Consider the following 55,126-nt stretch of genomic DNA (forward strand, 5'->3'; position numbering starts at 1 on the left):
AAGACGAGGCTGACGATGTCGAGGCCCGAGGGGCGGACGTAGCGGTCGACCAGCGCCTCGCCCGCGCCGCCGAGCGAGACCGTGGTACGCTCGTAGATCGCGCGGCCGGCGCAGACGTCGAGGAGCGCCTCGCCGTGGGCGCGCGGCACCTCCGTGCGCTCCTCGGCCATGGCCCCCTCGCCGCCGGTCATCAGCACGAGGAAGCAGTTCGCGCCCTGCACCCGCACGAACGAGGTCCGCCCGGCCTGCGGCGCGAAGTAGCCTTCGGTGACGCGGGCACCGCCGCGCTCCTTGCGCAGAAGGCGGACCAGCGAGGGCGCCACGAGAAACCGGCGAACGACACTCATTCACTTCCCTCCGCAGGTCGGCCTGTCCCGGTCCGGAACCGTCCCCGGACACTCGACCGTCGAACGCCCTGCCCGAACGCCGAGCCGCTCGCGGGCGAGACCGGCGGTCGCCCGCCGTTCCGTTGCGGGCGGGCCACGAAGACCGGGGCGTTAACCTCTTCTTCACACGGCCCTTCATGGCGAAGTGTTGAGCCCGAAACAACCATGCGGCAAGCCTGGAGGCCGAAAAGGCGTGGAATTCGCCGGCTCGCCCCGTGAATTCAGGCCTCGGGCTCGAAGTCGAGGGCGACGCCGTTCATGCAGTAGCGCAAGCCCGTCGGCGCCGGCCCGTCCTCGAACACGTGGCCGAGATGTCCCTTGCAGCGGGCGCAATGCACCTCGGTGCGGGTCATCCAGTGGCTGCGGTCGACCTGCGTCTCGACCGCGCCTTCCAGCGGCGCGAAGAAGCTCGGCCAGCCGCTGCCGGACTCGTACTTGGTGCCGGTCTCGAACAGCGGCGCGCCGCAGCCGGCGCAGAAGAAGGTGCCGGGCCGCTTCTCGGCATTGAGGCAGCTCGTGCCCGCCCGCTCGGTGCCGTGCTCGCGCAGCACGCGGTACCGATCCGGCGTCAGCGCCGTACGCCACTCCGCCTCGGTGCGGGTTTCGGGATCGCCGCCGCCAACGTCGGATCCGGCCATGTCGCGTTCCTCCGGTACGTTTCTCGTTTGCCAAGATGGGGCCAAGCCCCGCTTCTCGCGAGTGCGACCCTCCCGCGCAAGAACCGATGATACCGTTTCCGATTGATCGCTTCGGGTTTGGCCACCCTCCGTCCTCGCGAGCGGCCGCGAAGCGATCCAGGGCGCGACAGGTCCGGAAAGGGCGCGCCCTGGATCGCCACGGCTTCGCCTCGCGATGACGCAGGACAGGCCGAAGTCAGCAACCGGATGTCGTATGACATGTCGTCCGATCGATCGGGATGCCCGCCCGTCAGGCCGCGGCGCCCACCGTATCGGCCATGCGCGCGCCGCGCCGGCCCAGCGGCTTCTGCGGGCTCGTGGTCGAGTCGCGGGCGGTCTGGTGCTCGATCTCGGCATTGATCTCGCCGCCGAGCAGCACGATCGTCGCCGAGATCCAGATCCAGGTCATGAAGCCGATCACGGCGCCGAGCGAGCCGTAGGTCTCGTTGTAATTGCCGAAATTGGCGACGTACCAGGAGAACAGGATCGAGGCGACGAGCCAGAGCAGGCCGGCGACGATGCTGCCCGCGCCGACCCAGCGCCAGCGCGCCCGCTCGCGGCTCGGCCCGTAGCGGTAGAGCACCGCGAGCCCGCCGAGCAGGACGAGGAACAGCCCCGGCCAGCGCGCCATGGCGATCAGGCGCGCCCCGTCGCCGAAGCCGAGGAAGTTGAACACCACCGGCAGCACCACGATCGCCGTGAGCGACAGGACGATGAACAGCAGCGCGCCCGCGGTGAAGGTCAGCGAGCGGACGTTGAGCCAGAAGAAGTTGCGCTTCTCCTCCTCCTCGTAGACGACGTTGAGCGCATCGAACATCGCCTTCATGGCGGCGTTGGCGCTCCACAGCGAGAGCATCAGGCTGGTGAAGAAGGTGAATCCCAGCGCGCCGCCGCCCTTGGCCGAAATGCGCCTGACCTGCTCGCCGATGATGTCGATGGCCCCGCTCGGCAGCACGCCGTGCAGCGCCGACAGGTGGTCGTTGATCGCGTTCACGTCGGCGACCAGGCCGTAGCAGGTCACCAGGGCGGCGATCGCCGGGAACAGCGAGAGCAGGGAGTAGAAGGTGACCCCCGCCGCCACCGAGAGCACCCGGTCCTTGTTGAATTCGAGGTAGACGCGAGTGGCGACGTCCCACCAGCCGGTGGACGGGATCTCGCCGGGATGGTCGGCATCGCGCCCGCGATCGCGCTGCGTTTCCGCCACCCAGCGGGCCGAGCGTCCCTCGTGGGATCGGGCGCCGCCGTTGCCCTCCCCGACCGGCCCGGACGGCGCCGCTTCGCCGGGCGCGTCGGGCCGGCGCCGGGGCGCGGCGGCAAGCGCGATCAGCGCCGCGCCCATCATCAGGGTCCAGAGCACGGAGGCCGTGCCCTCCGCGGGCACGCGGGAGGGAGAAGGCGGGGAAGACGGCATCGTTCGGCGAGGTCGGGCGCAGGCGCCTGGGGCTGACCCCGATCAAACGCCGGTCAGGCTTGGCCGTTCCCTCGAAGCCGGGTGCACCCTCCGGAAAAGCCGATGCCGGGCAAGGCGCTGGCGCGCCGCATGCGTCGCGCGCAGCCGTCGGACGGGCGAATGGAGTCGGATCGCCTGCGCGCCTCATCCGGTCTGCGTCGCGCCCTGGATCGCGACGGTGACCGGTTCGCACGACCTCCAACGCCGTCACTCGCGATCGCGGTTGACGCGGAACGACGACAAAAATCAGCCGACCTCGCGCTCCGGCAGCGGCGCCTCGACGGTGAGGACGAGGCCGCGGGGCCGGTAGTCGATCCGGGCCTCGCCGCCGAATTCCGCGGCCAGCACCCGCTCGATCATCCGCGTGCCGAAGCCGACGCGCGACGGCTTCTCGACCGGCGGCCCGTCGAGCTCCTCCCAGCGCATCAGCAGCCGTCGCGGCGCCGCACCGTCGATCTCCCAGTTCAGGATCACCCGGCCGGACTCGTTGGAGAGGCCGCCGTACTTCACCGCGTTGGTGGCGAGTTCGTGCAGCGCCATCACCACGGCGAGCGTCACACGGGCGGTGAGGCGCACCTCCGGCCCGCCGGCCCGGATGCGGTTGCGCGGGCTGACGCGGAACGGCGCGAGCGCGCTCTCCACCGCCTCGGCGAGGGTGGCGCCGGCGGTCGTCTCCGAGGTCAGGATGTCGTGGGCGTTCGCCAGCGAATTGAGGCGCGCATCGAGGGTCCGGCGCGCGTCGTCGAGCGAACCGGCGTTGCGCAGGGTCTGGTGGGCGATCGACTGGACCGTGGCGATCGAGTTCTTGACCCGGTGCTTCATCTCGGCGGCGAGCAGGGCGCGCTGCTCGTCGGCGCGCTTGCGGTCGGTCACGTCCAGCGAGATGCCGGCCATGGAGAGCGGCGCCCCGTCGGCCCGGTAGTAGGCCCGGCCGCGCAGTTGCACCCAGCGCACCTCGCCGCAGGGCGCCGAGACGCGATGCTCGACGTCGTAATCGGAGCGGCGGTCGATCGCCGCCTGCATCGCCGCCTGCATCCGCGCGCGATCCTCCGGCACCACCGCCTCGACGAGGTCGTCGTAGACGAAGGGCTCGCCGAGCGGGCGGCCGAAGTTCTGCTTGCACAGGTCCGAGGCGACGAGCCGGCGCTCGGCGAGGTCGAGGCTCCAGGCGCCGAGGCGGCCGGCGGCGAGCATGAATTCGAGGCGGTGCTCGCTGCGGGTGAGGTCGTCGTTGCGCCGCTCGACCTCCTGCTCCAGGGCGTCGCGGTCGCGCTGGAGCCGCACCAACCGGTCGCGCTCCAGGGTCACGTCGAACTGCGAGGCGAAGAAGTAGGTGAGCTGCCCCTCGTCGTCGAAGACCGGCGAGATCAGCAGGCGGTTCAAGAACACCTCGCCGCTCTTCTTGTGGTTGAGCAGCTCGATCTCGACCGGCACCCGCCGCTCGATCGCGTCACGGATGCGGGCGACGTCGCGCGCGTCCGTCTCCGGTCCCTGCAGGAAGCGGCAGTTGCGTCCCAGGATCTCCTCGCGGCCGTAGCCGGTGAGCTTGATGAAGGCCTGATTGACGAAGACGATCGGGTTGTCGGGCCGGTGCGGGTCGGTGATGAGCATCGGCATCCGCGTCGCCTTGACGGCGGCGGCGAACGGATCGGAGCTGTCGGAGACGCGGACCAGCTCGGCATCGATCCGGTCCTGCTCGATACGGCTGGTCACGTTCGAACGACTCTCCGCGGTTTGTACGAGGCACCCACCGCGGACCCGCGGCGGCATCCACGTCGCCGGCACGGTTGGCCCCCGGAGCACGGGCAGGCTCTTAACATTCCTGCCGCGAAGCATCGCATCACAGGCTTGAGAGCGCCAGCGCCCGGCGCAGCTCGGGTCTTCGCTTCGGGCGATCCGTCATGCCGGCACCGTCGGCGGGAGAACGATGGTCGTCAGCGGCGCGCGCCGTGATCGTCAGCCGCGGTAGAGCTCGGCATGGGTCTCGCGCAAAAGATTCTTCTGCACCTTGCCCATGGCGTTGCGCGGCAATTCCGGCGCGAACACCACGCGCTTCGGACACTTGTACTTGGCAAGCCGCCCTTCCAGCGCCGCGAGGATGGCCGCCTCGTCGGGCGCTCCCTCGCCGGGCACCACCACCGCGGTGACGCCCTCGCCGAAATCGGGATGGGCGAGGCCGATCACCGCGGATTCGACCACCCCCGGCAGCGCGTCGATCTCGGTCTCGATCTCCTTCGGGTAGACGTTGTAGCCCCCCGTGATGATGAGATCCTTGCCGCGGCCGACGATGTGGACGTAACCGTCGCGGTCGACCTTGCCGAGATCGCCGGTGACGAAGAAGCCGTCCGCCTTCAGCTCGGCGGCGGTCTTCTCCGGCATGCGCCAGTAGCCCTTGAACACGTTCGGGCCCTTCACCTCGATCATCCCGACCTCCTCGGGGCCCAGCGGCGCCCCGGTCTCGGGCTCGACCACGCGCAGGGCGACCCCCGGCAGCGGGAAGCCGACCGTGCCGGCCCGCCGCCGCCCCTCGTAGGGGTTCGAGGTGTTCATGTTGGTCTCGGTCATGCCGTAGCGTTCGAGGATGGCGTGGCCGGTGCGCTCCGACCAGTCTCGGTGCGTCTCGGCGAGCAGCGGCGCCGAGCCGGAGACGAACAGGCGCATGGGCGCCGCCGCCTCCCGGGTCAGACCCGGCTCCTTGAGGAGCCGCGTGTAGAAGGTCGGCACCCCCATCATCGCGGTCGCCCGCGGCATCAGCTCCAGGATTTTCTTGGCGTCCAACCGGGGGAGGAACAGCATCGTGCCGCCGGTGGCCAGCACGACGTTGGTGGCCACGAACAGACCGTGGGTGTGGAACACCGGCAGGGCGTGGATCAGCACGTCCCGGTCCGTGAAGTGCCAGTACTGCGCCAGGACGAGGGCGTTGGAGGCGAGGTTGTCGTGGCTCAGCATGGCGCCCTTCGAGCGCCCGGTCGTGCCCGAGGTGTAGAGGATCGCGGCGAGATCGTCCGCGCCGCAGGGCACGTCGGCGAAGTCGGGGCTTCCCGCATCGGCGGCCCGGGCGATGCTGCCATGCCCGGCGCCGTCGAGGGTGCGCACCTGCGGCACGCCGGCCTGGGCCGCGACCGCCGAAAGGTCGGCCGCGCGGGCCGGATCGCACACGAACAGGGCCGGCTCGGCATCGCCGAGGAAGTAGGCGATCTCCGGCCCGGTATAGGCGGTGTTGAGCGGCAGGAAGACCGCGCCCGCCCGCACCGCGCCGAGATAGAGGAAGATCACCTCGGCGCTCTTCTCGACCTGCACCGCGACCCGGTCGCCGGGCTTCACCCCGAGACCCCGGAGCGCGCTCGCATAGGCGCCCGAACGGGCCAGCAGGTCGGCGTAGGTGTAGCGGGTGCCGTCCGGCGTCTCGATGAAGACCTTGGCGCCGGGCTCGGCCGGGAGATGGCGGCGCACGAGGTCGAACAGGTGGTTGACGGACGGGTCGGCCATCTCGCGTTTCCTTGCCACGGTCCTTCGGCGGATCCTTAGCTCCCGCATTGGCGCGGGCGCGCGCTTCGTTCAAGCGCGAACACGCGCGGCGACGGCGCAAGTCCCCGTCGGAAGACTTCATACCAACCGGCGATGATCCCGACGCATCGCCGGTCGCCCGCGCGAAGGCGCGGCGGCGGGCGTCCGCCGGATGCGGGGAAGACGACCATCGGTCGGCTTCCCCGCCGCTTGGTATCACTGCGTCGGAATGCGCCCGACCGAGCAGAGGGTGCGCAGGGCTCCCGCGCTGTCGGTGTAGCAGCTCGCCGACCAGCCGCTCTGCTGGATGAAGGATTTGCGGCCCTCGCGCAGCGCCGTCCGGTAGGCCCGCATCAGGATCGGCTGCACGGTCTGCGCCGGCTCGCCGACCACGAGCTCGGCCGCGACCGTCAGCTCGCGAAAATACTCGGCCGACGGCGTCGGGTCGCTCGAGGCCGCCTGCACGATCGGCTGGGCGCGGCAGGTGAGGTCGAGCCGGACGCCGCTCGCGGCCCGGACGTCGATGCTCGGGCCGACCCGGCGCCCGGCCTTCTTCGCCCCCGTCGCCCCGGCGATGCGGGCGGCGAGCGCGTCGCACGCGTCGGCCCGTGCGGGTGTCGACCAGACGGGCGCCGACAGGAGCAGGGCGGCGAGAAGGGCGGGGAGAAGCGGGCGAAGCATCGCGGCCGGTGGGCTTTCTGGGTCGGAGCGGACGACAGGGCGGGAGCTTTGGCCGGCCTTCTTATACCAAGCTGCATGGAATCCGACCGATGGCCGGCTTCCCTGCGTCCGGCGGACGCCCGCCGCCGCGCCTTCGCGCGGGCCACCGACGATGAGTCGGGATCATCGCCGGTTGGTATTAAGGCATCGCTCCGGCTCTGGCGTGCGCTTTCTCCGCCGGGCGCGGCGGGGAAGCGACGCCCGCTCCTGTGGATCGCTTCACGAAGGTCTCGACGCGGCAACGGCTTGGGCTGTGGATATCCGTTGGGGAAGAATGTGGACGAACGGCCAGGGTTGACCCCGGCCGGCGGGCGGCGGCAAACCGGCCCGTCGCGCCGGCAGACACGCGGGACGAACGGCGGGATTGAACGGGAGGAGCGAGAATGGCAGCCGAGCGCGCCGCGTCTGCGTCGTGGACGATCCTGATCGCGACGGGCCTCGCGCTCGCCGCACCGGCCGCGGCGCAGCAGCCGGCCCAGGGCGAGGCATCCGCCCCCCGGCAACCCCTTGCCCGCAGCCGGACGAAGGCGCCGAGCCAGCCGGCCCAGCCGATCCAGGTCTGGGACGCGCGCATCGAGGGCGGCGACCTGCGCATCACCGGCGGTGTTCGCCGGAGCGGCGTGACCGTGATCCTCGACGACGACATCTCCGTCCTGTCCGACCGGCGCGGACGCTTCGAGTTCCGCCTGCCCTACCGGCCCGCGACCTGCGTCGCGGTGATCAAGGCCGGCGAGGACGAGCGGGAGGCCGTGGTCGCCAACTGCGCGCCGGAGGGGCCGGCCGGCAAGGCGGGCGAGACCGGCCCCGCCGGACCGCAGGGCACGGCGGGTCTTCAGGGGCCACCCGGCCCCGCCGGTGCACCGGGGCCGAAGGGCGATCGGGGCCCCGAGGGCGAGCAGGGGCCCAAGGGCGAACAGGGGGCCAAGGGCGATGCCGGGGCACCGGGTGCGCCCGGGCCGAAGGGCGAGACGGCCGCGGCGAGCACCGTCCCGTTCCGGGTGGTGCGGTCGCAATCCTGCTCCGAGACGAGCTGCACCCTCTCCTGCGAATCGGGCGAGGTGCTGGCCTCGGCCACCTGCCGCACGGGCGGTGCGGCGACCCTCGACTCGGAAGACAAGGCCACCTGCCCCGCGGGCAGCGGAGGCATGGTCGGGATCTGCGCCCGGCCCTGAAAGCGCGTCACGGCAGGAGCCGGGAGCCGTGCCTGATCGCGACACGACCGGGCACGGATCGCACCGGCGTCAGCCCTTCCCGTCGAGCCACCCCATCATGCCCATCGCCGCGGCCCGGCCGACGGCGAAGGAGGCCTGGAGCAGGTAGCCGCCGGTCGGCGCCTCCCAATCGAGCATTTCGCCGGCCACGAAGGTGCCGGGCCGCGCCCGCAGCATGAAGCGGCCGTCGAGTCCGTCGAAGGCGACGCCGCCGGCCGTCGAGATCGCCCGCGCGATCGGGGCCGGCGCGTGCAGCCGCAGGGGCGCCCCCTTGATCGCCGCCGCCAAGCCTTGCGCATCGCCCGGCAGGGCGTTGGCGTGCGCCTCGCGCAGCAGGCCGGCCGCGGCCGGGCTCAGGCCCGCCGCCTTGCGCAGGCGTGTGGAAAAGCTCTCGCCGGGCCGGCTCCGGGCGAGCCGGGCGGCGAGCGCGTCCGCGTCGAGATCCGGGCGCAGATCGAGGACGAGTTCGGCGCCGCCGTCGCGCTCGACCGCCTCGCGGATCGGGCGCGAGAGCGTGTAGATCACCCCGCCCTCGATGCCGTCGGCCGTCGCCACCGCCTCGCCGCGGGCGCTCGCGCCGCCGATCCGCGCGGCGAGGCGCTTGAGCGGCGCGCCGGCGAAGCGCTCCGAGAAATGCGCCGACCACGCCACGCGGAAGCCGACATTGGCGGGCTTCAGCGGCGTGACCGCGACGCCCTGCCCCGACAGGAGCGGCACCCAGGCTCCGTCCGACCCGAGCCGCGGCCAGCTCGCGCCGCCGAGCGCCAGCAGCGTCGCTTCCGGACGGACGGTGAGCGCCCCGTCCGGCGCCTCGAACGTCAGCACGCCCTCCCCCAGCCCGACCAGCCGATGCCGGGTGCGGATCGCCACGCCCGCCGCATGGAGCCGGGCGAGCCAGGCCCTGAGCAGCGGCGAGGCCTTGAAGCTTTCGGGAAACACCCGCCCGCTCGATCCGACGAAAGTCGTCTGGCCGAGCCCCTCGCACCACGCCCGCAAGGCCTCCGGCGGATAGGCCTCGACCGCCGCCAGCAGGCGCGGATCGGCCGGGTGATAGCGTCGCAGAAACGCCGGCAGCGGCTCGGAATGGGTGAGGTTGAGCCCGCCGCGCCCGGCGATGAGCAGCTTGCGGCCGACCGACGGCATGCGCTCGCAGACCGTGACGGCGCGTCCCGCCCCGGCCAGCACCTCCGCCGCGGCGAGCCCCGCCGGCCCGCCGCCGACGATGACGATCCCGTGATCCCGATCCGCATCCATGACGTGCCGGAGGGCCCGGAGACGCGCTTCCTGTCAAGCGGTACGACCCCTCGGAGCGACGGGCCGCGCCCCCTTCGATGCCGGAAGGGCGAGCGTTCGCTTCCCGAGCGACCGGCCGGGATGGCGATCGCGCTGCCCTTGATTCGACGCGATCCTCCCTCTAACTGCGCGGCATCGGCTGCGGGCCCCTCTGGCGGAACGCGCACCCGTGTCGGTCACGACGCTCCCGGACTCGTCGGGGAGCCCATCCCCGTCCGCATCCGCGGCGGCCCGCGCGTGAGGGACACGGCAGACGCTTCCGCGATGTCGGAGCCGATGCTCTCCCAAAGCGAAGCATCCGGTCCCCGCCATGATGATGGACATTCTCACCCACGAGTGGCTCGGCAAGCCCGTGTGGATGTGGCTCGGCTTCCACGCCCTGGTGGCCGCCCTGCTCGCCTTCGATCTCGGCCTGCTGCACCGGGACGAGAACCACGAGATCGGGGTGAAGGAGAGCCTTCTCCTCACCGCCTTCTACTTCACCCTCGGCCTCGTCTTCGGCGGCTGGATCTGGTGGATGCTCGGGCCCGACCCGGCCCAGGAATACGTGACCGGCCTCGTGATCGAGAAGTCGCTGTCGATGGACAACGTCTTCGTGATCGCGGTGATCCTGACCTCGCTCGGCGTGCCGCGGGCGGCCCAGCACCGGGTGCTGGTCTGGGGCATCCTCGCCGCCGTGCTGCTGCGCGGCCTGATGATCGGGCTCGGCTCGGCCCTGGTGAGCCAAGCGCACTGGGTGCTCTCGGTGTTCGCCGCGTTCCTGGTCTATGTCGGCATCAAGATGCTCGTCTCGAAGGACGAGGGCGAGCACGACATCCGGAACAGCGCCTCCTTGCGCCTCCTCAAGACGTGGGTGCGGGTCACCGAGAAGCCGGAAGGGCAGCACTTCATCGTGCGCAGGCCCGACCCGAAGACGGGCAAGCCCGTGCGCTGGCTGACGCCGCTCGCCGTCGCGCTGGTGCTGGTCAACATCGCGGACGTGATCTTCGCCGTCGACAGCGTGCCGGCGATCTTCGCCATCACCACCGACCCGTTCATCGTCTACACGTCGAACATCTTCGCCATCCTCGGCCTTCGCGCGCTCTACTTCGCGCTCGCCGCGATGGTGGACCGCTTCGCCTACCTGAAGACGGCGCTCGCCTTCATCCTGCTGTTCATCGGCGCCAAGATCGTCGTCGCCGACACGCTGGAACTCGTCCACCTGCCGCCGTGGGTCTCGCTCGTCGTCACCCTGGTCCTGCTCACCCTCGGCATCGTCTACAGCCTGTGGCGCACCCGCGGCGCGGCGGAGACGCCGCTGGAGAAGCGCCGCGAGGAGATCGCGCAGCGGACCTGACGCGCCGGGCGGCTCTCCCGATCCGGCACGGTCCGCTCGATCGGGCCGGGAGGGTTCGTTCACGATCTTGCGCGATCCTGGGGGCAGGCCGGGGAACCGGCCGCGTTCCTTGCGTTTTCGGGCCCGACCATGCGGCGTTTCCTGACCGGCGGCATCAAGGCGATCCTGGCCATCGCCGTCCTCTCCACCGCCGCCCATTGGGCGATGCGCATCCAGCGCGAGCCGGCGGCCCCAGCCCTGCCGGTGGCGGCGCTGGCCGATCCGGTCACCACCGGCTCCATCGCCGCACGCAAGGCCGAGCGGCTGGCGCCGGAGGCGGGGGCCGCGATGCCGGCAAGCCTTGGCGGCGGCCTCGACCAGCAGCACCTCGCCAAGCTGATGGCCGGCGCGGCCACGGACCGGCCGAAGCTGCAGAAGGCGGTCGCCAGGCGCTGAGTTCAAGCCCCGAATCACGGCCGGACACGACGAGGCCGCCGAGCCCGAAAGCCGGCGGCCCCTTTCGTTCGAAGCGAGAGCCTCGTCCTGGATATCGGATCCAGGACGAGGCTCTCGGTTTTTGATTTTGCATCGTCTTTTCAGACAAGCCGGCAGCCACCTTTCGGGACGATGCTCTAGAAAAAATCAGGCGGCGAGCTGGCGCGGCTCGTGGCGGCCTTCCTTCACCTCCTCGACGATCTTGGCGCAGAAGGCGTCGAGGTCGCCGGGGTTGCGGCTGGTGACGATGCCGCCGTCGGTGACGACGGCCTCGTCCTGCCAGTCACCGCCCGCGTTGATCACGTCGGTCCTGATCGAGGCGAACGAGGTCAGCGTGCGGCCCTTGACCGCGCCGGCCTCGATCAGCAGCCACGGCCCGTGGCAGATCGCGGCCACGACCTTGCCGGAGGTGACGAAGCTGCGCACGACTTCGAGCGCCTTCGGCTCCAGCCGCAGCTTGTCCGGGTTGATCTGGCCGCCGGGCAGCACCAGCGCGTCGTAATCGGACGGGTTCACGCTTTCCAGGTCGAGATCGACCGGCACGTCCCTGCCCCAATCGGTCTTGTCCCAGCCGCGGATCGTGCCCTCGGACCGGCGGGATTGCGGGCTCGCCACGCTCACCGTGGCGCCGGCCTCCTTCAGCTTCGCCTGCGGCACCGTCAGTTCGCTTTCCTCGAAGCCGTCGGTGGCGACGATGAGGATCCTGGCCTCGCGGATATCGGGCATGCCTTCGCTCCGTCATGTTCGGGAATTGCCGTGCCAACGGATCGACCGGGCTGGGGTTCCTGCCGACGTCACAGCGCCGCACCCAGGTTCCGGCGAGACGGAAGAAGAACGGAACCGGACCGAGAGGGACGTGTTGGACCGCCATCCCCTCGAACCAGACTGGAGATGGTCCATGGCCAATCCCGGCATCCCGATCCCCGATCCGACGCCCGGCGGCCGGATCCCCGGCGATCTTCCCCCGCCGCCCCAGCCCGACGATCGGCCGGATATCGGCCCGACCGGTCCGCGCTCGCCCTATCCCGTCGACGAACCGGACATCGACGATCCGAAGGGCCCCGGCTCCGAGCCGGACTACCTGCCCGGCGGGCCGACCGATCCCGGCATCCGGCTCTGATCCAGCCCGACCGCAGCCCCGCCCGATCACGGGCGGGGCCACGACGCATGGTACATTTGCGGCACGAGCCTCCGGCATCGCGGGTTCCTCCCGCCGTGCCCGCCCGCCATGTCCGCGCGTGCACGCTCGTGTCGAGGCGGAGCCGCCTCGGCAACGTCGTCCGAGCCGCCGGGAGCGGCCGTCGCCCCCACGACGAGCCGGTTCTGTCCGGCGACGCCCATGCCGGTGCGGCCATGGACCACACGCCGAACCCGGTCGCCGTCACCCTGGTGCCGGAGGCCCTGCCGAGCGCGGAGCGCAGCCGGCGCCGCCGCGGCAGGCCGGAGGTCCAAATAGAAATTCGCTATCTGAGCGAGCACGGCGTCACGTATGTGCCCGCCGTGGTTTCATTCGCCAGGGTCCGCGCAGCCGGCGGCAACCGATACGCCCTCCGGTCGATGACTTCGGCCTGTCCTGCGTCCTTGCGAGGCGAAGCCGTGGCCATCCAGGGCGCGCCCTTTCCGGACATGCCCGCGCCCTGGATCGCTTCGCGGCCGCTCGCGAGGACGGAGGGCGGCCAAACCCGAAGCGATCGATCGGAAGGTCTGAGGCGGCTCAATGGCCGCCGTGGGAGGCGCGCACGTCCCGCGGCGCGGCCAGGATCTCGCTGAGGCTCGCGGCCACGTGGCGGGCCTCCTCGTCGGTCAGGCGAAGCTGGAACGGCGGCAGCGCGCCGGCCTGGAGCGCCACCACCGCCTGACCCTGCTCGTCGGTGCCGACCTCGATGGCCGAGGAGGTCACGTCGAGCATGGCGACGTCCTCGTCGCCGGTCTCGTCGGGCAGGTCGACCCCGCCGTCGTCATCGATGGCGGTGAGGAGCTGGCCGACGGCACGCACCAGGGCGCGTGCGGCGCGGGCATCCATGACCACCGCCGTGGACTGGTCGTCCTTCTGGAACGAGAGCTGGATGTTCGCGCCTTCGAGGGAAACCGAGATGCCCGCCATGAATCGCCTGACTGCACTGCCTTGAGGGCGGTGCGTAACCGCCTGGATTGGCGATCATATATGCACCGGCCCCGCGCTTTGTCACAGGGTGGCGGAGGCGGTCCCCACGACCCGGCGCCGCCTTCCGGGCGCGGGCGATCGCCACGATCGTCCCGGCCTGCCTTGTTAAGGCCGCATCGGCGGCCTACATACGGTTCCGACGGGCGCGGCGAAGCGAACGGCTTCGATCCATCCCATGATCGCCCGTCATCCCGCAAAATCGGCGGACGCTGCCACGTGCTCGCTTCGAGCAGACGCTTGCGCTTGGTGTGGAAAGAACGAAGGAACTATTCGTGGATACTGGAACTGTTAAGTGGTTCAACGAGACCAAGGGCTACGGCTTCATCCAGCCGGATAACGGCGGCAAGGACGTGTTCGTCCACATCTCCGCCGTCGAGCGGGCCGGCCTGCGCAACCTGGTCGAGGGCCAGAAGATTTCCTACGAGGTTCTGACCGACAAGCGCAGCGGCAAGGACGCGGCCGGGAACCTGCAGGCGGTCTGATCTCGTCCTTGGGCCGGACCAGAACCGGCCCAGCCACGTTCCCCGACGATGAAGCGGCACCCACCGGCACAGGATTCCTCCATCGGAATCCGGCGGCGGGCGCCGCCACAACAACCAGAAACGACGTCGGCCACGCCGAAAGAATGGCGCGGGATCCGGCGAGAAAGAAGAAACGACAATGACGTTCGAGTTCCGGCGCCACCAGAGCGCCGTATCGCCCGTGACCGACGCGGCGACCTTCCGGGTGGACAGTCTGGTCGATACGCAGGGGCGCAACGCCCGCGCCGACCTCAGCCACCTCATCGACCCTTCCTACGAGTACCACTCGCCGCGCGAGCTGCGCTGGCATCTCGCCGACCGCCTGGGCCTCGCGCCCGCCGCCGTGCGGCTGAAGGAAGCGGCCTGACCGACCGGCCCCGCACCCCTGGCGCGGGGCTTCTACGTCTCGATCGATGCCTTGGCCGCCAGTGCCGCCAGCGCCGTCTCGCGCAGCGACAGGGGCGCGGCGATCAACTCGCCATGGCGCGGCTCCGGGCGGTTGTAGACCGCCGGCCCGCCGTCGAGGCTGCACACGCCGCCGCCCGCCTCGCGCACGATCAGGTCGGCGGCGGCCAGATCCCAATCCCGCGCATCCCGCGAGACGAGGCCGAGGTCGATCCGTCCTTCCGCCACCCGCGCCAGCCTCAGGGCCAGCGAGGGCACCCGCTCGACGACCGTGACCGAGGGCCGCGGCCCGAGCCGGGCCGCGCCGTTCAGGAGCCGGTCCTGCATCGGCTTCGGGCCGGTGATGCGGGCCGCTTCGAGCCCGTCCTGCGACGAGGCGCGGATCGCCGCGCCGTCGAGCGTGGCTCCCTCCCCCACGACCGCCTCGTAGAAATCTCCGATCGCCGGGGCGAAGACCGAGCCGAGCACCGGCTCCCCCTCGCGCAGCAGCGCCACCGCGATCGACCAGTCCGGATGCCCGGACAGGAAGGCGCGGGTGCCGTCGATCGGATCGACGATCCAGACGAGGTCGTGGCCGAGCCGCACCGGATCGTCGCTGGTCTCCTCCGAGAGCCAGGCCGCCCGCGGCTCGATCTGCGACAGGCGGACCTTGAGGAAGGTGTCGACGGCGACGTCGGCCTCGGTGACCGGCGAGCCGCCGGCCTTCGACCAGACCCGCGCGCTCGTCTGCGCACCCTTCCGGAAGAAGGGCAGCGCGAGGGCGGCGGCCTCCCGCATCGCGTCGTGCAGGACGGGCCGCAGCGCCGCGAAAGAGGGTCTTGTCTGGGTCATGGATCCGGTGGGCGCCGCTCTCGCGAAACCGGCCTCGTGCCGCATGGACGCTGCCGACGCCCCTCCGTTCTAGTGCATCGATCCGAAAAGTGGCCACCGGATTTCGGAATGCAGCGATGCGCGAACCGCCGCCGCGGCCGGTCCGTCGCGCCGGTGCCGCGCGCAAATCCACGACGTTCGAACGGTTACCCGCATTGAACCAATTCCGGCAAGGGTCCGTTGAGCATCGCCGAGACTTCGGCTCGATCCACCAACGCTTAACGCTCACTCTTAAGGTGCCTTGGGGAAGACGACCGGCACTGTGCTTGTCAGATCAGCGTGTCCGATAGAGACCGCGGCGAGGGATAGGGCGTCGAGCCGATGACGACTTTCGAGATCATGAATCTGAACCGCCGCCCCGGCTGCGGGGACGGGATCGAGGCGGCGCCGATCCCGGTTCAGGCCACCCCGCTGCCGATCCTCGGCGCGCCCGTCGGCGTGGCGCTGGCCTTCGACGACGCGGCCGAGGCCTGCGGCGAGGATCGCTTCGCGCTGCTTCTGGTCGATGCGGAGGGCGAGGTGGCGATGCGGCTCGGGCCGTTCGCCGAGGAGGACGTCGTGGCGGTGTGGCGCGCCGTCTCGGCCAAGGGCGGCCTCGCCCGGATGCTGCTGCGCGAGGACGGAGCGATCGTGCCGGTCTCGCAGCAGCTCGGACCGGTCGTGCTCGGCAGGGGCCGTCAGCGCCGCCGCCACGCCGCCCTCAGCGGCCGCCGCCCGCGCTTCCTCGTGCGGCGCAAGACCGCCCGCCTCCCGGCCCGGCCCTGCATCCACCGGGGCGAGAGCGAGATCATTTCCCGCGGCTGATACCGTTTCCGCTTGATCGCTTCGGGTTTCGCCCCTCTCCGTCATCGCGAGCGGCCGCGAAGCGATCCAGGGCGCGACAGGTCCGGAAAGGACGCGCCCTGGTTTGCCACGGCTTCGCCTCGCAAGGACGCAGGACAGGCCGAACTCATCAACCGGATATCGTATGAGACGACCGCCGCCTCGGCCGTCGTCGCCCTCGAGCCGGCCCGTGCGCTCGGGCGAGTTCGGCGGATAGGGGCCGGCATCGCGCGAACGCCCCCGGGCGCGGGCGCCCTCGCCATGGGAGCGTCAGTGCCAGCCCTGCCACAGCGCGTCGGCGGCGAACCCCGCGAACAGGATGAGTCCGGCATCGCGGTTCGAGCGGAACAGCGCCAGGGCGCGCTGGCCGTCGCGCTCGGAGAGCGTCGCCACTTGGCGAACGAGATGGGCGGCGAACAGCGCGAGCCCGAGCCAGCCCAGGGGGCCGGCCCCCGCTCCGATCAGCGCGGGAACGAACAGGGCGACGGTGCCGGCGTAGCACAGGCCGACCGCCAGGCGCAGGCGCGCCCCGAACAGCCGCGCCGAGGAATGGATGCCGACGATCTCGTCGTCCTCGATGTCCTGCACCGCGTAGATCGTGTCGTAGCCGACCACCCAGGCGATGGTGCCGACGTAGAGCCACAGGGCCGGGAGATCGAGCCGGCCGAACACCGCGACCCAGCCCATCAGCGCACCCCAGGCGAAGGCGAGGCCGAGCACCGCCTGCGGCATCGGCATCACCCGCTTCATGAACGGGTAGATCGCCACCGGCACCAGCGAGAGCAGGCCGACGAGGATCGCGGCGGCATTGAATTGCAGCAGCACCGCGAGGCCGACCAGGGCCTGGGCCGCGAGGAAGGCGGCGGCTCCCTTCGTCGTCACCTGTCCGGAGGGCAGCGGACGCGAGCGGGTGCGCTCGACCTGCGCGTCGAGCGTGCGGTCGGCGATGTCGTTGTAGGTGGAGCCGGCGCCGCGCATCGCCACCGCGCCGATCAGGAACAGGACGAGGTGGCCGGGATGGGGGCCGGGATTGCCGGCGGCGACGGCGGCGAGCGCGGCCGACCACCAGCACGGCAGCAGCAGCAGCCACCAGCCGATCGGCCGCTCGATCCGGGCGAGGCGGAGATAGGGCCGCGCCCCGGCCGGCGCGAGCCGGTCGACCCAATGGCCGGCGACCGCGTCGGCGACGCGGCCGGTGGGCTCGGGGCGGAGAATCAAGGTCGTGACGGTTTAGAGCGCGCCCTGCGGCATCCGGAAGGAGCCCGACAGGCCCGGGCCGCCGAGCAGGCCGCCCCCGCCGCCGTTCTGCGCCTGGGCCTTGGCCTGGGCTTCCATCTTCGAGGCCTGGGCGGCGATGCCGCAGACCTTGTTGCGGATCTCCGAGACCTTGTTGTGGTCGGCCTTGAAGCCTTCCGAGAACGAATCGGGGATCGAGCACCATTCCTTGTTGGCGGTGATCCACTTGAGGCCGGAAGTGCCGTTGGCCTGGAGCTTGCCGAACAGGGCGCAGGCCTCCTGCGGCGTCATCTTCTTCTTCGAGTTCGAGGCGGCGTTGGCCTTGGCCACGAGGTTCTTGCGCTCGATCAGGGTCGACTGGATCGCGCCGCAATCGGTGCCCGCCTGCTTCGGCACGGACTGGGCGGGCGCCGCCGGCGCCATCGGCGCGGGGATGCTCATCGGCGCGCCGGCGGAGGGGGCGGGCTCGGACGGCGTCGTCATCGACGGCATCGGCGCCCCGCTCAAGCCCTGGGCGAGCGCCGGCTCGGCCAGCAGAACGAGGCCGACGAGGGCGGCAGCGGTCTTCGACGGTGCAGTCATCCTGGCAGACATTCGGCCCGGTCCTTCTCCCCGCATGCCGCGACGGGTTTGCCCCCGATCCCGCAGCGCCCGCCCGGCACGAGCGTCCCGGCGCAGTGGCCGCGGGCTCGGTCGAGGGGCTTGAACGTGTTTCGATGCGGGACTCTTCTGCGCATGGGAATGTGGCGCCAATGGTACGTTCCGCCCGCGACGGGCCGCGAGCGTGGGAAACGCTGCGAAACACGCACCACGTGATATTTTCGCATCAGTGGGCGCGGGGCGCCGGTTGACAGGCCGGAAGCGCCACGCGACGAGACGGGCTTCGCTGCGAGAGACCATGGCCGCTTACGACTTCACCGCCCCGCGCCTCTTCGTCGAAGCGGATCTGGCGGAGGGGCGCGTCCTGCCGCTGGAGCGGGCCCAGGCGAACTACCTGCTCACCGTGCTGCGCCGTGCGGAGGGCGAGCCGGTGCTGCTGTTCAACGGGCGCGACGGCGAGTGGCGCGCCGAGATCGTGCCGCAGGGCCGCAAGAGCGCCGACCTGAGCGTCGTGGCGCGGACCCGGCCGCAGCCGGCCCCGCCCGACCTGCACTACCTGTTCGCGCCGCTGAAGACGGGCCGCCTCGACTACATGGCGCAGAAGGCGGTGGAGATGGGCGCCGGCCGGCTCCAGCCGGTCTTCACCCGCTTCACCCAGGGCGAGCGGATCAAGTCCGACCGCCTTCGGGCCAACGCGATCGAGGCGGCCGAGCAGTGCGGCATCCTTTCCGTGCCTGCGATCGGCGAGCCGGACCGGCTGCCCGCCTGCCTCGACGCGCTCGAAGCCGACCGCCTTCTCGTCTTCTGCGACGAGGACGCGCCCGCGACCGATCCGGTCGCCGCCCTGCGCGCCGCCGCCGATTCGGGAAGGCCCCCGCCGCTCGCGGTGCTGGTCGGCCCCGAGGGCGGGTTCCACGAGGAAGAGCGCGCGCTGATCGCCGGCCGGCCCAACACCGTCGCCCTGTCGCTCGGCCCCCGCATCCTGCGGGCGGACACCGCGGCGGTCGCGGTGCTGGCGCTCGTCCAGGCGGTGCTCGGCGACGCACGATGAGCAGGACAAGGCGAATGTCCCATCCACTCCCTCATCCTGAGGTGCCCGCGCCAGCGGGCCTCGAAGGATCCTCCAGGTTCCGCGCGGCCTGCCGGAACACCGCTCGAAGCCTCCGCTACGCTCCGGCACCCCAGGATGAGGGTGAGACCGGGATGGCGGGTATGCGCCGCATCCCCAACGTCCGTCCGAGGATGTCGCGATGAACCTCCCCCGCCTCCTCCTCCTGTCTCTCGGCGGGACGATCACCATGACCCGCAGCGCCGCGGGCGGGATCGTGCCGACGCTCACGGCGGCCGACCTCGCCGCGACGGTCCCGGGGCTCGACGCGGTGGCGGCGATCGAGACGCTCTCGCCCCTGCGGCGGCCGAGCGCCGGGCTCACCCTCGACGACCTGATCGGGGTGGCGCGCACGATCACCGAGCGCCTCGCGGGCGATCTCGACGGGGCCGTGGTGATCCAGGGCACCGACACGATCGAGGAGACCGCCTTCGTGCTCGACAGCCTCTTGGGCGGCGGCAAGCCCGTCGTCGTGACGGGCGCGATGCGGGGTCCGGAAAGCGCCGGGGCCGACGGGCCCGGCAACCTGCTCGCCGCCGCCGCCGTCGCGGGAAGCGCGGCGGCGCGGGGCCTGGGCGTGCTCGCCGTCCTCAACGACGAGATCCACGCCGCCCGCCTCGTCCAGAAGGCGCACACCACCCTGCCCTCGGCCTTCCGCTCGGCGCTCTCCGGCCCGCTCGGCCTCGTGGTCGAGGGCGAGGCGCGCATCGTCCTGCGCCCCGGCCGCGCGCCCCGCGTCGACGGCCCCCTGTCGGATACGGCGGCGCCGGTGGCGCTCCTGAGGATGGGCATCGGCGACGACGGCCGGCTGCTCGCCGCCCTGCCCGATCTCGGCTTCCGCGGCGCCGTGATCGAGGGCATGGGCGCGGGCCACGTGCCGGAGTCGCTGGCGGACACCGTCTCCACCCTGGTCGAGCGGATGCCGGTGGTGCTCGCCTCGCGCACCGAGACCGGCCCGGTGTTCTCGCGCACATACGGGTATCCGGGCGGCGAGATCGATCTGCTGCGCCGCGGCGTGCTCTCGGCCGGCCTCCTCTCCGGCCTGAAGGCGCGGCTGCTGCTCCAGCTTCTCCTTCGGGCGGACGTTCCGCGCGACGCCTACGGCCGCTTCTTCGCGGACCCGTGAACGGCCGAACCCGGACCGGACACGGAAAGCTTGCATCATGCCCGTCTGCGGTCGGCGGGCGCGTTGTTCAGCCTTGCGGCGTCCTCTAAGGACACGACATCCGGTGAGGCCGCCACCGGCCCGTCCGGTGGCGGACGACCGGCGCGCCCGCTGACATTCGATCCGACGTCACCTTCGAGGCAGCGCATGGCGCGCGACACGTCCGACACCACCCCGCTCACCACGCGGGACGAACTGATCGCGTGGTTCGCCGCGGGCGAGAAGCCGCGCGAGCGCTTCGCCATCGGCACCGAGCACGAGAAGATCCCGTTCTATCGGGCCGACCACGCCCCCGTGCCCTACGAGGGCGAGCGCGGCATCCGGGCCCTTCTCGAAAACCTCGCCCGCGAGACCGGCTGGGAGCCGATCCTCGATGCCGGCACCATCATCGGGCTCGCCAACAACGAGGGCGGCGGCGCGATCTCGATCGAGCCGGGCGGGCAGTTCGAGCTCTCCGGCGCGCCGCTGCCCGATATCCATGCGACGGTGGCCGAACTCGACGAGCACCTCGCCGCGGCCAAGCGCGCCGCCGAGCCGCTCGGCATCGGCTTCCTCGACCTCGGCATGAGTCCGAAATGGACCCGCGAGGCCACGCCGCAGATGCCGAAGAGCCGCTACCGCATCATGCGCGGCTACATGCCCAAGGTGGGCAAGCTCGGCCTCGACATGATGCTGCGCACCGCCACCGTGCAGGTGAACGTCGATTTCGCCTCCGAGGCCGACATGGTGCGCAAGATGCGCGTCAGCCTCGCGCTCCAGCCGATCGCCACGGCGCTGTTCGCCAACTCTCCCTTCACCGACGGGCGCCCGAACGGCTTCCTGTCGCGCCGCTCCGAGATCTGGCGCGACACGGACGCCGACCGCACCGGCATGCTCGCCTTCGCCTTCGACGAGGGGTTCGGCTACGAAGCTTACGTCGACTGGCTGCTCGACGTGCCGATGTACTTCGTCAAGCGCGGCGAGACCTATCACGACGTGGCCGGCGCCTCGTTCCGCGACCTGATGGAAGGGCGCCTCGCCCCATTGCCGGGCGAGCGGGCGACCGTTTCGGACTGGGCCAACCACGCCTCCACCGTCTTCCCCGAAGTGCGCCTCAAGCGCTTCCTCGAAATGCGCGGCGCCGATGTCGGCGGGCGGGCGATGATCGCGGCGCAATCGGCGTTCTGGGTCGGGCTGCTCTACGACGAGACGGCGTTGTCCGCCGCCTGGGATCTCGTGCGCGGCTGGGCGCCCTGCGAGCGCGAATCGATGCGCGCCGCGGTGCCGCGGCTCGGCCTCAATGCCAGCATCGGCGGGCGCAGCCTCGGCGCGGTCGCGGCGGAAGCCCTGGCCATCGCCCGCTCCGGCCTCCAGGCCCGGGCGCGCCGGGACGGGGCGGGCCGCGACGAGGCCCTGTATCTCCAGCCGCTGGAAGCGATCGTCGCCGCCGGGCGCAGCCATGCCGAGGAGCGGCTGGCCGATTACGAGGGCGCCTGGGAGAAGTCGATCGAGCCGGCTTTTTCCGCCTGCACGTTCTGATACGCCATCCGGTTGATGAGTTCGGCCTCTCCTGCGTCATCGCGAGGCGAAGCCGTGGCGATCCAGGGCGCGCCCTTTCCGGACCTGTCGCGCCCTGGATCGCTTCGCGGCCGCTCGCGATGACGGAGGGGGGCCAAACCCGAAGCGATCGATCGGAAACGGTATGACACGGCAAAGGCCCGGCGCAGGATTTCGCGACGCGGCAAACGGCGATCGCCGCCGCAACGTCGGCGGTGCGCTCGCCGCGAGGGCGGCCCCGCGCGACTACGATTACGGCCTCTACGGCTGGCCGCCGCTCGATCCAGGATTACGAGAGGCCCCGTCGGCCGGGTTCGGCCGGCGGGGCTTTTTCGTGTATGGCGGGCGGCGATGCCCGATTCCCCGGATGCCGCCCCGGTCGAGATCGACCTCGAACTCGATCTCAGCGGCCTCAAATGCCCCCTTCCGGCGCTGCGCACCCGCAAGGCCCTGCGCGCCCTCCCGCCCGGGGGACGCGTCGCCGTGACCTGCACCGACCCGCTCGCCGGGATCGACATCCCCAACCTCGTCCGCGAGGAGGGCGCCGCGCTGGAGGCGCAGGAGCGGCTCGGGTCAGCCTCGCGCTTCCTGATCCGCCGCGGCGGCGCCATCGCGCCCGAGCGATCCTGACCCCGAACAGTCCCGAGCCGGAGACGCCATGCCCCCCGAGATCCGCGGCACCCGCACCGTCCACGATGGCTGGGCGAGCTTCCTCGTCGCCGAGGTGACGACCCCGGAGGGCGCCGCGGTCACCCGCGAGATCGAGGATCACGGCGAGGCGGTCTGCGTGCTGCCCTACGATCCCGAGCGCAGGGTCGCCCTGCTGATCCGCCAGTTCCGCGCCGCGCCCTTCTTCACCGCCGGCGTCACCGACCTGCTCGAAGTGCCCGCGGGCCTGCTCGACGAGGCCGACCCGGAGGCCGGCGTGCGCCGCGAGGCCTTCGAGGAGACGGGCCTGCGCCTGTCGCGCCTGGAGCCCGTCTCGACGGTGTGGAGCATGCCGGGCGTCTCGACCGAGCGGATGCACCTGTTCCTCGCCCCCTACGCGCAAGCCGACCGGGAGGGGCCGGGCGGGGGCCTCGCCGAGGAGCACGAGGCGATCACGGTGGCGGAGATGCCGCTCGCCACCCTCGCGGCGATGAGCGAGGCCGGCGAGATCGTCGACATGAAGACGCTGGTGCTGCTGCTCACCCTGCGCCTGCGCCGCCCGGACCTGTTCGCCTGAGGCCCGGCTTGCGGGCGGTCCGGCAACGCCTATCATCGCCTTCGACGCGGAACGGCTTCCTGTCGGATAAGGAAAGCGCGCCGCGCGGGAGATGCGCCCATGTCGTTCTTCATCGGGATCGCCGGCCCCTGGCTCGTGGTCTCCGCCCTGCTCCTGATGTGGCACCGGCGCGAAGTGGAGCGCCCCGATCGGACCGTCGAGGCCGAACCGGACGGGTATCCGCCGCGGGCCTAGCGGTCGTCGGCGGTATCTTCGGCCGAGGCGCCATCTCCGTCCCGCATGGCGCCCCGGCCCGGCCGAACCGATGCCCGCGGCAAGGGTTGTCGAGGCTCGGCGCCCCGCCCGGCGGCACCGGCTCGCCGCATCGTCCCCGAAAGATGGCCACCCGCTTTCGGACGCGGACGACGCGATCCCGGACCGGTCGCGACGCCCGGCTTCGGCGACACATCACGGGCGGGTTCCGCTGCGCGGCACCGTCCGATTCGATTCGAACGGTTCCCGCGCAAAAATCAGGGCTGGCAGGCCAGGACCCTGGCGCCGATGGCGACGAACTCCGCCGCCGTGCGCTGCTCGTCGCCGATCCGCGGCATGCGCGCCACGACCGTGGCCTCGTGGGCCAGACGGTCGTTGCAGGAGCAGGTCGGCAGCCCCTCGCCCGCCGGCGGCGAGCAGGCGTCGTGGTGCATGCAGGCCCGGTCGAGGGCATCGGTCGGGGGGAGGCCGGCGCCGCGGCTGCCCGGGCCGCAGTAATTGCCGTGGAACACCAGCGCGCCCTTCGGCAGGCCGATGCCGAGATCGGGCGTCGCCGGCATCTCGACGGCCGGCGGCTCGATGGCGGGAACGGCCACGGATTGCGCCGAGGACGGGAGTGGCGCGAGAGCGAGGTGAAAGGCCGAGAGGCCGACGACCAGAGGAAGGCGCCGGGTGGCGCAGGATAGAATGGCCACGGTTGGTAGTCTCCGTTCGAAACGCTCCCCTCACAGCACCCGGCGGGCCGGGATCGGCACCCGCATCGGAGAGGCTGAGCCGTTCAAACGATTTTTCCAGGCCGTCGTTCACTCTTTCACGCAAGAAACGAACCACCCGGCTCAGCTTCAGAACCTATAGTTCAACCCGCCGCGAACGACACCGAAGCCTGATTCCGATCGGCCGGTGCCGTAATAGGCCGGTACCGTCGCATCGTAGACGGTGGTGCCGGTGCCGCTTTTGCCGAGATCGACGTAGAGACCCTCGACCTTCACCGAGATATGGTCGGTCAGAGCGTATTCGACGCCCGCCCCGGCGGCGTAGCCGAGCCGGGTCGTGTCCGGCAGGGTGTAAGGATAGGCCGAGGCGTAGGGCGACTTGCTGCCGCCGCCGTAGGCGAAGCCGCCGGTGCCGTAGACGAGCCAGCGGTCGAAGGCGTAGCCGACCCGGCCGCGCACGGTGCCGAACCAGTCGAGGCTCGGAGTGACGCCGTAATAGGGCGTGGAGCCGATGGTGCCGTCGCCGCGGCGGCCGAAGCCGGTGCCCTGGAAGTCCGCCTCGGCGCCGAGCACCCAGCCGGAACCCGGCGTGAGCTGGTAGTTGTAGCCGATCTGGCCGCCGCCGACGAAGCCGCCCCGCCCGCCGCTCTCCGTGACGGTGCCGTAGGTGGCGTCCGTGTAGCTCGACGAGCCGCCGCGGAAACCGTAGCCGGCATTGGCGCCGACATAGAAGCCGGTCCAGGTGAAGACCGGCAGGACGGGCGGCGGCGGGGGTGCCGCCCGGCGCGGCAGGTCGGCGGCGCCGGCCCCGCTCGCGAGAAGGAGTCCGGTCAGGGCCGGCAGCATCGCGTGACGGATCATGGTGTTTTCTCTTCTGCGAAGTTCGGGAAGGCTCAGAGGGCGAGCAGCAGCAGGCCGACGACCACGACCGCCAGGATCAGGCAGAGCGCGAAGTCGATGACGGTCTGGCCGCCGCAGGGCTCGGGCTCCGGTTCGGTCCGGGGGGAGCGCGGCCGGGCAAGGGCACCGGCACCGGCACGGGCGGCGGTCCCGGCGAACGGGTGGATCCGGCTCGCGGCGAGGCCGGTCGTCGGCAGGCCGGTGGAAAAGGCGGCCTTCATCGGACCGCCTCCCGAAGGCTCGCGACCCGCGCGGTCTCCTTCCGCGCGGTGGCGATGCGGCTCGCCCGGGTTACCTCCGGACGCTCGAAGGCCGGGAGGAAGCCGGCCATGAGCGGCCGGACCGTCGGCAGGCCGGCGGCCGCGGCGAGGACGGCGGCGAGGGCGGCGCCGCGGACGAGCGGGCGGACCGAGGCGTCGAGCACCGGGCCCGGCCGGGGCGCGAACATGAGCGGCGCCTCAGCGGATACGAGAGTGGGTCTCAGTTCGATCATGATAGCGTCTCACCGTCCGCGGCCCTTGAACGTGGGAAATATGACCACGAAAATCTACGTGTGTAAAAATCCCACGTCAAACGGAAATCAGCGGATCAGGGTGCCGGACCGCACATTGTGGGATTGTCTCCCACATCATCGCCATTAAGCTCAGGCCATGTCCGAGCCGACCGAACCCGCTCCGTCCCCGGACGGCGCCGCCCTGCACGCGCCGGTGGCACGCCTGCTGCGGCCGCTCGTGCGCCTTCTGGTCCAGCGCGGCATCACCTTCCCGGCCCTGACGAACCTGCTGCGCGAGCTCTACGTGAACGTCGCCGAGTACGACTTCGCCCTGCCCGGCAAGGAGCAGACCGACAGCCGGGTCAGCCTGCTCACCGGCATCCACCGCAAGGAGGTGCGCCGCCTGCGCGGGGCCGGCGCGCCGGTGAGCCAAGTGCCCGCCATGGTCTCGCGCACGAGCCGGATCATCGCCCGCTGGGTCGCCGCGCCGGACTTCACCGATCGCCAGGGCCGGCCGCTGCCGCTGCCGCGCTCGGCCGAGGACGACGCCCCCTCCTTCGAGAGCCTCGTGGCGGGCGTGACCAAGGACGTGCGCCCCCGCGCCGTGCTCGACGAGTGGCTCGACCGGGGGCTCGCCGTGCTCGATCCCGAGGGCCGGGTGCGCCTGCTCGAGGCGGCCTACCTGCCCAAGGGCGGGGCGGAGCCGCAACTCTACTATTTCGGGCGCAACCTGCACGACCACATCGCGGCGGCGGCGGAGAACGTCGCCGGCCCCTCCCCCCGTTTCTTCGAGCGCGCGGTGCATTACGACGGGCTCTCCGACGTGCTCGCCGCGCGGTTGGAGGAACGAGCCCGGGAGATCGCGATGGGGGCCCTTCGGGAGGCCAATGCCGAGGCGCACGCGGCCTGCGAGGGCGACGCGGGCGGGCGCCACCGCTGGAACTTCGGCATCTACGTCTACCGCGCGGAGGTGCCCGCCCGCGGTCCCGCTTCGGAATCCACGGCCTCGTCCGCCTCGGACGAGGAGGGCCGCGCGTCTTGAGCCGCCTCGTCCCGACCCGCCGCGGCCTGCTGGCGCTGCTCGCCGGCACCGCCCTGTGGCGGCCGCGGCCGGCCTGGCCGCAGGCGGAGGGCGATCCCGTCCAGGATCGCGGCATCGGCGGCACCGGTGCGCGTCCCTCGCAGGAGGAGACGCCCGGCGGCGACCGCGGCATCGGCGGCACCGGCGTGATCGGCACGATCCGCCGCTTCGGCTCGATCGTCGTCAACGACCTGCGCATCACCTACCCGCCGGACGTGCGCGTGCGCATCGACGGCGCGCCCGCCCGCGTCGCCGACCTCAGGCTCGGCCACGTCGTGCGGGTGGCGGCGCGGGGGGGCGACGGCGGTCTCTCGACCCGCGCCATCGACGTGACGAGCGAGGTGGTCGGCCCCGTCGAGGCCGTGGCCCGGGGCCGCCTGACGGTGCTCGGCCAGACCGTGTCCACCGCGGGCCTGAAGACCCCGCAAACATTCGCGGTCGGCGAGCGCGTCGCGGTGAGCGGCCTGCGCCGGGGCGACGGCACCGTCGTCGCGAGCCTGATCGAACCCCGCCCGGACGGCGCCGCCCGCGTCGCCGGCCCGGTGCGGCGAGGCCGGGACGGCGCCCTGCGCATCGGCGGGCTGCGCCTGGAGGGCCTGGAGCCGGCCCTGGCCGGACCCTTGACCGGACGGCGCACCCTCGTGCAAGGCACGGTCGGCGCAGGCAGCCTGACCGTGACATCCGCCCGCGACGTCAGCCGGCCCTTCCCGGCCGGGCTCGGCCGCGCCTCCATCGAGGCCTACGTCGCGCAGAGCGGCGGCGCCCTGCGGCTCGGCTCCGGCCTCGCGGTCTCGGGCCGGATCGACCCCGCTTCGCTGCCCAGCGCGGGCCGGCCGGCGGTGATCGAGACCGGAATCGGCCCGGGCGGACGGATGAGCGTGGAAGCGGTGCGTGGCGAGGCACCGGGACGCGGCGGACAAGGCCCCGGCGAGCCGGGGACCGGTGGCCAGGGCGTCGGCGGTCGGGGCTTGGGTGGCCGCGGTCCCGGCAATCCCGGCTCCGGGCCGTCCGGACGTTCCGGCCCCGGGGGCGAGGCGCCGTTCGCGCGCCCCGGCGGACGCGATCCCGGCGGATTCGGGTCGGGCGGGAATTCGATGCCCGGCGGCTACCCGATCGACACGCGACCCGGCACGGCGCCGGGCTCCGGCAGTGGACCCGGCGGCGCGTTCGGGGCGCCCTCGGGCGGCTTCGGCCGTCCCGGGGGCGGTGGGCCGGGCGGCTTCGGCGGCGGTGGTTCAGGCGGGTTCGGAGGCGGCGGGCCGGGGGGCAGGCCTCGCTAGAGGCCCGTCAGCGGCTGCGCAGGATCAGCCGGTCGCCCCGCACCTCGTAGGAGGGGAGCCGCTCCAGGAAGCTCTGGCCGAGCAGGTTGGTGGTGAGCACGCCCGGCCGGCTCACCATGGCGTCGACGTCGCGCTCGGTGATCGGCCCGATCGTGATCGAGTCGAGCCGGATCGGCGCGGTCAGCGCCGTGCCGTTGGCGGTGGAGACGTGCTGGGTGAACGCGCTCTCCGCCGGACGGAGCCCCAAGCGCTCGGCGTTCTCGGCGGTGAGCACCACGCTGCTCGCCCCCGTATCGAAGGCGAAGCGCTGCTCGGCGCGGCCGTTCACCTCCGCCAGCACGGCGAAGTCGCCGTCCGAGCGGCGGGTGATCGTCACCTCGCCGCCCGCGCCGACCACGGCGGTGCCGGGATGCAGGGCCCCGACCAGGCCGGCTCCGACCCGCTGCACGTCGTCCCGGTAGGCGTAGCCGAGGACGAGCACCGCAGCGATGGCGAGCCAGATCAGGATCGAGCGCACCGTCTCGCCGGGCATGGCGAGCGCCTGCCGCCAGCGGCCGGCGGTGAGGAGCAGCAGCAGCGCACTCATCGAGACGAGGCCGGCGAACCGGTCCTGATCGAGCCCCATCACCGCGCCGCCGTCGTGGTTGGCCACGAGGACGACGAGGCCGACCCCGAGGATGGCGAGCCCGATCCACATCATCGCGCGCCTCCCTCCCGCTGCGGATAGGCCCGCCGCAGCCGTCCGGGCAGGCCCGCCATGATCGCGAGCCGCTGCGGCTCGGAGAGCGAGCCCCACGACCCGATCTCGTCGCGGGTGCGGCCGCAGCCCTCGCACAGGCCGGTGGCAGCATCGAGCACGCAAACCTTGGTGCAGGGACTCGAAGGTTTTTTCACAATCACCGTCATCGCCCCGCAGATGGGACGGAGCGGAGCCGTGAATCAAGGGTTTTGCCGCACGCCTCGTGCGACATCCGATCGACCCCTTCGGGATGGCGGATGTCGCCCTCGCTCGAACGCCGCCCGTCACGCCTCGGACGGGCTGCGCTTGAGCCAGCGGATGGGGTGGACGAGGATGCGCGTGCCCCCATCCCCCTCCCATCGCGTCGGCAGGCCCTGCGCTTCCGGGCCATCGCTTCAAGCGATTGCCCTGGGGCCGCGAAAAACTACGCCGTCGCCGCGACCAGGGCCAGCAGCACCGCCACCTCGCCGACCTGCTGGCAGGCGCCGACCACGTCGCCGGTCTGGCCGCCGATCTTCCATCGGGCCAGCGCGCTGAGGCCGAAGGCGGCGAGCGGCGCGAGGATCAGCGCGAGGACGAGGCCCAGCGGCGGCAGGCCGAGGGCTGCGGCCAGAGCGGCGAGGATCACGCAGAGCAGGCCGGCGATCCCGAGCGTGGCGCGTGTCGGCCGGCCGACCGCGGCGCCCGCGCCGCCGGGGCGGGCGGGGTCGAGGATCGCGATCGGGACCAGGGCCGCACTCCGCGACAGCGCGGCGGCGAGGAGCAGCGACACGGCGGCGAGCGAACCCGAGCGGTCGAGCAGGGTCGCGAGCATCGCCGCCCGCAGCACCAGCCCGAGGAACAGGGCGGTGCCGCCATAGGCGCCGATGCGGCTGTCGCGCATGATCTCCAGGCAGCGCTCGCGGCTGTGGCCGCCGCCGAACCCGTCGGCGACGTCGGCCAACCCGTCCTCGTGCATCGCGCCGGTGATCAGCGCCAGGGCGACGAGCGCCAGCGCGGCGGCGACGAAGGGCCCGAGCCGGATCTCCCAGGCGAGCACCAGCACCAGGGCCGCGGGCAGCGCGATCAGCAGGCCCGCCAGCGGCAGCACCCGCGGCGCGGTGCGGAAATCCGGCGCGCCGTAGGGGGACGGTTCGTCGGGCAGCGGCGGGATCGGCAGGCGGGTGAAGAAGCGCAGGCAGGCGGCCAGATCGTAGATCAGCTCCGCACCGGGAAAGGGCGGCCCGAGATCGCTGCCGCTGCGCTCGATCATGGCCGCCCCCTTCGAAGGATCGTCCCCGCCTGTACCGCGGGCCCGTCCGCTTCTATAGCGCCGGGAGCCGCCCGCCCGCTACGCGGCCCGACCGGCTATCCGGTCGCAAATCTCCGGCCGGAGGTTTTGGGCCGACCGAGCGACCGCCTTTCTCCGTTTTCGCGTTCCCCCTGCCCCCGACGCGCACGAGCCTGCTAGATGACCGCCGCCCCGACCGCCGCCCCTTCGCCCTTCGCCGACATCCGCCGCCTGCTGACCGAGATGCCCGGCCCCGACGGGGATGCGGTCGCCGCGATCCGGGCGCGCGACGCGCAGTTGACCAAGCCGCCAGGCGCGCTCGGGCGCCTCGAAGGGCTCGTGGAATGGCTCGGCGCGTGGCAGGGCAAGGCCAAGCCCAGCCTCGACCGGCCGATGGTCTGCGTCTTCGCCGGCAGCCACGGCGTGGTGGAGCGCGGGGTCTCGGCCTTCCCGGCGGCGGTCAACCGGCAGATGCTGGAGAATTTTTCGGCCGGGGGCGCGGCGATCAACCAGCTCTGCGCCGCCTACGGCCTCGGCTTCCGGGTGTTCGACCTCGCCGTCGACCTGCCCACCGGCGACATCTGCTCCGGCCCGGCGCTGGACGAGAAGGGGTGCGTCGCCACCATGGCCTTCGGCATGGAGGCGGTGGCGGCGGGCACCGACTGCCTCGCGGTCGGCGAGATGGGCATCGGCAACACCACGGTCGCGGCGGCGATCTACGCCGCGCTCTACGGCGGCGCGGCGGAGCACTGGGTCGGGCGCGGCACCGGGCTCGACGCGGCGGGCCTCGCCCGCAAGGCCGAGGCCGTGCGGCTGGCCCTGCAAACCCATGCCGGGCATCTGGCCGACCCGCTCGCGGTGCTCGCCCGCCTCGGCGGCCGGGAGATCGCGGCGATGGCCGGCGCGATCCTCGCCGCCCGGCTCCAGCGGGTGCCGGTGGTGCTCGACGGCTACGTCGCCACCGCCGCGGCCGCCGTGCTGCACGCCCTCGATCCGTCCGCCCTCGACCACTGCATCGCCGGCCACCGTTCGGCGGAGGGCGCGCACGGGGAGGTGCTGGAGCGGCTCGGCCTCACGCCGCTTCTCGCCCTCGACATGCGGCTCGGCGAAGCCTCCGGTGCGGCGCTGGCCCTCGGCCTGCTGAAGGGGGCGCTCGCCTGCCACCGCGACATGGCGACGTTCGAGCAGGCGGGCGTGTCGGGCAAGAGCGAAGGCTGATTCTCGAGCCCAGCCCGATGCCGCGCCAGCACGCGGCGTCGGGATCGATCAGGCCGCCCGCGCGCGTCGGCGCGGGGCCGCTTCGGCGGGGGCCTTCTCGGCGGCGAGATCCACCGCCGGCAGGGTGTCCATGCCGCGGCTCGCCGGGAAGGTGACGATCACCTCGGTGCCCTCGCGCGGCTTCGACTTGAGCTGGAAGCCGCCGCCGTGGAGATCGACCAGCCCCTTCACGATCGGCAGGCCGAGGCCGGAGCCCTGCTCGGCGGTCTTGATCGCGAGGGAGCCGCGCCCGAACGAGGACATCACCGTGCCGAGTTCGTCCTCGGGGATGCCGGGCCCGGAATCCTTGACGCTGACATATTGCCCGCCCGAGGAGGTCCAGCCGACCTTGATCGTGATCTCGCCGCCCGGCGGCGTGAACTTCACCGCGTTCGACAGGAGGTTGAGCACGATCTGGCGCAGGGCCCGCTCGTCGGCCCAGAGCCGCGGCAGGGAATCGTCGATCAGGCTGGCGAAGGTCTGGCCCTTGCTGCGGGCCCGCAGGGTCATCATGTGGCGGCATTCCTCGACCGCGTGGGCGAGCTGAACCGCCTCCTCGCTGAGGTCGTAGCGCCCGGCCTCGATGCGCGACAGGTCGAGGATCTCGTTGATCAGGTTCAGCAGGTGCATCCCGCTGTCGTGGATGTCGGTGGCGTATTCCCGGTAGGCCGGGGCGGCGTGGGCGCCGAACACCTCGTTCTTCATCACCTCCGAGAAGCCGAGGATGGCGTTCAGGGGCGTGCGCAGTTCGTGGCTCATGGTGGCGAGGAAGCGGGATTTGGCGAGGTTCGCCTCCTCCGCCCGCCGCCGCGCCTCGTCGGAATTGGCCTTGGCCTGTTCGAGTTCGGTGAAGATCGCGTCCTTCTCCGCCCGCGACTGCAGCGTGCCGACGGCCGAGGCGTAGAGCCGGCGGGCGAGGCCGGCGAAGAACAGTTGGCTCGCCACCGTCATTCCGACGAGGAGCATCGTGTCCATGTCGCGCGAGGACAGGAGCAGCGAGAGCGCCGCGAGCATCAGCGGCAGCAGGCCGGACAGGGCCGCGACCGGGACGGTCGCGGCCAGCATCGTCGTCACCGCCGCGACGATGACGAGGCCGAACAGCGCGAAGGTGCGCGCCTCGGGCACGCCGGCCAGGAGCAGCATCGCCCAGGCGAGGCTCTGGCCGGACTCCCCGGCGATGAAGACGTGGCGCCAGCGCGTGAGCGGCAGGCTGTCCGGCGCCTGACGCAGGAAGCGGCGGCTCAGGAGCGTCATCAGCGTGACGGCCGCGAGCGGCCCGGCCGACCAGGCCGCCGCGGTCACGGCGGGCACCCAGATCGAGGAGGCGCCGGCCACGACCAGCGCCAGCAACAGGAGCGGGATGCCGGCCCCGACCCGGTACTGCGCGTAGAGGCGCAGCAGCTCGGTGTCGAAGGCCCGCTCCAGGCCGCTGGTCGAAGTCAGCCGTTCGCGGACCGAGCGCATCTCGCGCGCGATGCCGCGACGCTTGGCCACCTCCTGCGAGGAGGGCCCGCGCCCGCGCTGAACCATCTCCGCTGTGAGGTCGGCCATGCCAATCGGAACGCGAGGGGGGCCAGCCGTATCGCTGCGGCGCCCGGGAAGGGATCGGGGAGCCGTCAGCGTGCCTCGCGAACCGTTAAGAAGCGGCTTCGACACGCGCGCGAATTGTCTCGATCGGGGTGGGGACGGGTCCATCCCGAATTCATGTGTGCTGACGCACATCGGGAGGGGGCGCGAGGGATCAGAATCGGAACGATTCCAAATCCCGGAGCGCGCCCGATGCCGACCCTCAACCTGAACGGCGTGGCCCGGGAGGTCGACGCCGATCCCGACATGCCCCTGCTCTGGGTGATCCGCGACCGGCTCGACATGACCGGCACCAAGTACGGCTGCGGCATCGCCCAGTGCGGCGCCTGCACCGTCCACATGGACGGCCGGCCGGTGCGATCCTGCCAGACCCGCATCGGCGACGTCGGGGAGGCCGAGATCACCACGATCGAGGGCGTCGAGGGCAAGGTGGCCGATGCGGTCAAGGCGGCCTGGCGCGGCCTCGACGTGGTCCAGTGCGGCTACTGCCAGTCCGGCCAGATCATGTCGGCCATCGGTCTGCTCAGCGACAACCCGAAGCCCAGCGACGCCGACATCGACGGCGCCATGGACGGCAATGTCTGCCGCTGCGGCACCTACCAGCGCATCCGCGCCGCCATCCACGAAGCCGCCCGCTCGCTCGCCTGAGCCGCCTCGCAGCCTCTCACCATCCGGAGCCCGGCATGCTCAAGCTCGATCTCACCGAAGCGCTTTCCGCCGAAGCGGTCGCCGGTTCGGCGCGAGAAAGCGCGTCGAACCGAGACGACGTGCCCGCCCCCTCGCGGCGCGCCTTCCTCGCCGGCGCGGCGGCGGGCGCCGTGCTGCTCGCCTTCCGCCTCGACCTGAAGGGCGCCCGCGCCGCGGAAGGCTCCGACGCGCTGGCCAAGATGCCGGCCCAGCCCAACGCCTTCGTGCGGATCGCCGCCGACGACAGCGTGACGGTGACGATCAAGCATCTCGACATGGGCCAGGGCAACACGACGGGGCTGGCCACCATCCTCGCCGACGAGCTCGACGCGGACTGGGTACAGATGCGCGTCGCCTTCGCCCTCGCCGACGCCAAGCTCTACGCCAACGGGCTGATGGGCCCGGTGCAGGGCACCGGCGGCTCGACGGCGATCGCGAATTCGTGGTTCCAGTTGCGCAAGGCGGGTGCCGCCGCCCGCGCCATGCTGGTCTCCGCTGCGGCCGAGACGTGGGGCGTGCCGGCCGCCGAGATCACCGTCGCGAAGGGCGTCCTCGCCCACAAGTCGGGCAGGCAGGGCCGCTTCGGCGCATTTGCCGAGGCCGCCGCCGCGAAGCCGGTGCCGCAGGATCCCCGCCTGAAGTCGCCGGGCGAGTGGACGCTGATCGGCCGGCGCGTGCCGCGCATCGATTCCGCGGCCAAGACCGACGGGACCGCGATCTATTCCCTCGACATCCGCCGCCCCGGTCAGGTCACGGCGGTGGTCGCCCACCCGCCGCGCTTCGGCGCCAGCGTGAGGCGGGTCGATTCGCAGGCCGCGCAGGGCATGCCCGGCGTTCTCGGCATCGTCGCGATCCCGACCGGCGTGGCGGTGATCGCCCGCGACACCTGGAGCGCGATGAAGGCCCGCGAGGCGCTCAAGGTCGAGTGGGACGATTCCGCCGCCGAGACCCGCTCCTCCGAGGCGATCCTGGCCGAGTATCGCGAGACCGCCAAGACGCCCGGCCTCGTCGCCTCGCAAAGAGGCGACGCCGATTCGGCCATCAAGGGCGCGGCCAAGGTGCTCGAGGCCGAGTTCTCCTTCCCCTACCTCGCCCACGCCGCCATGGAGCCCCTCAACGCCACCATCGAGCGTGCGGCGGACAGCTCGTTCGACGTCTATGCCGGCTGCCAGCTCCAGACGGTGGAGCAGGCGGTGGTGGCCGCGACGCTCGGCGTCACCCCCGACAAGGTGAGGCTGCACACGCAATGGGCCGGCGGCTCGTTCGGACGGCGCGCCACCCCGGGCGCCGACTACTTCGCCGAGGCCGCCGCGATCGTGAAGGCCTGGGACGGCAAGGCGCCGGTCCACCTCGTCTGGACCCGCGAAGACGACATGGCCGGCGGCTATTACCGGCCGCAGGTCTACCACACATTGCGGGCCGGGCTCGACGCCGAGGGACGGGTCACCGGCTGGCGCCACACCATGGTGGGCAAGTCGATCCTGGTCGGCTCGCCGTTCGAGGCGATGCTGGTGAAGAACGGCGTCGACGCGACCACGGTGGAGGGCGCCTCCGACACGCCCTACGCCCTGCCGGCCTACCGCTTCGAGGTCCATAACGGACGCGAGGGCGTGCCGGTCCTGTGGTGGCGCTCGGTCGGCCACACCCATACGGCCCACGTCATGGAGGTGTTCATCGACGAGCTGGCGCATGCCGCAGGGGCCGATCCGGTCGCCTACCGGCTGTCGCTGCTGACCCGGGCGCCACGTCTGTCGGGCGTGCTGCGGCTCGCCGCCGAGAAGGCGGGCTGGAGCGGGAAGTCCGCGGAGAAGGGCCGCGGCCTCGGCGTCGCCGTGCACGAATCCTTCGGCTCCTACGTGGCGATGGTCGCCGACGTGACGGCGGGCGATTCCGGCGTGCGAGTCAACCGCATCGTCGCGGCGGTCGATGTCGGCGTGGCGGTCAACCCGGACATCGTCCGCGCCCAGGTCGAGGGTGCGGTCGGCTTCGCCCTGTCCTCGGTGCTGCGCAACCGCATCACCCTGAAGGACGGCGTGGTGCAGGAGACGAATTTCGACAGCTACCAGCCGACCCGCATCTCCGAGATGCCCCGGGTCGAGGTCCACATCGTGCCCTCCGAGGTCGCCCCGACCGGCATCGGCGAGCCCGGCGTGCCGGTGCTGGCACCCGCGATCGCCAACGCGGTCTTCACCGCGACCGGCCAGCGTCTCCGCTCCCTGCCCCTCGACCTGTCAAACCTGCGCGGAGCGTAACGCCGATCGGGACGGCTCGGTCCGCGGACCTATGCCGATGAGGGTCGGATGCGGCTCGCCCTGCACCGGAGCGAGCGGGACATCGTGCGTCCGTGCGAGGAGCCGCTTCCGCAGCGGAGCGGCTTCGGCCGCGCGTTGATCGAGAAGGCCCTCCCCTACGCCCTCGACGCGCGCACGCGCTTCGAATTGGGCGAGACCACCCTGCACTGCTCCATCGACCCGCCGCTGACCGACCGGCGCGAATCGGCCGGTAGGAGATCCCCCCGCAAAGGGCAGCCTCGCCTGACGCGATGCACCCGCGCGTGTCATACGCCATCCGGTTGATGACTTCGGCCTCTCCTGCGTCATCGCGAGGCGAAGCCGTGGCGATCCAGGGCGCGCCCTGGATCGCTTCGCGGCCGCTCGCGATGACGGAGGGGGGGGCCAAACCCGAAGCGATCAAGCGGAAACGGTATCAGGTCGCATGGACGCGATCCCGACCTCACGGGCGCACCGCCAAGCGGTCTGCCCGCTGCGGGCTTACGCAAGGTCGCCCCATCACGCTCCCGAGAAGGGCCGCCGCGAAAGCCGTGCATCGAACAGGATTCTTTCTTTGTTATTTTCGTCGCTCGGCAGCAAAACTTCGAAGATCAAAGAGATGGCCAGGGATTAACGCTATCGTTTTGCCGACTTATACCAGACGGCGACGATCCCGGCTCGTCGCCGGCTGCCGGCGCGGCGGCGGGCGTCCACCGGACGCAGGGAAGACGACCATCGGTCGGCGTCCAGGCCGCTTGGTATGAGAGCCTGTTTGACCGGCCGCCGTGTCTTCGTCAGGCAACGGCAAGGCGAGAGGAAGATCCTACTCCCATCCTGAACCCTCATCCTGAGGTGCCGGAGCGCAGCGGAGGCCTCGAAGGGTGCTCCAGGAATCGCAGCGGGATCTGGAGCCCCCTTCGAGGCCGCTCACGCGGCACCTCAGGATGAGGGGCGAGATGGGATCACTGCAGTCAAACAGGCTCTGACTGACGGGGGGATCGACGGAACCGGGAGGCGGCGCCCTCCCCGGCTACGCCAGCGCCCCCTCGATCATCCGCGCGATGCCGAGCGCACGGCCGTCGTCGCCGAAGCGGGCGACCACCTGCACGCCGAGCGGCAGGCCGTCGCCGGGCACCGGGACGTTCACGCAGGGCACGCCCATCAGCGTCCAGAGCCGGTTGAAGCGCGCATCGCCCGTCGAACCGAGCCCCTTCGGCGCGCGGCCGACGCTGGAGACTGTCAGGATCGCGTCGAAGCCCGAAAACATTTCCTTGAGCAGGCGGCGCGCCCGGTGCGCGGCGCGGCGTGCGCCGTCGTAGTCGGCCGCGCCGAGATCCTGCGCCCGGTCGAGCTGGCCGCGCAGCACCGGCGGCAGGGCGTCGCGGTGGGCAGCGTATTCCCAGGCGAGCGCTTGGCGCGCCTCGAAATCCTGCACGGTCGGGTGCGCGGCCCAGGCCCGCGCCAGGGCTTCCGGCAGGACGAGGTCGCTCACCGCCGCACCGGCCCGCTCGGCGGCCCGCGCCGCGCGGGTCAGGGCCGCGACGGCATCCGCGTCGGGGCTGCCGGCGAAGTCCTGGAGGCAGAGCGCGAGGCGCGGGCGCTCGGGCGCGGGCGCCTCGATCCCCGGCCGGTCGGCGATCAGCGCCAGCGCGTGGGCGATGTCGGCCACCGAGGCGCCGAACAGGCCCACCGTGTCGAGCGCCCAGGAGAAGGTCTTGACGCCCACCGTCGGCAGCAGCCGGAACGAGGGCTTAATCGCCGCGACCCCGCAGAAGGCCGCCGGGCGGATCACCGAGCCGCCGGTCTGCGTGCCGAACGCCAGCGGCAGCAGCCCGGCCGCGACCGCGGCAGCCGAGCCCGAGGAGGAACCGCCGGGCGTGTGGCCGGGATCGCGCGGGTTGACGGTGGCGGCGGGGTCGAGGCCGGCGAAGGCCGTGGTCGCGGTCTTGGCCAGCGGCACGGCGCCGAGCGCCCGCAGCCGCGAGACGATGGCCGCATCGGCCCGCGGGCGCCAGCCGGCATAGAGGCCGGAGCCGTACTCGGTCGCCATGTCGGCGGTGTCGATGATGTCCTTGATCCCGACCGCGATGCCGGCAAGCGGCCCGCTCTCGGGTACAGGCGCCTCGGGCGCGAGACGCAGGACTGCGCCGATGGAGGAATCGCGCTCGGCGATCCGGGCCCGCGCCGCGCGGATCGCCTCCGCCGCCGGGAGGATGCCGCCCGCGATGCGGGCGCGGGTGTCGAGGAGCGAGATCATGCGCTCCGACTCGGGGCCCGTATCGGATCTGTCAACAGCGCTCCATCGAGAAGCCAAGCGCGATGCGGCATCGTTAGCGGCCCGTTTACGGGGTGGTGCGCATCCTGGGCACCATGTGGCGTAAAGCGTTAGCGTTCTCGGCCCTGGTGCTGTTCGGCGCGGGGCTCACGGGCTGTGCGATCAACCGGTTCGAGCGCCGGGAGGCATGGCGCGACCAGGCGGAGCAGATGTGCATCGCCCGCAAGCTCGTGCAGCCGACGGCCTACGTCTCGCTCGGCCGCGAGATCGACGGTCCCGGCCCCTGCGGCATGCAGCAGCCGTTCCGGGTCACCCGGCTCGGCAACGGAACGGTGGCGCTCAAGCAGCGGATGACGCTCGGCTGCCCGGCGCTCGCCGAGGCCGAGGCGTGGCTCGCCGACACGATCCAGCCCGCCGCCAACCTGTATTTCGGCGTGCCGGTCGCCGAGATCAACGCGGGCTCGTATTCCTGCCGGGGCCGCAACAATCAGGTCGGCGCCAAGCTGTCGGAGCATTCCTTCGGCAACGCCGTCGACATCATGTCCTTCACGCTCGCCGACGGCCACGTCATCACCGTGAAGGGTGGCTGGCGCGGCACCGAGGCCGAGCAGGCCTTTTTGCGCGAAGTGTTCGTGGGGGCGTGCGCCCGGTTCTCGACGGTGCTGGCGCCGGGCTCCAACGTGTTCCACTACGACCACATCCACGTCGATCTGGCGATGCACGACCCGCGCGGCCTGAAGCGCATCTGCAAGCCGCTGCTCAAGTTCGAGTCGCAGCTCACCGCGGCCGACGGCTCGCCCCGGCCGCTGGCCTCGCCTCGCCCGCCCGCGCGCCAGACCGTCCCGTCCCAGGCCCCCATCGACGTGGAGGAGGACGATCCCTACGGCATCGCACCGACCTCCGCGCGCACGACCGGCACCCGCGTCGCCCATGCGCCCGTCTCTCACGAACCCGTCTCCCATGCGCCGGCCGCTCCGGCACCCACGGCCTACACCGCGTCCCCGCCGAGCCGGCCGCGCTCTCCCGTCCCGGCCCACGACGCGGCCTACGAGCCGCTGTCGCTCGCCGCGCCGGGCCCGTCGAGCGAGCCGATCTATTGATCCCTTCGGGGTGTGCCCGGCACACCCCAGGGCGAGCCGAAAGCGGCGTCCGCGCCCGGTCCAAGCTTGACTTGGAGCGGGCGCGGCGCATCGTCTTTCGCCCATCCGGTGCCCGCCGCGATACGCCCCGCAGGAGCGGCGTCGCGCCGCGGCACCCTCAACAGGCGGACCAGAGCGGCATGCGCCCGAACCTTCCCCTCGCCGTCCTGGCGCTCGGCCTCGTCGCGGCCTCTTCCCTGCTGCCGGCTTACGCCCGATCGGGGCGCGAAGAGATCTCGCCGGCCGAGGAGCAGACCTTCCCCTACGACGCCGACATTCCCGGCTGCCAGGACGCCGACGTGCTGGAATCGGTCTCGACCCAGTTCGCCGAGAAGGAGGCGAAGTTCTGGAACTCGTCGCTGACGATCGTCTCCTACGAGCGGATCGAGCGCACGGCCTGGCGGCCCTACGGCGTCGACTTCATCCCGCGCCGCTTCTGCTCGGCCCTCGCCACCACCTCGGACGGGGTGCGGCGCAAGGTCGATTACTCGGTGCGCGAGAGCCTCGGCATCATCGGCTCGACCTGGGGCGTCGACTTCTGCGTCCACGGCCTCGACCGCAACAACGCCTACGCCTATGCCACCGCCTGCCGGATGGCCCGGCCCTGACCGGGCACGGGCCCAGCGGAAGGGCTCCGAAGTCCGGTCAGCTCTGTTCCCCCTCCGGCTCATCACCGCCGTCATTCCGGGGCCGCGCAGCGGAACCCGGACCCGAAGGGGCGCGCCGCAGGCGGGCCATCCACCCGTGATGCGTCACCGAAGCCGGGCGGCGGGGCCAGTCGTGGATTCCGGGCTCGCTTGTCAGCGCCCCGGAAGGACGATCGTCGGGTGTCGGGGTAGCCACCCCGCATCCCGAAAGCCTGTTTCGTTGACCTGGGTTCGCATCCCCGTGCCAAGCGGATGCAAGCTTGACTTGCAGGCCACGCCCGGCATCGTCCCGAGGCGTCCCCGATCCCGAGTCCCGCTCATGCCCCGCCTCCATCGCCTCGCCGCCCTGGCCCTCGGCCTCACCCTGGCCTCCGGCGCGCAGGCGCAGGATTTCGGCGGATTCCGCCGCGGCGGCGAGCCCGGCCGCTTCGACTTCTACGTTCTGGCCCTCTCTTGGTCGCCGACCTACTGCGACGGCGAAGGAGCGCGCCGCGACCGCAACGGCCAATGCGCCCCGGGCCGCGGCCTCGGCTTCGTCGTCCACGGGCTATGGCCGCAACACGAGCGCGGCTTCCCCTCGAACTGCTCGGCGGCGGAGCGCCCGCTCACCTGCAACGCGGTGGAGGCCGCGGGCGAGATCATGCCGAGCGAGGGGCTGGCCCGCCACGAGTGGCGCACCCACGGCACCTGCTCCGGCCTCGATCCGGTCGCCTACTTCAAGGCGGTGAAGACGGCCCGCGAAGCCGTGACGATCCCCGAGAGCTTCGTGAGGCCGGAGGGCGACACGCGGGCCGCACCGATCGAGATCGCCCGCCAGTTCGTGATGGCCAACAAGGGCCTGCGCCCGGACATGATGTCGGTGACCTGCCGCCGCGGCCAGTTGCAGGAGGTGCGGATCTGCTTCTCGAAGGATCTGCGCGGATTCACCCCCTGCCCCGAGGTGGCGCGCCGGAACTGCCGCGCGGGCGCGGTGGCGATCGAGACGGCGCGCTGACGCGCGAAGCACCGCCTTTTCGCTGAAGACACGGGTTTCGCCGGTTTTGGTTTTTCCGGAATCCGCATTATCTCCCGCGGTGGGGCCGGCAGGTGGCAGCCCGCCGGCCCCGTGTCATACCGTTTCCGATTGATCGCTTCGGGTTTCGTCCCCCCCTCCGTCCTCGCGAGCGGCCGCGAAGCGATCCAGGGCGCGGGCATGTCCGGAAAGGGCGCGCCCTGGATCGCCACGGCTTCGCCTCGCGATGACGCAGGAGAGGCCGAAGTCATCAACCGGATGGCGTCTCAGACGATCTTGCTCAGATCGGCGAGGTCGATGCTCTAGGCGCCAACCGTCTCGCGTTTTCGTCGCGGTGATGCTGGCCGCCCCGCCCGTCAACGGCGGCGGTCGAGCAGCCTCGGTTCACAGGGCTCCCGAGGTTGCGCCCTCATGTCCTGAATCCTGGAAACGCGCCCTGAACTACCGTCACGCCTTCCACGCCGGCAACTTCGCGGACGTGCTCAAGCATCTCGTGCTGACCCGCGTGCTCGTGCATCTGTGCGCCAAGGACAAGCCGTTCCGGGCGATCGACACCCATGCGGGACTCGGCGTCTACGATCTCGAAGCGGAGGAAGCCGGCCGCACGGGCGAGTGGCACGACGGCTTCGGCCGGCTCGATGCGCCGTTCGCCCCGGAGGTCGAGGCGCTGCTCGCGCCCTACCGCGCGGCGGTCGCCGCCGTGCGGGCCCGCCACGGCGTCACCACCTATCCCGGCTCGCCCGCGATCATCCGCGCGCATCTGCGCGCCGGCGACAAGGGCGTGTTCGTGGAGCTCCACCCGGCCGACGCCGCGACGCTGGCGCGGCGCTTCGCCAGCGATTCCCGCACCAAGGTGATGCATCTCGACGGCTGGACCGCTCTGAACGCGCTGATCCCTCCGCCCGAGCGCCGCGGCCTCGTGCTGATCGACCCGCCCTACGAGGAGCGCGGCGAGATCGATCGCCTCGGCATGAGCCTGCTCAAGGCCGTGCGGAAGTGGCCGACGGGCGTCTATCTCGGCTGGTATCCGATCAAGGACGTCCCGGGCGTCGACCGTATGGCCGCCGCGCTCGACGCGGGCCTGGAGCGGCCGGCGCTTCGCCTCGACCTGATGATCGAGCGGCCCGACGATCCGACGCGGCTCGCCGGCACCGGCCTCGTCGTCGTCAACCCGCCCTGGACGCTGGCGGCGGAGGCCGAGGCGTTTCTGCCCGCCCTCGCCGAGCGGCTCGCCCGCAGCGGCTACGGAGCGTTCCGCTGCGAGCGGCTCGGGCCGAGTGCCTGAAGCGATCCTGCCGGTGAATGGTGTCGGACCGCTCAAAGCCTCATTCGGCGCCGTCGCGATCCTGGATGGCTTCGCCTGACGGCTCGCAATGACGGGGAGCACCAGCCATCCGGGGCGCGATGCAGGCCGGATACAGAAATCCCGCTCCGTTCCGAAGCCGCCGAAGGCTCAGGCCGCGACCCGCCCCTCCAGCGGGAATACCTTGGCCGGGTTCATCAGCCAGGCGGGATCGAACACGTTGCGCACCCGCATCTGCTGATCGAGGTCGGCCTGCCCGTACTGGAAGCGCATCAGCTCGCGCTTCTCGATGCCGACGCCGTGTTCGCCGGTGAGGCAGCCGCCGACCTCGACGCAGAGCTTGAGGATCGCGTCGCCCGCGGCCTCGGCCTTCTGCAACTCGCCGGGCCGGTTGATGTCGAACAGGATCAGCGGATGCAGGTTGCCGTCGCCGGCATGGAACACGTTGGCGACGCGAAGACCCTGCTCCGCGCAGATCGCGCCGATCCGCTCCAGCACGTGGCCGAGCTGGCCCGTGGGGATCGTGCCGTCCATGCAGATGTAGTCGGAGATGCGCCCCGTGGCGCCGAAGGCGGATTTGCGCCCCTTCCAGATCGCGGCGGACTCGGCCTCCGACTTCGAGACGCGGATGCTCGTCGGGTTGAAGCCCGCGGCGATGGCCTCGATGCGGGCCAGCATGTCCGCGCATTCCTCGTCGGAGCCCTCGACCTCGATGATCAGCATCGCCGCGGCGTCGCGCGGGTAACCGGCCTTGGCGAAGTCGTCGGTGATGAGGATCGCCTCGCGGTCCATGTACTCGATGGCGACGGGGATGATGCCGGCGGCGATGATCGCCGCGGTGCAGGCGCCGGCATCCTCGACCGAGGCGAAGCCGACCAGGGCCGGCCGCGCGCCCTCGGCCGCGCGCAGGATGCGCACGGTCGCCTCGGTGACGATGCCGAGCTGGCCTTCCGAACCGCAGATCAGGCCGAGCAGGTCGTAGCCGGCGGCGTCGAGATGCTCGCCGCCGATCTCGACCACGGTGCCGTCGTTGGTCACCAGCGTCACGCCCATCAGGTTGTTGGTGGTCACGCCGTATTTCAGGCAGTGCGCTCCCCCCGAGTTCATGGCGATGTTGCCGGCGATGGTGCAGGCGAGCTGGCTCGACGGGTCGGGGGCGTAGAAGAAGCCCTCGTGCGCCACCGCGCCGGAGATGGCGAGGTTGGTGATGCCGGCCTCGACCCGGGCGGTGCGATTGGCGAAGTCGAGGTCGAGGATGCGGGTCATCTTGCCCACGCCGAGGATGATCGCGTCTTCCTGGGCGATGGCCCCGCCGGCGAGCGAGGTGCCGGCACCGCGGGCCACCACCGGCACGCCGTTGGCATGGCAGAAGGCCATCACGGCGGACACCTCCCGCGTCGTGGAGGGCAGCACCACGGCGAGCGGCATCTTGCGGTAGGCGGTCAGCCCGTCGGTCTCGAAGGCGCGGCGCTCGTCCTCGCTCGTCACCAGGGCCTCGGGCGCGACCAGGGCCGACAGGCCCGCGATGATGGAATCGCGGCGGGCGACGACGTCCGCATCCGGGACGGGGAAGGCAATCGACATGGCCGGCATCTCCTCCGAAAGGTCGCCTCGAGGCCGTTCGCCCGGCTGGGCGCGGGACTTCCGATTTCGTCGCGTCGTCGGGCGGTTCACGGGCAACGCGATCCGACCTTCAGCCGCGCTTCAGGCCGAGCATCGCAAGGTTCGCCCGGACGCTATCGAGCCGAAGTCCGGCCGAAAGTCCACAGGGATGCAGGGCGGTTCCCTGTCCCTCATGCGGTCGCCGACTGGACGGCAGGCCGGCGCAGTCTATATCTGTTCTAAGGCAAAAGGCTCTGCCATAAGCAAGCCGGCTTCGGCCGATCCAAGGAGGAAAACAACGATGCGTCATCTCATCCTCGGCGCCGCGCTCGCGGTGCTGCTGCCTGTCGCCGCCCACGCCGAGGGCGATGCCGCCGCTGGCGAGAAGGCGTTCGCTCCCTGCAAGGCCTGCCACAACTTCGAGAAGAACGGCGTCGGCCCGACCCTGAAGGGCGTCGTCGGGTCCAAGGCCGGCGAGGGTGCCGACGGCTACGCCTTCTCCGACGCGATGAAGAAGTCCGGCATCACCTGGGACGAGGCCAACCTCAAGGAGTGGCTCACCGATCCGAAGAAGAAGGTGCCCGGCACCAAGATGGTCTTCCCGGGCATCAAGGATCCGAAGAAGGTCGACGACATCATCGCCTATCTCAAGACCAAGTCCTGAGGCCCGACGCCTTCGGGCTCGTCCGGCCGACACGGAAAGCCGCCCCTCGGGGCGGCTTTTCTCGTCGTGAGGGCCTTTTCGCGCGAATGCGTCAGCAGGGGGAAGCCGTTTCCGGCATCTCGACACTGCCGGCGCGGGCATGAAGTTCGTCGCGCATCGAAGCGAGGCTTTCGAGGAGCGTGCGCCGCTGGTCGAGGGTCATGCCGGTCATGCCGCCCACCGTGTGGGGCAGGCAGTCCATCTTGCCCTTGAGCCCGCGCCCCTTCTCCGTGAGGAAGATGCTGACCTGGCGCTCGTCCGGCCGGTCGCGGGCGCGGCGGACATGGCCCGAGGCCTCCAGGCGCTTGAGCAGCGGCGTGAGGGTTCCGGAATCGAGGAACAGCCGGCTGCCGATCTCCTTGACCGACAGACCCTCCTCCTCCCACAGCACCAGCAGAACGAGGTATTGCGGGTAGGTCAATTCGTGATGGGCCAGCAGGCTGCGATAAGCGCGGCCGAAGGCATGCGCTGCCGCGTAAACGGCGAAGCAGAGCTGGTTGTCCAGGAATTGCGGGTCATCGCGGCCCGGTTGACTCATGGCACTCTTCCTCGGTGCGCACACTGCGCACTGGCTCTTCCGGACGCGCGAACGCGCCCGGCACCGGCGATATGGGGGCGGCGAGCCGCCTTCGCGAATCGTGCGGCCGCTCCCGCGATCCGCCGCCACCTTCGGTGGAACGACCTGCACGGAATGGCAACCGCTCCGCGCGGCACTTCGCCCTCTCCGCGCCGCGCGTTCCGGCCGATGGCAGCCCACGCGGCGGAATCCCTGCGGCGGACCTAAGCCCTGAACCCTAAAGAAAAATCCTCGTGGGTACAATCGAACCACGCGCATGGCTTTCGCCTTCATCCGCATGGACCGCGCCTTTTCCGTGCTGCGCGGGAGGTGCGACGCTACCCCTCGTCGCGCTTGGCCGGTGCCAGCGGCGTGATCCGCAGCGTGGTGATGCGGTTCTTGGCCTTGCGCAGCACCTGGAAGCGGAAGCCGTGGAAGCTGAAGGCGGTGCCGGCATCGGGGATCGCCCGGGCCTCGTGGATGACGAGCCCGGCCACCGTGGTCGCCTCGGCGTCGGGCAGGTTCCAGTCCATCGCCCGGTTGAGATCGCGGATCGGCACGCCGCCATCGGCGTGGACCGAGCCGTCGGGCTGCGGGCGCACGCCGGAGACGGCGACGTCGTGCTCGTCGGCGATGTCGCCGACGATCTCCTCCAGGATGTCCTCCAGCGTCACGAGGCCCATCACCTCGCCGTACTCGTCGACGACGAGGGCGAAGTGGGTCTTGCGCGCCAGGAACGCCTTGAGCTGGTCGCGCAGGGTGGTGGTGCCGGGCACGAACCACGTCTCCAGCGCCAGCGCCTCGACCCTGAGGGAGGCCGCATCGCCCCCGGCGGCGGCGAGCGCCCGCAGCAGATCCTTGGCGTGGAGCACGCCGACGATGTTCTCGTGGCCGTCCCGCCAGAGCGGCATGCGGGTGTAGGGCGAGGCCAGCACAGCGCGCACGATCTCCTCGGGCGGCAGGCTCGCGTCGATGGTGCGCATCTTGGTGCGGTGGACCATCACCTCGGAGACGGTCAGCTCGTCGAGGTCGAGCAGCCCGCCCAGCATGTCGCGGTCGGACTTCTCGACCCCGCCCTCGCGGTGCAGCAGGGCGACCTGGCCGCGGATCTCCTCCCGCGGCGTCAGGATCGAGCGGCCGGCATCGATGGAGAGACCGAGCGGGCGCAGCATGGCCCGCACCAGCCCCTCCACCGCCAGCGCCGGCGGGCCCAGGATGCCGACCGCGTAGGCCACCGGCCGGGCCGAGGCCAGGGCGATCCGGTCGGGATTGTTGATCGACAGGATCTTCGGCAGCACCTGCGCGAAGACGATGACGAGCACCGAGGTCGCGGCGGTGGCGTAGAGCACGCCTTCCCGGCCGAACAGGCTCGTGAGCACCGCGGCGGTGAAGGCCGAGGCTCCGATCGCCACCACGTTGTAGCCGATCAGCATGGCGCCGATGAAGCGCTCGCGGTCATCGAGGATGCGGTTGACCAGGGCCGCCCGGCGGCTGCCGCCGGTCTCCAGGGACAGCATCCGCGCCCGCGAGGCGGCGGTGTAGGCGGTCTCCGCCCCGGCGAAGAAGGCGGACAGGATCAGAGCGATCAGGACGATCGCCCCGGCGAGCCAGAATTCGGTACGGTCCATGGGCGCGGCAGGTCCGGGGGCAGGTCTTCTGCACGGGCGGCGAGCCCGCCGTCCTCGCGCATTCTATCGCGGCGCGGCGAGACTTTGGAGTTTCGGGGATGGAGCCCGGCGCCCCCCTCCCCTCCGCGGGAGAGGGTGGCTCCCGAAGGGGTCGGGCAAGGGGGCGCCGCTTCCGGATGGACCTGAGCAGGTCCCTCTCCCGCCTCGCATCCGCGAGGCATCCTCCCCCGCGGAGGGGAGGGCTTTTCGCACGCCCCTCTCATACCAAGCGGCGCCGATCCGGACCGATGGTCGGGATCGGCGCATCCGGCGGATGATCGCCGCCCCGCGGTCGCGGGGGCAGCCGACGATGCGTGATCCTCATCGCCGCTTGGTATGATACGATATCCGGTTGCTGACTTCGGCCTCTCCTGCGTCATCGCGAGGCGAAGCCGTGGCGATCCAGGGCGCGAACTTTCCGGACAGGTCGCGCCCTGGATCGCTTCGCGGCCGCTCGCGATGACGGAGGGGGCCCAAGCCCGAAGCGATCAATCGGAAACGGTATCAGAGCCTGTTTGACGGCCGACGTGTCTTCGCCAGGCAACGGCAAGGCGAGCGGAAAGCCATGGCTCCCATCCCCACCTTCAGCCTGAGGGGCGAGATGGGATCACCGCAGTCGAACAGGCTCTCAGCCCTTGTCCCCCTCCCCGGTCGGCTCGGCCGGGCTGTCGATGGTGCAGGAGACCGCCTGCACCGCCGCGTCCGCCAGGGCGCGCTCGCTGGGGAGCGCGGCGATCACGCGGACCACGGCGAAGCCGCGCCGGGCCGGGGCGACGATGCGCACGTCGCGGTTGATCTCGCCGGCCACGTCGTTGGCGAGCGCCTCGTCGTACTGGGCGCGGGTCATCACCACGAGGTCGAGGCCGCCGCGCACCGCCGCCTGATCGGTCACCGCGTAGAAGGCGCCGCGGCGGCTGTGCATCGAGACCGAGAGCATCAGCGAACCGGCCTGGGCCGAGACGCGCATCGGCCCGTCGTCGAGATCGTAGGAGCAGACGCCGACCGAGACCCCCGGATCGGGGTTCGGCAGCCATTCCCCGTTCGCCGCGGGCGCGCCGGCGAGCCCGTGGATGCGCAAGGGGTGATCGAGGGTCTCGCTCGCCCGGGCGCGGGTGAAGGCATCCCCTTCCGAGAAGCGCGGGATCGCCAGCACCGTGGCGATGTGGACGATCCCGGCGATGACGAGGCCGCAGGCGGTGGCGAGCAGAAACGCGCTCCGGCTCATGAGCCGCACCCCGTGCGCTCGATCGCGGGCAGGCTGTCGCGGTCGAGCGAGCCGACACTGGCCGCCACCGGCGTGTCGTAGAGGCGCAGCGCCAGCCGCACCGGCCCGCTCGGCCGCGGCATCGGCAGCCAGTTGCCCGGCTGCACCTCGGGGCCGAGCAGGATCGCGAAGCGGCCGTCGGGCTCGCGCAGGATCTCGGTCGAGGTGAAGCCCATCCGCACCGGCTCCCGGCCCGGCTCCGGGGCGCCGCGGCCCGTCACGGTGATGGTCCAGGCCCGGGCGGGGGGCGTGACCCCGGCCAGCCGGTAGGTGCAGGTGGCATCGAGGGTGCGCCCGGCGTCGTCGTCGGCTGCTGTGAGCAGCATGCCCTCGCCGACCGCGAGCGGGATGTCGCCGCGCCGCGCGTTGACGGCGCGGGTGTAAGGGTCGGAATCGAGCGAGCCCGCCCGCGGCCACGCGGTCCAGCTTCCGATGCGCGTGCCGCCGAAGGGATAGCCGCCGCTGGTGGCGTAGTCGGCGCTGGCGAGCCCGAGCAGGCCGCCGAGCGTCAGCGCATAGACGAACAGCCCGACCCGGGAACTGCGCGAGGCGGCCCCTCGCGCAAGGCGGCGCAGGCGCGCGGAACCGTTTCCTTCGGGCACGAATCCTTCGCGCGCAGGGGTGCCGCCCGCCGGGCCGATACCGCTCGACATCGCCATGGCAGCCGGCCTCAGGGCGTCCCGAAGCCGCCGGAGACGCGCGCGCCCTCGGCGACGTCGACGGGGGCGAGGCCGGGCGCCCGCATCCGGTCCGGGGCGACGGCGCCGGACCGGGCCGGGTCGGGTTTGGCGGCGGATCGGCTGGTCTCGACGGTGCGGAACAGGCCGTTGAGGCTCGACAGGACCTCGAAGGAGCGGCGCGAGAGCCGGCCGCCGGTGCTCGCCGCCGCCGCGCCGTCGGCCTGGGCCTGGGCGGCCTGCGGCGCGCCCTTGCGGTCGTTGAGTCCGGGCATCGGCTTCAACTCGATGCCCTGGTGGGCCGGGGCCATGATCTCGTGCCACGTCATCGCGGGGAGCGAACCGCCGGTCATCTTGTTGGTCGGGCTGTGGTCGTCGTTGCCGTACCAGACGGCGCCGACATAATTGCCGGTGTAGCCGACGAACCACGCGTCGCGGTAGCCGTTGGTGGTGCCGGTCTTGCCCGCGACCTTCACGCCCTCGATCTGGGCCTTTCGCGCGGTGCCCTCCTCGACGACCTTGTTGAGCATGTAGTTCATGTCCGCCGTCACCTGCGACGAGAGCACCTGGACCGGTTTCTCGTCGGCGTGGCGGTAGATCACCTCGCCGCTGGAATTGCGCACCTCGGTGGCGACGTAGGGCTTGGCGACCCGCCCGCCGTTGGCGAACACGGCGAAGCCCGCCGCCTGGTCCATCACCGTCACCTCGGTGGAGCCGATCGGCAGGGAGGGCGTGTCGGTGAGCGGCGTCGTCACGCCCATCGCCTTGGCGAGCCCGATGACCTTGGCGCGGCCCGCCTTGGCGGCGTTCCACTCGTGGGTGATGCCCATCCCCTTGCCGATGGCGGTCGTGACCTTGATCGGAATCGTGTTGATCGACTTCGCCACCGCGAGCCACATCGGCTGGCGGCCGGAATAGGAGCGGCCGTAATTCTGCGGGCACCAGTTGCCGACGCAGACCGGCGAATCCACCACCGGCGTGTCCGGCTTGAACAGACCCGAGGCGAGCGCCGCGGCGTAGACGTAAGGCTTGAACGAGGAGCCGGGCTGGCGCAGCGCGTCGGTGGCGCGGTTGAACTGGCTCTCGCCGTAATCGGCACCGCCGACCATGGCCCGCAGGGCCCCGTCGGGATCGAGGATCACCACGCCGGCCTCGTCCACGTCGTACTGGTCGCCGAAGCGCCGCAGCGTGTTCTCCACCGCCTGGTCGGCCGAGCGCTGGATCGAGAGGTCGAGCGGCGTCTTGACGGTGAGCACCCGGTCGTTGCGGAGCTTGCCCGCATCGGCCATCCGCTTCACCTCGCCGAAGGCCCAGTCGAGATAGTAGTCGGCGGTGATGTCCTTGGTCCGGGTCACCGGGGTCGCCGGGTTGCGCAAGGCCGTCTGGATCTGCCCCTCGGTGACGAAGCCCGCTTCGACCATGTTGTGCAGCACGTCGACCGCCCGGCCGCGGGCGGCGGGCAGGTTGACGTTGGGCGAGTACTTGGTCGGCGCCTTGAACAGGCCCGCGAGCATCGCCGCCTCCGCCAGCGTGATGTCCTGCAGCCGCTTGCCGAAATAGTAATCCGCCGCCGCCACCGCGCCGAAGGTGCCGCCGCCCATGTAGGCGCGGTCGAGATAGAGCTTGAGGATCTGGTTCTTGGTCAGGTGCGCTTCGAGCCAGAAGGCGAGGAACGCCTCGTTCACCTTGCGCTCCAGCGAGCGCTCGTTCGACAGGAACAGGTTCTTGGCGAGCTGCTGCGTGAGGGTCGAGCCGCCCTGCACGTTGCCCTTGCCTGACGAGTTCGAGACCAGCGCGCGGGCCGTGCCGATCGGGTCGATGCCCCAGTGCTCGTAGAAGCGCCGATCCTCGGTGGAGAGCAGCGCCTTGATCATCAGTTCGGGGAAGTCGTCGAACTTGAGCGAGTCGTCGTGCTTGATGCCGCGCCGCCCGACCTCGGTGCCGTAGCGGTCGAGGAAGGTGACGGCGAGATCCTGCGCCTTCAGCCAGTTGTCGCTGGTGAGGTTGAAGGCGGGCTGGGCCAGGAACAGCAGCAGCAGCGCCCCCCCGGCGCCGAGGGTCACGCCCTCGCTGGTGAGATCGAGGACGAACCGCTTCCAGCCGCGGAACGAGAAGGCCTGCATCCGCGCCTGGAAGCGCTCGTAGGCCTCGGTGGTGGAGTGGCCGCCCTCGTAGAGGCTCGCATTGACCCAGGCATCGAAGGCCAGAGCCGCGCGGCCGATCCGTGTCGTCAGCGTCTTGAGGCTGGGCAGGCGCACGGCGTGTTCCGGTTTCTCTCGGCGTTGTCCGGGGCGGCGCGGAGCGGTGGTCCGGACAACGACGCCCCGACACGTTCTGTATCAGGACACGGCCCGGGCCGCGAGCTTTCGCTTTCGTTAAGGAACGCGAGGCGCGGGCCGCCGTCCCCTGATCTCCGCGCCGACCTGTGATTAACCTTAAGGACGATGGACGCCGATTCCGGCGGGCGGATGGCGACCGTCCCATGACACCGTCTCATGGCTCCGTCCCATGGCGGAGCCCGGAATCCACCCGCGTTCGCAGCCCTGGGATCGTCCCGGCCGCGCTTGCTCCCGAGGCCCCCGTGCCGCAGGAGGGCCGTCCCGATCCGGGACGACACGATGAAGGCGAGCGAGGCGCCAGACATGGCCGACGATCTGGCCGAGCGCGGCGAAGAGCCGTTCTGGCGCGTGAAAAGCCTGGAGGCGATGGGCCCGGCGGAGTGGGAGAGCCTGTGCGACGGCTGCGGCCGCTGCTGCCTGCTCAAGCTCGAAGACGACGATACCGGCGAGATCCACCACACCGATGTCGGCTGCACCCTGCTCGACGCCCATGCCTGCCGCTGCCGCGACTACCGCAACCGCGCCAAGCGGGTGCCGGACTGCGTGCGGCTGACCCCGGAGGCGGTGCGCACCATCCCCTGGCTGCCGCCGACCTGCGCCTACCGCCTCGTGCGCGAGGGACGCGACCTGCCGGCGTGGCACCCACTGAAGACCGGCCGCAAGGCGAGCGTCCACGAGGCCGGGATTTCCGTGCGCGGGCGGGTCGCCGGCAACGAGGAAGAGTTTTCCGACGACGAACTGGTCGAGCGCATCGTCGCTTGGCCGGACGAGGCTGCCTGAGCGCGAGCGCGGCTTCCGCGCAAGGCCGTTCGCTCCGCCCCGGCCCGAACGGGCGCAGTTCGCCGAGCGCCCGCAACGTCCCGTCACCTCTGCCGGCTTGATCCCCGTGCCGCGGCGCGGCAGAGCAGGGGCGCACGCAATCGTCCGCCGCCTCCGCAGGTTCGCTCGCCCGGAGAGCCCCCGACAAGCAAGCGATCGGCCGGGATGCCCGACAGCCAAACCCCCTCGCAAACCCCCTCGCACGCCCCCTCCGACCATGCCCGCGCCGGTGCCGTCTCACCCGGCCCGGTCCGCGAACGCTACGACGCCCTGGCGGCCTCGGGCGCGATCGAGCGCGATCCGGCGCAGATCCGCCTCGTCCAGGCCCTCGACCGGCTGGTGCAGAACCTGGAGCGCCGCCGCCGGGCGAAGAAGGGGAGCGCGCTCGGCTGGCTGTTCGGCCGCAAGGACGACGATGCCGGACCACCGAAGGGGCTCTACATCTGGGGCTCGGTCGGCCGCGGCAAGACCATGCTGATGGACCTGTTCCACGAGGCTGCGCCGGGCCCGAAGCGCCGGGTGCATTTCCACGGCTTCCTCGCCGACGCGCACGAGCGCATCCACGCCCACCGGCAGGCGCTCAAGCGCGGCGAGGCCAAGGGCGACGACCCGATTCCGCCGGTGGCGGACGCCCTTGCGGCGGAGGCGACGCTGCTCTGCTTCGACGAGTTCACGGTGACCGACATCGCCGACGCGATGATCCTCGGGCGCCTGTTCGGGGCGCTGTTCAAGCGCGGCGTGACGGTGGTGGCGACCTCGAACGTCGAGCCCGACCGGCTCTACGAGGGCGGCCTCAACCGCGCCCTGTTCCTGCCCTTCGTGGCGGAGCTGAAGGAGCGGGTCGAGGTGCTGCGCCTCGATTCCCGCACCGATTTCCGCCTGGAGAAGCTCGGCGGTTCCTCGGTCTACCATGTCCCGGCGGACGCGGCGGCGCAGGCCGCGCTCGACGCCGCCTTCAAGGCGCTGACCGGCCGGGCCAGGGGCACGCCGGGCGCGGTCAAGGTGAAGGGCCGCGCGGTGCCGGTGCCGGAGGAGGCGGGCGGCGTGGCCCGCTTCGGCTTCGACGATCTCTGCCGCCGCCCGCTCGGCGCGTCGGACTACATGGCGCTGGCCGACGCCTACCACACGCTGATCGTCTCCGGCATTCCGGTGATGGGCGAGGCCGAGCGCAACGAGGCCAAGCGCTTCATCACCCTGGTCGACACGCTCTACGACGCGCATGTGAAGCTCGTCGCCTCGGCCGAGGCCGAGCCGACCGGCCTCTACACCGCGGCGCAGGGCCGCGAGGCCTTCGAGTTCGAACGCACCGCCTCCCGGCTGATCGAGATGCGCTCGGAAGAGTATCTCGGCACCCCGCACGGGCGCTCGCCGTCCGAGTCGAGCGAGGGGCTGGCCGAGACGTGATACCAACCGGCGATGATCCCGGCTCATCGCCGGTTGCCCGCGCGAAGGCGCGGCGGCGGGCGTCCGCCGGACGCAGGGAATCCGACCATCGGTCGGATTCCCTGCAACTCGGTATGAGCCGTCCCTATCGCGGCGCCTTCCGCGGCAGCGGCCGGCTGAGATAGGGCGAGCCGGGCACGAGGAAGCGCCAGGGCGTCTCGGCGCCGCGGGTGATGCCGATGCGGGTCGTGGCCGCGACCGGGACCGGCGCCTCCGGCGCACCCCAGGCGAAGGGCGCCCGGTCGAGGGGCAGGCCGTCATGCGACAGGTCGATGCCGAGCGCCTGGGCGAGCCGGCCCGGCCCCGCGCAGAGCAGGCGCGGCGCGTCGAGCCCGCGGCGGGCGCGCATCCCCGCCAAGCCCTCGCTCGGCGCCAGCGCCCGCAGGAGCACGGCGCTGCCGGTCTCGCAGACGAGGTTGAGGCACCAGTGCAGGCCGTAGGAGCGGTAGACGTAGGCGCGTCCCGGCGGCCCGAACATGCTGGCGTTGCGCCGCGTCGGCCCGCCGAAGCTGTGGGAGGCCGGGTCGGTCCGGTCGTAGGCCTCGGTCTCGACGAGGGTGCCCCCGACGCCGTCCACGAGCAGGGTGCGGCCGATCAGGTCGGCGGCGACCGTCGCGGCGGGCCGGTCGAAGAAGGCGGGGTCCACGGCCGGTCCCTCCTCTTCCGCGTCAGGAGGCCTTCCGCTGCAGTTCGGCGCGCACGCGGGCGATGCCCGGCGGCTTGAGTTCGAGCGCCAGCCGCACCGCGTCCTCCAGATAGGCCTGGGGCGTCATGCCGGCGCGGCCCGCCGCCCGCGAGACCGCCGTGGCGAGGTCGGCGCCGAGCGCCACCTGCACCGTCTCCGCCTGCCGGCCCGGCGCGGCGGGCGCCGGATCGGCCGGCGGCAGGACCGGCTGGCCGAGCGCTTCCCGGCGGCCGAGGGCCGCGAGGCGGTCGGCGCGCTCGTTGCCGGCCTCGCCGGCATGGCCCCGCACCCAGGTCCAGCGCACGTCGCGGGCGCTCGCGAGCGCATCGAGGCGCTGCATCAGGTCGATGTTCTTCACCGGCCCCGTGGCGGTGCGCCAGCCGCGCGCCTTCCAGCCGCGCATCCACTCGGTGACCGACTTCACCACGTACTGGCTGTCGCAGCGCATCTCGATCGCCGCGCCCTCGGGAAAATGCTCCAGGGCGCGGATCGCCGCGGTCAGTTCCATGCGGTTGTTGGTGGTGGCGCGCTCGCCGCCGTGCAGCTCGATCGTGCCGGTGGGGTCCTGGATCACCGCCCCCCAGCCGCCGGGGCCGGGATTGGGGTCGCAGCCGCCATCCGCGTAGACGATGGTTCGCATGGGTGTTCAACCGCCCTGTGTTCGGAGCACCGGAAAAGGGGCGTGCCTCGAACCCGGCCCCCGCGCATCGTCTTTTTTCCGAAAGCCGGAGGCCACCTTTCGGGACGATGCTCTAATATTTGGCCACCACCGGCGCGGCCAGCACCGCCTGCGCCGGCGGTTCGGTGAGCCCGCAGCGCGCGGAGGCGTCGGCCGGCAGCAGCGGGTCGAACAGCGCCCGCCGGCCTTCGAGGAAGGCGAGCGCCTGCTCGGCGGACGCGGCCTCGCGGCCGGGCATCTCGGCCAGAAAATGTTCGAGCGCGTAGCGGTAGCGGGCGATGCGCAGGCTCGTCTCCAGCCGCACCCAGGCGACGAGGCAGCGGTTCTCCGCGACCCGCATCGCCGCCTGCCGCACATCCCCATCGTCGAGGCTTTCGGAGAAGGGCAGCGCGCGCAGGCGCACCCCGTCCGCCGCGAAGACCCGTCCGGCCAGCGCCGCGAAGGGCGGGATCAGGCGGCCGTCGGCGACCGCGTCGTCGGACAGCCGGCGGTAGCGCGAGACCGGGGAACGGAAGGCCTCCGAGATCAAACCTTCGTGATAGGCCGGCACGGCGTCGCGCCGCCAATCCGGCGGCAGCACCCGGGCGCGGGTGAGGTTGGCCAGCGCATCCTCGAAGGCGGCGCGGCCGTCCGCCGGCATCAGGAAGCGCCACGCACGGTCGCGCAGGGTCGCCTCGTCGTCGGTGAGCGGAGAGGCCGAGGCGGGTTCGCCGCGCTCGCGGGCGGCCAGCGTTCCCGTGGTCTCGACGAGCCCGTTCCAGGCGCTGCGCGCCGGACGCCCGAAATCGCCCTCCTGTGCACAGGCCGCCAGCAGCAGCGGCACCAGAAGGGGCGCGAGAACGCGAGGCCCGATCCGCCTCACGAGCGGCAGCGCTTCGGAACCGGGGCGGTCTCCGCCTCCGGCAGCCGCTCGTAGCGCACCCCCGTGAACAGCAGGATCCGGCCGCGCGGGGCATCGTCCGCCCCGCGGCGGAAGCGGCGGGGGGCGCCTGTGACGAAGGGCACGACGGAGCCCGCCGGGCCGCCCTCCCGGTGAGCCGGCGCCGCCCGTTCGAGCGAGGGCGAAGCCAGACAGGTCTTT

Annotated in this window: 56 protein-coding genes and 1 pseudogene (2 of these 57 cut by a window edge); 26 read left to right on the forward strand and 31 right to left on the reverse strand. The window is 71.8% G+C overall.

All coding sequences use genetic code 11. The features are described 5' to 3' along the window. From PGN25_10220 to PGN25_10245, 6 genes are all read right to left on the reverse strand, one after another. Positions 1–347 carry the start of a hypothetical protein gene (locus PGN25_10220; protein ID MEH3117943.1) on the reverse strand. 715 nt of this gene lie to the left of the window's left edge, so 347 of the gene's 1,062 nt are visible here — the first part of the coding sequence; its start codon is at positions 345–347; its stop codon lies beyond the left edge, outside the window. A 260-nt stretch (positions 348–607) separates the two neighbouring features. Further along, positions 608–1,024, reverse strand: coding sequence for a peptide-methionine (R)-S-oxide reductase MsrB (gene msrB / locus PGN25_10225; GenBank protein ID MEH3117944.1), 417 nt, complete (start codon positions 1,022–1,024; stop codon positions 608–610). A gap of 289 nt (positions 1,025–1,313) precedes the next feature. After that, positions 1,314–2,474 (reverse strand): YihY/virulence factor BrkB family protein, encoded by a 1,161-nt coding sequence (locus PGN25_10230; GenBank protein MEH3117945.1) that lies wholly within the window; start codon positions 2,472–2,474, stop codon positions 1,314–1,316. 285 nt (positions 2,475–2,759) lie between these two features. Further along, on the reverse strand, positions 2,760–4,226 hold the full coding sequence (locus tag PGN25_10235; protein MEH3117946.1) for a PAS domain S-box protein: 1,467 nt from the start codon (positions 4,224–4,226) through the stop codon (positions 2,760–2,762). A gap of 243 nt (positions 4,227–4,469) precedes the next feature. Next, on the reverse strand, positions 4,470–6,002 hold the full coding sequence (locus PGN25_10240; GenBank protein MEH3117947.1) for a malonyl-CoA synthase: 1,533 nt from the start codon (positions 6,000–6,002) through the stop codon (positions 4,470–4,472). A 234-nt stretch (positions 6,003–6,236) separates the two neighbouring features. Then, a complete protein-coding gene (locus tag PGN25_10245; protein MEH3117948.1) occupies positions 6,237–6,701 on the reverse strand; it encodes a hypothetical protein in 465 nt (154 codons plus the stop codon). A 422-nt stretch (positions 6,702–7,123) separates the two neighbouring features. Here PGN25_10245 and PGN25_10250 point away from each other — a divergent pair, with 422 nt between their 5' ends. Next, complete coding sequence (locus tag PGN25_10250) at positions 7,124–7,912, forward strand: collagen-like protein (protein MEH3117949.1); 789 nt, start codon at positions 7,124–7,126, stop codon at positions 7,910–7,912. Between the two features lie 69 nt (positions 7,913–7,981). Here the strand turns inward: PGN25_10250 and PGN25_10255 are convergent, their stop codons facing one another. Next, complete coding sequence (locus PGN25_10255; protein MEH3117950.1) at positions 7,982–9,205, reverse strand: TIGR03862 family flavoprotein; 1,224 nt, start codon at positions 9,203–9,205, stop codon at positions 7,982–7,984. A 349-nt stretch (positions 9,206–9,554) separates the two neighbouring features. On the opposite strand from PGN25_10255, the gene PGN25_10260 reads away from it, so the two are divergent. Continuing rightward, positions 9,555–10,580, forward strand: a complete 1,026-nt coding sequence (locus tag PGN25_10260; GenBank protein MEH3117951.1) for a TerC family protein — start codon at positions 9,555–9,557, stop codon at positions 10,578–10,580. A 129-nt stretch (positions 10,581–10,709) separates the two neighbouring features. Then, entirely contained in the window at positions 10,710–11,015 is a 306-nt protein-coding gene (locus PGN25_10265) for a hypothetical protein (GenBank protein ID MEH3117952.1), read from the forward strand. A gap of 186 nt (positions 11,016–11,201) precedes the next feature. Here the strand turns inward: PGN25_10265 and PGN25_10270 are convergent, their stop codons facing one another. Further along, positions 11,202–11,780, reverse strand: a complete 579-nt coding sequence (locus tag PGN25_10270) for a type 1 glutamine amidotransferase (GenBank protein ID MEH3117953.1) — start codon at positions 11,778–11,780, stop codon at positions 11,202–11,204. A 172-nt stretch (positions 11,781–11,952) separates the two neighbouring features. Between PGN25_10270 and PGN25_10275 the strand changes: the two genes are divergently transcribed. Further along, complete coding sequence (locus tag PGN25_10275) at positions 11,953–12,174, forward strand: hypothetical protein (protein ID MEH3117954.1); 222 nt, start codon at positions 11,953–11,955, stop codon at positions 12,172–12,174. A 594-nt stretch (positions 12,175–12,768) separates the two neighbouring features. Here the strand turns inward: PGN25_10275 and PGN25_10280 are convergent. Then, on the reverse strand, positions 12,769–13,158 hold the full coding sequence (locus PGN25_10280; protein MEH3117955.1) for a hypothetical protein: 390 nt from the start codon (positions 13,156–13,158) through the stop codon (positions 12,769–12,771). Between the two features lie 332 nt (positions 13,159–13,490). Between PGN25_10280 and PGN25_10285 the strand changes: the two genes are divergently transcribed. Beyond that, positions 13,491–13,700, forward strand: coding sequence for a cold-shock protein (locus PGN25_10285; GenBank protein MEH3117956.1), 210 nt, complete (start codon positions 13,491–13,493; stop codon positions 13,698–13,700). Positions 13,701–13,878: 178 nt separating this feature from the next. Beyond that, complete coding sequence (locus PGN25_10290) at positions 13,879–14,106, forward strand: AsnC family transcriptional regulator (GenBank protein ID MEH3117957.1); 228 nt, start codon at positions 13,879–13,881, stop codon at positions 14,104–14,106. A gap of 32 nt (positions 14,107–14,138) precedes the next feature. Here the strand turns inward: PGN25_10290 and PGN25_10295 are convergent, their stop codons facing one another. Then, complete coding sequence (locus tag PGN25_10295; GenBank protein MEH3117958.1) at positions 14,139–14,975, reverse strand: 3'(2'),5'-bisphosphate nucleotidase CysQ; 837 nt, start codon at positions 14,973–14,975, stop codon at positions 14,139–14,141. 360 nt (positions 14,976–15,335) lie between these two features. Between PGN25_10295 and PGN25_10300 the strand changes: the two genes are divergently transcribed. After that, positions 15,336–15,818, forward strand: coding sequence for a DUF6101 family protein (locus tag PGN25_10300; protein MEH3117959.1), 483 nt, complete (start codon positions 15,336–15,338; stop codon positions 15,816–15,818). Positions 15,819–16,106: 288 nt separating this feature from the next. On the opposite strand, the gene ubiA is transcribed toward PGN25_10300, so the two are convergent. Both ubiA and PGN25_10310 read right to left on the reverse strand, forming a co-directional pair. Continuing rightward, entirely contained in the window at positions 16,107–17,054 is a 948-nt protein-coding gene (gene ubiA / locus PGN25_10305) for a 4-hydroxybenzoate octaprenyltransferase (protein MEH3117960.1), read from the reverse strand. Between the two features lie 12 nt (positions 17,055–17,066). Then, on the reverse strand, positions 17,067–17,666 hold the full coding sequence (locus PGN25_10310; protein ID MEH3117961.1) for a hypothetical protein: 600 nt from the start codon (positions 17,664–17,666) through the stop codon (positions 17,067–17,069). A 304-nt stretch (positions 17,667–17,970) separates the two neighbouring features. Between PGN25_10310 and PGN25_10315 the strand changes: the two genes are divergently transcribed. From PGN25_10315 to PGN25_10340, 6 genes are all read left to right on the forward strand, one after another. Continuing rightward, the gene (locus PGN25_10315; protein MEH3117962.1) at positions 17,971–18,723 is read left to right on the forward strand and encodes a 16S rRNA (uracil(1498)-N(3))-methyltransferase; all 753 of its coding nucleotides are present in this window, start codon (positions 17,971–17,973) and stop codon (positions 18,721–18,723) included. Between the two features lie 199 nt (positions 18,724–18,922). Beyond that, positions 18,923–19,906, forward strand: a complete 984-nt coding sequence (locus PGN25_10320) for an asparaginase (protein ID MEH3117963.1) — start codon at positions 18,923–18,925, stop codon at positions 19,904–19,906. 186 nt (positions 19,907–20,092) lie between these two features. Further along, positions 20,093–21,463 carry a glutamate--cysteine ligase gene (locus PGN25_10325; GenBank protein MEH3117964.1) on the forward strand — a complete coding sequence of 457 codons (1,371 nt, stop codon included), beginning with the start codon at positions 20,093–20,095 and terminating at the stop codon, positions 21,461–21,463. A 369-nt stretch (positions 21,464–21,832) separates the two neighbouring features. Then, positions 21,833–22,111, forward strand: coding sequence for a sulfurtransferase TusA family protein (locus PGN25_10330; GenBank protein ID MEH3117965.1), 279 nt, complete (start codon positions 21,833–21,835; stop codon positions 22,109–22,111). Between the two features lie 28 nt (positions 22,112–22,139). Beyond that, complete coding sequence (locus PGN25_10335; GenBank protein MEH3117966.1) at positions 22,140–22,706, forward strand: NUDIX hydrolase; 567 nt, start codon at positions 22,140–22,142, stop codon at positions 22,704–22,706. 99 nt (positions 22,707–22,805) lie between these two features. Next, positions 22,806–22,940 carry a hypothetical protein gene (locus PGN25_10340; protein ID MEH3117967.1) on the forward strand — a complete coding sequence of 45 codons (135 nt, stop codon included), beginning with the start codon at positions 22,806–22,808 and terminating at the stop codon, positions 22,938–22,940. A gap of 275 nt (positions 22,941–23,215) precedes the next feature. Here the strand turns inward: PGN25_10340 and PGN25_10345 are convergent, their stop codons facing one another. The 4 genes from PGN25_10345 to PGN25_10360 all read right to left on the reverse strand — a co-directional run bounded on the left by PGN25_10345 (position 23,216) and on the right by PGN25_10360 (position 25,019). Continuing rightward, positions 23,216–23,653, reverse strand: a complete 438-nt coding sequence (locus tag PGN25_10345) for a hypothetical protein (GenBank protein MEH3117968.1) — start codon at positions 23,651–23,653, stop codon at positions 23,216–23,218. A gap of 147 nt (positions 23,654–23,800) precedes the next feature. Continuing rightward, a complete protein-coding gene (locus PGN25_10350) occupies positions 23,801–24,532 on the reverse strand; it encodes an outer membrane beta-barrel protein (GenBank protein MEH3117969.1) in 732 nt (243 codons plus the stop codon). A gap of 32 nt (positions 24,533–24,564) precedes the next feature. Beyond that, entirely contained in the window at positions 24,565–24,792 is a 228-nt protein-coding gene (locus tag PGN25_10355; protein MEH3117970.1) for a hypothetical protein, read from the reverse strand. Continuing rightward, positions 24,789–25,019, reverse strand: coding sequence for a hypothetical protein (locus tag PGN25_10360; GenBank protein MEH3117971.1), 231 nt, complete (start codon positions 25,017–25,019; stop codon positions 24,789–24,791). Before PGN25_10360 ends, PGN25_10355 begins: the two co-directional genes overlap by 4 nt. Positions 25,020–25,221: 202 nt before the next feature. Here PGN25_10360 and PGN25_10365 point away from each other — a divergent pair, with 202 nt between their 5' ends. Continuing rightward, a complete protein-coding gene (locus PGN25_10365; protein MEH3117972.1) occupies positions 25,222–26,106 on the forward strand; it encodes a DUF6502 family protein in 885 nt (294 codons plus the stop codon). After that, on the forward strand, positions 26,103–27,425 hold the full coding sequence (locus PGN25_10370; GenBank protein MEH3117973.1) for a DUF5666 domain-containing protein: 1,323 nt from the start codon (positions 26,103–26,105) through the stop codon (positions 27,423–27,425). Before PGN25_10365 ends, PGN25_10370 begins: the two co-directional genes overlap by 4 nt. Before the next feature lie 7 nt (positions 27,426–27,432). Here PGN25_10370 and PGN25_10375 read toward each other — a convergent pair whose 3' ends face one another. The 3 genes from PGN25_10375 to cobS form a co-directional block, all read right to left on the reverse strand. After that, a complete protein-coding gene (locus PGN25_10375) occupies positions 27,433–28,125 on the reverse strand; it encodes a TIGR02281 family clan AA aspartic protease (protein MEH3117974.1) in 693 nt (230 codons plus the stop codon). Beyond that, positions 28,122–28,331 (reverse strand): DUF1289 domain-containing protein, encoded by a 210-nt coding sequence (locus tag PGN25_10380; GenBank protein MEH3117975.1) that lies wholly within the window; start codon positions 28,329–28,331, stop codon positions 28,122–28,124. The genes PGN25_10375 and PGN25_10380 overlap by 4 nt, the downstream gene beginning before the upstream one ends. 257 nt (positions 28,332–28,588) lie before the next feature. Beyond that, positions 28,589–29,416, reverse strand: coding sequence for an adenosylcobinamide-GDP ribazoletransferase (gene cobS, locus PGN25_10385; GenBank protein MEH3117976.1), 828 nt, complete (start codon positions 29,414–29,416; stop codon positions 28,589–28,591). Positions 29,417–29,614: 198 nt separating this feature from the next. Between cobS and cobT the strand changes: the two genes are divergently transcribed. Next, on the forward strand, positions 29,615–30,652 hold the full coding sequence (cobT, locus tag PGN25_10390) for a nicotinate-nucleotide--dimethylbenzimidazole phosphoribosyltransferase (GenBank protein ID MEH3117977.1): 1,038 nt from the start codon (positions 29,615–29,617) through the stop codon (positions 30,650–30,652). 48 nt (positions 30,653–30,700) lie between these two features. On the opposite strand, the gene PGN25_10395 is transcribed toward cobT, so the two are convergent. Continuing rightward, entirely contained in the window at positions 30,701–32,242 is a 1,542-nt protein-coding gene (locus tag PGN25_10395; GenBank protein ID MEH3117978.1) for a HAMP domain-containing sensor histidine kinase, read from the reverse strand. Between the two features lie 228 nt (positions 32,243–32,470). Between PGN25_10395 and PGN25_10400 the strand changes: the two genes are divergently transcribed. The 3 genes and pseudogenes from PGN25_10400 (at position 32,471) to PGN25_10410 (ending at position 35,541) form a co-directional block, all read left to right on the forward strand. Then, positions 32,471–32,926: a (2Fe-2S)-binding protein gene (locus PGN25_10400; GenBank protein MEH3117979.1), complete on the forward strand. Its 456-nt coding sequence runs from the start codon at positions 32,471–32,473 to the stop codon at positions 32,924–32,926. Further along, complete coding sequence (locus PGN25_10405) at positions 32,923–35,217, forward strand: xanthine dehydrogenase family protein molybdopterin-binding subunit (GenBank protein ID MEH3117980.1); 2,295 nt, start codon at positions 32,923–32,925, stop codon at positions 35,215–35,217. The genes PGN25_10400 and PGN25_10405 overlap by 4 nt, the downstream gene beginning before the upstream one ends. 6 nt (positions 35,218–35,223) lie before the next feature. Further along, positions 35,224–35,541 (forward strand): annotated as a pseudogene (locus PGN25_10410) (hypothetical protein). Between the two features lie 724 nt (positions 35,542–36,265). On the opposite strand, the gene PGN25_10415 reads toward PGN25_10410, so the two are convergent. Continuing rightward, complete coding sequence (locus PGN25_10415; GenBank protein ID MEH3117981.1) at positions 36,266–37,492, reverse strand: amidase; 1,227 nt, start codon at positions 37,490–37,492, stop codon at positions 36,266–36,268. Positions 37,493–37,605: 113 nt separating this feature from the next. On the opposite strand from PGN25_10415, the gene PGN25_10420 reads away from it, so the two are divergent. From PGN25_10420 to rlmJ, 4 genes are all read left to right on the forward strand, one after another. Next, complete coding sequence (locus tag PGN25_10420; protein MEH3117982.1) at positions 37,606–38,610, forward strand: extensin family protein; 1,005 nt, start codon at positions 37,606–37,608, stop codon at positions 38,608–38,610. A 179-nt stretch (positions 38,611–38,789) separates the two neighbouring features. Next, positions 38,790–39,257, forward strand: a complete 468-nt coding sequence (locus PGN25_10425; protein MEH3117983.1) for a hypothetical protein — start codon at positions 38,790–38,792, stop codon at positions 39,255–39,257. Positions 39,258–39,615: 358 nt separating this feature from the next. Beyond that, positions 39,616–40,290, forward strand: coding sequence for a ribonuclease T2 (locus PGN25_10430; GenBank protein ID MEH3117984.1), 675 nt, complete (start codon positions 39,616–39,618; stop codon positions 40,288–40,290). Between the two features lie 496 nt (positions 40,291–40,786). Continuing rightward, on the forward strand, positions 40,787–41,593 hold the full coding sequence (gene rlmJ, locus PGN25_10435) for a 23S rRNA (adenine(2030)-N(6))-methyltransferase RlmJ (protein ID MEH3117985.1): 807 nt from the start codon (positions 40,787–40,789) through the stop codon (positions 41,591–41,593). Positions 41,594–41,761: 168 nt separating this feature from the next. Here rlmJ and PGN25_10440 read toward each other — a convergent pair whose 3' ends face one another. Continuing rightward, a complete protein-coding gene (locus tag PGN25_10440) occupies positions 41,762–43,195 on the reverse strand; it encodes an FAD-binding protein (protein ID MEH3117986.1) in 1,434 nt (477 codons plus the stop codon). Positions 43,196–43,514: 319 nt separating this feature from the next. On the opposite strand from PGN25_10440, the gene PGN25_10445 reads away from it, so the two are divergent. Then, positions 43,515–43,877 (forward strand): cytochrome c family protein, encoded by a 363-nt coding sequence (locus PGN25_10445; GenBank protein ID MEH3117987.1) that lies wholly within the window; start codon positions 43,515–43,517, stop codon positions 43,875–43,877. A gap of 91 nt (positions 43,878–43,968) precedes the next feature. On the opposite strand, the gene PGN25_10450 is transcribed toward PGN25_10445, so the two are convergent. From PGN25_10450 to PGN25_10470, 5 genes are all read right to left on the reverse strand, one after another. Next, positions 43,969–44,454 (reverse strand): MarR family transcriptional regulator, encoded by a 486-nt coding sequence (locus PGN25_10450; GenBank protein ID MEH3117988.1) that lies wholly within the window; start codon positions 44,452–44,454, stop codon positions 43,969–43,971. Between the two features lie 356 nt (positions 44,455–44,810). Then, positions 44,811–46,100: an HlyC/CorC family transporter gene (locus tag PGN25_10455; protein ID MEH3117989.1), complete on the reverse strand. Its 1,290-nt coding sequence runs from the start codon at positions 46,098–46,100 to the stop codon at positions 44,811–44,813. 667 nt (positions 46,101–46,767) lie between these two features. After that, complete coding sequence (locus PGN25_10460; protein MEH3117990.1) at positions 46,768–47,364, reverse strand: hypothetical protein; 597 nt, start codon at positions 47,362–47,364, stop codon at positions 46,768–46,770. Continuing rightward, complete coding sequence (locus tag PGN25_10465) at positions 47,361–48,062, reverse strand: DUF1214 domain-containing protein (GenBank protein MEH3117991.1); 702 nt, start codon at positions 48,060–48,062, stop codon at positions 47,361–47,363. The genes PGN25_10460 and PGN25_10465 overlap by 4 nt, the downstream gene beginning before the upstream one ends. Before the next feature lie 11 nt (positions 48,063–48,073). Further along, on the reverse strand, positions 48,074–50,338 hold the full coding sequence (locus tag PGN25_10470; GenBank protein MEH3117992.1) for a PBP1A family penicillin-binding protein: 2,265 nt from the start codon (positions 50,336–50,338) through the stop codon (positions 48,074–48,076). Between the two features lie 396 nt (positions 50,339–50,734). Here PGN25_10470 and PGN25_10475 point away from each other — a divergent pair, with 396 nt between their 5' ends. Together PGN25_10475 and zapE are read left to right on the forward strand one after the other, a co-directional pair. Then, the gene (locus PGN25_10475; GenBank protein MEH3117993.1) at positions 50,735–51,199 is read left to right on the forward strand and encodes a YcgN family cysteine cluster protein; all 465 of its coding nucleotides are present in this window, start codon (positions 50,735–50,737) and stop codon (positions 51,197–51,199) included. 204 nt (positions 51,200–51,403) lie between these two features. After that, complete coding sequence (zapE, locus tag PGN25_10480) at positions 51,404–52,642, forward strand: cell division protein ZapE (GenBank protein ID MEH3117994.1); 1,239 nt, start codon at positions 51,404–51,406, stop codon at positions 52,640–52,642. A gap of 124 nt (positions 52,643–52,766) precedes the next feature. On the opposite strand, the gene PGN25_10485 is transcribed toward zapE, so the two are convergent. From PGN25_10485 to PGN25_10500, 4 genes are all read right to left on the reverse strand, one after another. Next, a complete protein-coding gene (locus tag PGN25_10485; GenBank protein ID MEH3117995.1) occupies positions 52,767–53,327 on the reverse strand; it encodes a DNA-3-methyladenine glycosylase in 561 nt (186 codons plus the stop codon). A gap of 22 nt (positions 53,328–53,349) precedes the next feature. Continuing rightward, entirely contained in the window at positions 53,350–54,006 is a 657-nt protein-coding gene (rnhA, locus tag PGN25_10490) for a ribonuclease HI (GenBank protein ID MEH3117996.1), read from the reverse strand. A gap of 112 nt (positions 54,007–54,118) precedes the next feature. Further along, the gene (locus PGN25_10495) at positions 54,119–54,898 is read right to left on the reverse strand and encodes a hypothetical protein (protein ID MEH3117997.1); all 780 of its coding nucleotides are present in this window, start codon (positions 54,896–54,898) and stop codon (positions 54,119–54,121) included. Positions 54,899–54,903: 5 nt separating this feature from the next. Beyond that, positions 54,904–55,126, reverse strand: partial view of a hypothetical protein gene (locus PGN25_10500; protein MEH3117998.1) — the 3' portion only. It continues 26 nt past the right edge of the window; only the last 223 of its 249 coding nucleotides appear in the window; its start codon lies off the right edge, out of view; it ends in the stop codon at positions 54,904–54,906.

The sequence above is a fragment of the Methylorubrum populi genome (assembly GCA_036946625.1).
GTDB classification, from domain to species: Bacteria; Pseudomonadota; Alphaproteobacteria; order Rhizobiales; family Beijerinckiaceae; genus Methylobacterium; species Methylobacterium populi_C.

Coding starts and splice junctions, on each gene's coding strand:
- PGN25_10450 (MEH3117988.1), bottom strand. CDS start 44,454: ATGAGTCAACCGGGCCGCGATGACCCGCAATTCCTGGACAACCAGCTC.
- PGN25_10270 (MEH3117953.1), bottom strand. CDS start 11,780: ATGCCCGATATCCGCGAGGCCAGGATCCTCATCGTCGCCACCGACGGC.
- msrB (MEH3117944.1), bottom strand. CDS start 1,024: ATGGCCGGATCCGACGTTGGCGGCGGCGATCCCGAAACCCGCACCGAG.
- PGN25_10260 (MEH3117951.1), top strand. CDS start 9,555: ATGATGATGGACATTCTCACCCACGAGTGGCTCGGCAAGCCCGTGTGG.
- PGN25_10320 (MEH3117963.1), top strand. CDS start 18,923: ATGAACCTCCCCCGCCTCCTCCTCCTGTCTCTCGGCGGGACGATCACC.
- zapE (MEH3117994.1), top strand. CDS start 51,404: ATGCCCGACAGCCAAACCCCCTCGCAAACCCCCTCGCACGCCCCCTCC.
- PGN25_10310 (MEH3117961.1), bottom strand. CDS start 17,666: ATGTCTGCCAGGATGACTGCACCGTCGAAGACCGCTGCCGCCCTCGTC.
- cobS (MEH3117976.1), bottom strand. CDS start 29,416: ATGATCGAGCGCAGCGGCAGCGATCTCGGGCCGCCCTTTCCCGGTGCG.
- PGN25_10460 (MEH3117990.1), bottom strand. CDS start 47,364: ATGAGCCGGAGCGCGTTTCTGCTCGCCACCGCCTGCGGCCTCGTCATC.
- PGN25_10365 (MEH3117972.1), top strand. CDS start 25,222: ATGTCCGAGCCGACCGAACCCGCTCCGTCCCCGGACGGCGCCGCCCTG.
- PGN25_10360 (MEH3117971.1), bottom strand. CDS start 25,019: ATGTTCGCGCCCCGGCCGGGCCCGGTGCTCGACGCCTCGGTCCGCCCG.
- PGN25_10425 (MEH3117983.1), top strand. CDS start 38,790: ATGCGCCCGAACCTTCCCCTCGCCGTCCTGGCGCTCGGCCTCGTCGCG.
- PGN25_10275 (MEH3117954.1), top strand. CDS start 11,953: ATGGCCAATCCCGGCATCCCGATCCCCGATCCGACGCCCGGCGGCCGG.
- PGN25_10400 (MEH3117979.1), top strand. CDS start 32,471: ATGCCGACCCTCAACCTGAACGGCGTGGCCCGGGAGGTCGACGCCGAT.
- PGN25_10465 (MEH3117991.1), bottom strand. CDS start 48,062: ATGGCGATGTCGAGCGGTATCGGCCCGGCGGGCGGCACCCCTGCGCGC.
- PGN25_10300 (MEH3117959.1), top strand. CDS start 15,336: ATGACGACTTTCGAGATCATGAATCTGAACCGCCGCCCCGGCTGCGGG.
- PGN25_10350 (MEH3117969.1), bottom strand. CDS start 24,532: ATGATCCGTCACGCGATGCTGCCGGCCCTGACCGGACTCCTTCTCGCG.
- PGN25_10430 (MEH3117984.1), top strand. CDS start 39,616: ATGCCCCGCCTCCATCGCCTCGCCGCCCTGGCCCTCGGCCTCACCCTG.
- PGN25_10240 (MEH3117947.1), bottom strand. CDS start 6,002: ATGGCCGACCCGTCCGTCAACCACCTGTTCGACCTCGTGCGCCGCCAT.
- rnhA (MEH3117996.1), bottom strand. CDS start 54,006: ATGCGAACCATCGTCTACGCGGATGGCGGCTGCGACCCCAATCCCGGC.
- PGN25_10455 (MEH3117989.1), bottom strand. CDS start 46,100: ATGGACCGTACCGAATTCTGGCTCGCCGGGGCGATCGTCCTGATCGCT.
- PGN25_10265 (MEH3117952.1), top strand. CDS start 10,710: ATGCGGCGTTTCCTGACCGGCGGCATCAAGGCGATCCTGGCCATCGCC.
- PGN25_10290 (MEH3117957.1), top strand. CDS start 13,879: ATGACGTTCGAGTTCCGGCGCCACCAGAGCGCCGTATCGCCCGTGACC.
- PGN25_10250 (MEH3117949.1), top strand. CDS start 7,124: ATGGCAGCCGAGCGCGCCGCGTCTGCGTCGTGGACGATCCTGATCGCG.
- PGN25_10415 (MEH3117981.1), bottom strand. CDS start 37,492: ATGATCTCGCTCCTCGACACCCGCGCCCGCATCGCGGGCGGCATCCTC.
- PGN25_10245 (MEH3117948.1), bottom strand. CDS start 6,701: ATGCTTCGCCCGCTTCTCCCCGCCCTTCTCGCCGCCCTGCTCCTGTCG.
- PGN25_10395 (MEH3117978.1), bottom strand. CDS start 32,242: ATGGCCGACCTCACAGCGGAGATGGTTCAGCGCGGGCGCGGGCCCTCC.
- PGN25_10445 (MEH3117987.1), top strand. CDS start 43,515: ATGCGTCATCTCATCCTCGGCGCCGCGCTCGCGGTGCTGCTGCCTGTC.
- PGN25_10380 (MEH3117975.1), bottom strand. CDS start 28,331: ATGACGGTGATTGTGAAAAAACCTTCGAGTCCCTGCACCAAGGTTTGC.
- PGN25_10295 (MEH3117958.1), bottom strand. CDS start 14,975: ATGACCCAGACAAGACCCTCTTTCGCGGCGCTGCGGCCCGTCCTGCAC.
- PGN25_10340 (MEH3117967.1), top strand. CDS start 22,806: ATGTCGTTCTTCATCGGGATCGCCGGCCCCTGGCTCGTGGTCTCCGCC.
- PGN25_10325 (MEH3117964.1), top strand. CDS start 20,093: ATGGCGCGCGACACGTCCGACACCACCCCGCTCACCACGCGGGACGAA.
- PGN25_10420 (MEH3117982.1), top strand. CDS start 37,606: ATGTGGCGTAAAGCGTTAGCGTTCTCGGCCCTGGTGCTGTTCGGCGCG.
- PGN25_10255 (MEH3117950.1), bottom strand. CDS start 9,205: ATGGATGCGGATCGGGATCACGGGATCGTCATCGTCGGCGGCGGGCCG.
- PGN25_10330 (MEH3117965.1), top strand. CDS start 21,833: ATGCCCGATTCCCCGGATGCCGCCCCGGTCGAGATCGACCTCGAACTC.
- PGN25_10280 (MEH3117955.1), bottom strand. CDS start 13,158: ATGGCGGGCATCTCGGTTTCCCTCGAAGGCGCGAACATCCAGCTCTCG.
- PGN25_10230 (MEH3117945.1), bottom strand. CDS start 2,474: ATGCCGTCTTCCCCGCCTTCTCCCTCCCGCGTGCCCGCGGAGGGCACG.
- PGN25_10315 (MEH3117962.1), top strand. CDS start 17,971: ATGGCCGCTTACGACTTCACCGCCCCGCGCCTCTTCGTCGAAGCGGAT.
- PGN25_10375 (MEH3117974.1), bottom strand. CDS start 28,125: ATGATGTGGATCGGGCTCGCCATCCTCGGGGTCGGCCTCGTCGTCCTC.
- PGN25_10355 (MEH3117970.1), bottom strand. CDS start 24,792: ATGAAGGCCGCCTTTTCCACCGGCCTGCCGACGACCGGCCTCGCCGCG.
- PGN25_10440 (MEH3117986.1), bottom strand. CDS start 43,195: ATGTCGATTGCCTTCCCCGTCCCGGATGCGGACGTCGTCGCCCGCCGC.
- PGN25_10335 (MEH3117966.1), top strand. CDS start 22,140: ATGCCCCCCGAGATCCGCGGCACCCGCACCGTCCACGATGGCTGGGCG.
- cobT (MEH3117977.1), top strand. CDS start 29,615: ATGACCGCCGCCCCGACCGCCGCCCCTTCGCCCTTCGCCGACATCCGC.